The organism is Paenibacillus tundrae (assembly GCF_030812775.1).
Taxonomy (GTDB): domain Bacteria; phylum Bacillota; class Bacilli; order Paenibacillales; family Paenibacillaceae; genus Paenibacillus; species Paenibacillus tundrae_A.
On record NZ_JAUSTI010000013.1, the window covers coordinates 1 to 57,671 of the forward strand.

The 57,671-nt window shown below is 43.9% G+C and carries 51 protein-coding genes and 1 tRNA gene (1 of these 52 running past the window's edge); 39 read left to right on the forward strand and 13 right to left on the reverse strand.

Features of this window, described 5'->3' with window-relative positions; translation table 11 throughout:
- Positions 1-459: 459 nt before the first annotated feature.
- Both J2T19_RS20255 and gyrA read right to left on the reverse strand, forming a co-directional pair.
- Complete coding sequence (locus J2T19_RS20255) at positions 460-1,581, reverse strand: HD-GYP domain-containing protein (protein WP_307218945.1); 1,122 nt, start codon at positions 1,579-1,581, stop codon at positions 460-462.
- Positions 1,582-1,783: 202 nt separating this feature from the next.
- Positions 1,784-4,324, reverse strand: coding sequence for a DNA gyrase subunit A (gyrA, locus tag J2T19_RS20260; RefSeq protein ID WP_307218947.1), 2,541 nt, complete (start codon positions 4,322-4,324; stop codon positions 1,784-1,786).
- Positions 4,325-4,853: 529 nt separating this feature from the next.
- On the opposite strand from gyrA, the gene J2T19_RS20265 reads away from it, so the two are divergent.
- Positions 4,854-5,801: a YheC/YheD family protein gene (locus J2T19_RS20265; RefSeq protein WP_307218948.1), complete on the forward strand. Its 948-nt coding sequence runs from the start codon at positions 4,854-4,856 to the stop codon at positions 5,799-5,801.
- A gap of 75 nt (positions 5,802-5,876) precedes the next feature.
- On the opposite strand, the gene gyrB is transcribed toward J2T19_RS20265, so the two are convergent.
- From gyrB to J2T19_RS20310, 9 genes are all read right to left on the reverse strand, one after another.
- A complete protein-coding gene (gene gyrB, locus J2T19_RS20270) occupies positions 5,877-7,787 on the reverse strand; it encodes a DNA topoisomerase (ATP-hydrolyzing) subunit B (protein WP_307218950.1) in 1,911 nt (636 codons plus the stop codon).
- A 143-nt stretch (positions 7,788-7,930) separates the two neighbouring features.
- The gene (gene remB / locus J2T19_RS20275; protein WP_056697587.1) at positions 7,931-8,179 is read right to left on the reverse strand and encodes an extracellular matrix regulator RemB; all 249 of its coding nucleotides are present in this window, start codon (positions 8,177-8,179) and stop codon (positions 7,931-7,933) included.
- A 13-nt stretch (positions 8,180-8,192) separates the two neighbouring features.
- Entirely contained in the window at positions 8,193-9,305 is a 1,113-nt protein-coding gene (recF, locus tag J2T19_RS20280) for a DNA replication/repair protein RecF (protein WP_056697582.1), read from the reverse strand.
- Between the two features lie 53 nt (positions 9,306-9,358).
- Positions 9,359-9,574 carry a S4 domain-containing protein YaaA gene (gene yaaA / locus J2T19_RS20285; protein ID WP_056697580.1) on the reverse strand — a complete coding sequence of 72 codons (216 nt, stop codon included), beginning with the start codon at positions 9,572-9,574 and terminating at the stop codon, positions 9,359-9,361.
- 22 nt (positions 9,575-9,596) lie between these two features.
- The gene (dnaN, locus tag J2T19_RS20290; protein ID WP_145045141.1) at positions 9,597-10,739 is read right to left on the reverse strand and encodes a DNA polymerase III subunit beta; all 1,143 of its coding nucleotides are present in this window, start codon (positions 10,737-10,739) and stop codon (positions 9,597-9,599) included.
- 221 nt (positions 10,740-10,960) lie between these two features.
- Positions 10,961-12,307 (reverse strand): chromosomal replication initiator protein DnaA, encoded by a 1,347-nt coding sequence (gene dnaA / locus J2T19_RS20295; protein ID WP_145045139.1) that lies wholly within the window; start codon positions 12,305-12,307, stop codon positions 10,961-10,963.
- An 819-nt stretch (positions 12,308-13,126) separates the two neighbouring features.
- Positions 13,127-14,662 (reverse strand): gluconokinase, encoded by a 1,536-nt coding sequence (gene gntK / locus J2T19_RS20300; protein WP_370874919.1) that lies wholly within the window; start codon positions 14,660-14,662, stop codon positions 13,127-13,129.
- 74 nt (positions 14,663-14,736) lie between these two features.
- Complete coding sequence (locus J2T19_RS20305) at positions 14,737-16,098, reverse strand: GntT/GntP/DsdX family permease (protein ID WP_307218956.1); 1,362 nt, start codon at positions 16,096-16,098, stop codon at positions 14,737-14,739.
- A 297-nt stretch (positions 16,099-16,395) separates the two neighbouring features.
- On the reverse strand, positions 16,396-17,070 hold the full coding sequence (locus tag J2T19_RS20310; protein ID WP_307218958.1) for a GntR family transcriptional regulator: 675 nt from the start codon (positions 17,068-17,070) through the stop codon (positions 16,396-16,398).
- A 612-nt stretch (positions 17,071-17,682) separates the two neighbouring features.
- On the opposite strand from J2T19_RS20310, the gene rpmH reads away from it, so the two are divergent.
- The 12 genes from rpmH to J2T19_RS20370 all read left to right on the forward strand — a co-directional run bounded on the left by rpmH (position 17,683) and on the right by J2T19_RS20370 (position 29,955).
- Complete coding sequence (gene rpmH / locus J2T19_RS20315) at positions 17,683-17,817, forward strand: 50S ribosomal protein L34 (RefSeq protein ID WP_024629517.1); 135 nt, start codon at positions 17,683-17,685, stop codon at positions 17,815-17,817.
- 417 nt (positions 17,818-18,234) lie between these two features.
- Positions 18,235-18,585 (forward strand): ribonuclease P protein component, encoded by a 351-nt coding sequence (rnpA, locus tag J2T19_RS20320; protein WP_239290861.1) that lies wholly within the window; start codon positions 18,235-18,237, stop codon positions 18,583-18,585.
- Positions 18,586-18,659: 74 nt separating this feature from the next.
- Positions 18,660-19,538: a YidC/Oxa1 family membrane protein insertase gene (locus J2T19_RS20325; protein WP_307218961.1), complete on the forward strand. Its 879-nt coding sequence runs from the start codon at positions 18,660-18,662 to the stop codon at positions 19,536-19,538.
- Positions 19,535-20,236: an RNA-binding cell elongation regulator Jag/EloR gene (gene jag / locus J2T19_RS20330; RefSeq protein WP_307218964.1), complete on the forward strand. Its 702-nt coding sequence runs from the start codon at positions 19,535-19,537 to the stop codon at positions 20,234-20,236. The genes J2T19_RS20325 and jag overlap by 4 nt, the downstream gene beginning before the upstream one ends.
- A 169-nt stretch (positions 20,237-20,405) precedes the next feature.
- The gene (mnmE, locus tag J2T19_RS20335; RefSeq protein WP_307218966.1) at positions 20,406-21,782 is read left to right on the forward strand and encodes a tRNA uridine-5-carboxymethylaminomethyl(34) synthesis GTPase MnmE; all 1,377 of its coding nucleotides are present in this window, start codon (positions 20,406-20,408) and stop codon (positions 21,780-21,782) included.
- A gap of 222 nt (positions 21,783-22,004) precedes the next feature.
- Complete coding sequence (gene mnmG / locus J2T19_RS20340; RefSeq protein ID WP_307218969.1) at positions 22,005-23,894, forward strand: tRNA uridine-5-carboxymethylaminomethyl(34) synthesis enzyme MnmG; 1,890 nt, start codon at positions 22,005-22,007, stop codon at positions 23,892-23,894.
- Positions 23,894-24,616, forward strand: a complete 723-nt coding sequence (gene rsmG / locus J2T19_RS20345; protein ID WP_307218971.1) for a 16S rRNA (guanine(527)-N(7))-methyltransferase RsmG — start codon at positions 23,894-23,896, stop codon at positions 24,614-24,616. Before mnmG ends, rsmG begins: the two co-directional genes overlap by 1 nt.
- Before the next feature lie 716 nt (positions 24,617-25,332).
- Complete coding sequence (gene noc / locus J2T19_RS20350) at positions 25,333-26,151, forward strand: nucleoid occlusion protein (RefSeq protein WP_145045119.1); 819 nt, start codon at positions 25,333-25,335, stop codon at positions 26,149-26,151.
- 167 nt (positions 26,152-26,318) lie between these two features.
- Positions 26,319-27,080 (forward strand): ParA family protein, encoded by a 762-nt coding sequence (locus J2T19_RS20355; RefSeq protein WP_056697605.1) that lies wholly within the window; start codon positions 26,319-26,321, stop codon positions 27,078-27,080.
- Positions 27,073-27,921, forward strand: a complete 849-nt coding sequence (locus J2T19_RS20360) for a ParB/RepB/Spo0J family partition protein (protein WP_307218975.1) — start codon at positions 27,073-27,075, stop codon at positions 27,919-27,921. Before J2T19_RS20355 ends, J2T19_RS20360 begins: the two co-directional genes overlap by 8 nt.
- Positions 27,922-28,071: 150 nt before the next feature.
- Entirely contained in the window at positions 28,072-29,226 is a 1,155-nt protein-coding gene (locus tag J2T19_RS20365) for an aminotransferase class V-fold PLP-dependent enzyme (RefSeq protein ID WP_307218977.1), read from the forward strand.
- 228 nt (positions 29,227-29,454) lie between these two features.
- The gene (locus J2T19_RS20370) at positions 29,455-29,955 is read left to right on the forward strand and encodes a DUF4446 family protein (protein ID WP_128104232.1); all 501 of its coding nucleotides are present in this window, start codon (positions 29,455-29,457) and stop codon (positions 29,953-29,955) included.
- Here the strand turns inward: J2T19_RS20370 and yyaC are convergent.
- Entirely contained in the window at positions 29,930-30,535 is a 606-nt protein-coding gene (gene yyaC, locus J2T19_RS20375) for a spore protease YyaC (RefSeq protein WP_307218980.1), read from the reverse strand. The genes J2T19_RS20370 and yyaC overlap by 26 nt on opposite strands.
- Positions 30,536-30,685: 150 nt before the next feature.
- Between yyaC and J2T19_RS20380 the strand changes: the two genes are divergently transcribed.
- The 4 genes from J2T19_RS20380 (at position 30,686) to J2T19_RS20395 (ending at position 32,338) form a co-directional block, all read left to right on the forward strand.
- A complete protein-coding gene (locus tag J2T19_RS20380; protein ID WP_056697542.1) occupies positions 30,686-30,949 on the forward strand; it encodes a putative Se/S carrier protein in 264 nt (87 codons plus the stop codon).
- A 14-nt stretch (positions 30,950-30,963) separates the two neighbouring features.
- A complete protein-coding gene (locus J2T19_RS20385) occupies positions 30,964-31,905 on the forward strand; it encodes a mechanosensitive ion channel family protein (RefSeq protein ID WP_370874912.1) in 942 nt (313 codons plus the stop codon).
- Positions 31,895-32,104, forward strand: a complete 210-nt coding sequence (locus J2T19_RS20390) for a DUF951 domain-containing protein (RefSeq protein WP_056697538.1) — start codon at positions 31,895-31,897, stop codon at positions 32,102-32,104. Before J2T19_RS20385 ends, J2T19_RS20390 begins: the two co-directional genes overlap by 11 nt.
- A 143-nt stretch (positions 32,105-32,247) precedes the next feature.
- Positions 32,248-32,338 (forward strand) — tRNA-Ser (locus J2T19_RS20395).
- Positions 32,339-32,786: 448 nt separating this feature from the next.
- On the opposite strand, the gene J2T19_RS20400 is transcribed toward J2T19_RS20395, so the two are convergent.
- On the reverse strand, positions 32,787-32,981 hold the full coding sequence (locus J2T19_RS20400; protein WP_307218984.1) for a YjzC family protein: 195 nt from the start codon (positions 32,979-32,981) through the stop codon (positions 32,787-32,789).
- Between the two features lie 204 nt (positions 32,982-33,185).
- Between J2T19_RS20400 and rpsF the strand changes: the two genes are divergently transcribed.
- From rpsF to J2T19_RS20510, 22 genes are all read left to right on the forward strand, one after another.
- Positions 33,186-33,479 (forward strand): 30S ribosomal protein S6, encoded by a 294-nt coding sequence (rpsF, locus tag J2T19_RS20405; RefSeq protein WP_024629534.1) that lies wholly within the window; start codon positions 33,186-33,188, stop codon positions 33,477-33,479.
- 50 nt (positions 33,480-33,529) lie between these two features.
- The gene (gene ssb, locus J2T19_RS20410) at positions 33,530-34,015 is read left to right on the forward strand and encodes a single-stranded DNA-binding protein (RefSeq protein WP_307218987.1); all 486 of its coding nucleotides are present in this window, start codon (positions 33,530-33,532) and stop codon (positions 34,013-34,015) included.
- Between the two features lie 56 nt (positions 34,016-34,071).
- Positions 34,072-34,344 (forward strand): 30S ribosomal protein S18, encoded by a 273-nt coding sequence (gene rpsR, locus J2T19_RS20415; RefSeq protein WP_056697535.1) that lies wholly within the window; start codon positions 34,072-34,074, stop codon positions 34,342-34,344.
- Positions 34,345-34,591: 247 nt separating this feature from the next.
- Positions 34,592-35,182 (forward strand): M15 family metallopeptidase, encoded by a 591-nt coding sequence (locus tag J2T19_RS20420; protein WP_307218990.1) that lies wholly within the window; start codon positions 34,592-34,594, stop codon positions 35,180-35,182.
- Between the two features lie 737 nt (positions 35,183-35,919).
- The gene (locus J2T19_RS20425; RefSeq protein WP_307218991.1) at positions 35,920-36,915 is read left to right on the forward strand and encodes an ABC transporter ATP-binding protein; all 996 of its coding nucleotides are present in this window, start codon (positions 35,920-35,922) and stop codon (positions 36,913-36,915) included.
- A 14-nt stretch (positions 36,916-36,929) separates the two neighbouring features.
- On the forward strand, positions 36,930-37,862 hold the full coding sequence (locus tag J2T19_RS20430) for an ABC transporter ATP-binding protein (protein ID WP_145045103.1): 933 nt from the start codon (positions 36,930-36,932) through the stop codon (positions 37,860-37,862).
- A 5-nt stretch (positions 37,863-37,867) separates the two neighbouring features.
- Positions 37,868-38,830 (forward strand): oligopeptide ABC transporter permease, encoded by a 963-nt coding sequence (opp4B, locus tag J2T19_RS20435; protein WP_307218994.1) that lies wholly within the window; start codon positions 37,868-37,870, stop codon positions 38,828-38,830.
- A 27-nt stretch (positions 38,831-38,857) separates the two neighbouring features.
- The gene (locus J2T19_RS20440) at positions 38,858-39,763 is read left to right on the forward strand and encodes an ABC transporter permease (protein ID WP_307218996.1); all 906 of its coding nucleotides are present in this window, start codon (positions 38,858-38,860) and stop codon (positions 39,761-39,763) included.
- A gap of 20 nt (positions 39,764-39,783) precedes the next feature.
- Entirely contained in the window at positions 39,784-41,610 is a 1,827-nt protein-coding gene (locus J2T19_RS20445; RefSeq protein WP_307218998.1) for an oligopeptide ABC transporter substrate-binding protein, read from the forward strand.
- Positions 41,611-41,910: 300 nt separating this feature from the next.
- Entirely contained in the window at positions 41,911-42,801 is an 891-nt protein-coding gene (locus tag J2T19_RS20450; protein ID WP_307219000.1) for a D-alanyl-D-alanine carboxypeptidase family protein, read from the forward strand.
- 153 nt (positions 42,802-42,954) lie between these two features.
- The gene (locus tag J2T19_RS20455) at positions 42,955-45,369 is read left to right on the forward strand and encodes a S9 family peptidase (RefSeq protein WP_307219002.1); all 2,415 of its coding nucleotides are present in this window, start codon (positions 42,955-42,957) and stop codon (positions 45,367-45,369) included.
- 326 nt (positions 45,370-45,695) lie between these two features.
- Positions 45,696-47,273: an MFS transporter gene (locus J2T19_RS20460; RefSeq protein WP_307219004.1), complete on the forward strand. Its 1,578-nt coding sequence runs from the start codon at positions 45,696-45,698 to the stop codon at positions 47,271-47,273.
- A 265-nt stretch (positions 47,274-47,538) separates the two neighbouring features.
- On the forward strand, positions 47,539-48,573 hold the full coding sequence (locus J2T19_RS20465; protein WP_307219006.1) for an LCP family protein: 1,035 nt from the start codon (positions 47,539-47,541) through the stop codon (positions 48,571-48,573).
- Positions 48,574-48,749: 176 nt separating this feature from the next.
- Positions 48,750-49,175, forward strand: coding sequence for a CBS domain-containing protein (locus J2T19_RS20470; protein WP_056697515.1), 426 nt, complete (start codon positions 48,750-48,752; stop codon positions 49,173-49,175).
- 174 nt (positions 49,176-49,349) lie between these two features.
- Positions 49,350-49,652 carry a MazG-like family protein gene (locus J2T19_RS20475; protein WP_056697513.1) on the forward strand — a complete coding sequence of 101 codons (303 nt, stop codon included), beginning with the start codon at positions 49,350-49,352 and terminating at the stop codon, positions 49,650-49,652.
- Positions 49,653-49,693: 41 nt separating this feature from the next.
- A complete protein-coding gene (locus J2T19_RS20480; protein WP_307219201.1) occupies positions 49,694-50,566 on the forward strand; it encodes a DUF2232 domain-containing protein in 873 nt (290 codons plus the stop codon).
- Positions 50,567-50,577: 11 nt separating this feature from the next.
- Positions 50,578-52,566, forward strand: a complete 1,989-nt coding sequence (locus J2T19_RS20485) for a DHH family phosphoesterase (RefSeq protein ID WP_307219009.1) — start codon at positions 50,578-50,580, stop codon at positions 52,564-52,566.
- A complete protein-coding gene (gene rplI, locus J2T19_RS20490) occupies positions 52,563-53,012 on the forward strand; it encodes a 50S ribosomal protein L9 (protein WP_307219012.1) in 450 nt (149 codons plus the stop codon). The genes J2T19_RS20485 and rplI overlap by 4 nt, the downstream gene beginning before the upstream one ends.
- Before the next feature lies 1 nt (position 53,013).
- Positions 53,014-54,375 (forward strand): replicative DNA helicase, encoded by a 1,362-nt coding sequence (dnaB, locus tag J2T19_RS20495; protein ID WP_128104214.1) that lies wholly within the window; start codon positions 53,014-53,016, stop codon positions 54,373-54,375.
- A 337-nt stretch (positions 54,376-54,712) separates the two neighbouring features.
- The gene (locus J2T19_RS20500) at positions 54,713-55,999 is read left to right on the forward strand and encodes an adenylosuccinate synthase (protein ID WP_307219014.1); all 1,287 of its coding nucleotides are present in this window, start codon (positions 54,713-54,715) and stop codon (positions 55,997-55,999) included.
- A 184-nt stretch (positions 56,000-56,183) separates the two neighbouring features.
- The gene (locus J2T19_RS20505; protein ID WP_307219016.1) at positions 56,184-56,897 is read left to right on the forward strand and encodes a hypothetical protein; all 714 of its coding nucleotides are present in this window, start codon (positions 56,184-56,186) and stop codon (positions 56,895-56,897) included.
- Between the two features lie 634 nt (positions 56,898-57,531).
- On the forward strand, positions 57,532-57,671 hold the start of the coding sequence (locus J2T19_RS20510) for a M23 family metallopeptidase (RefSeq protein ID WP_307219017.1). Its footprint extends 1,393 nt past the window's final position; only the first 140 of its 1,533 coding nucleotides appear in the window; it begins with the start codon at positions 57,532-57,534; its stop codon lies off the right edge, out of view.

The following is a 57,671-nucleotide window of genomic DNA, read 5'->3' on the forward strand; positions in this document are numbered from 1 at the left end:
GCCAGGATCAAACTCTCCAATAAAGTATTGAAAAGAGCGATTAGCTCATTTTGAATCTGACGAGATTAAAAATCTCATTTGTGCTTCGAAACCATTCAGTCCGAAGACGTGTACGATTTCTCAGCATCGATCTTGCAAGCAAGATCGTTACTCACTCGTTGTTCAGTTTTCAAAGATCAAACTTATTTCAGCGCCGACATTCGTTCTCGTCAGCAACTTTTATATCTTATCACATCCGAACCAACTTTGCAAGCTCTTTTTTTAAGTTTCTTTCGAAGCTTATTGTTTGCTTGCCGCACCGTGTTTCTCGTGTTTTCTTGGCCGGAATTAGAATATACCATGTACAGATTTAGAACGCAAGCTTTTTTTGAAGAAAAGTTTAAAATAAGATAAATATCAATAAAAGCCCCTGAAAGAGACTTTTATTGAATCGATGTAGTACCGCACGTTCTATATATGCTACGAACTGATAATTTCCTGAATATGAAGCTGTCTTTGTTGCATTAAATTGATGATACTTCCTTCCACAGATACCATTGGGCGGGTAGGGTGGTCACGATCTGAGAAAATAATCTCTCCTATTTGGTTATTGCTGAGTCTAACCCGTATGCCATTGTGAATCTGCGTGGAACGCTGAATAAATACATTCACAATTGTTGGATCTAGTTTTCCAAACGCCTCGCTCTGAATTTGCTCTAATACTAAATAAGGAGATTGTGCTTTGCGATAGATCTTTTCTAACGTCATCGCGTGAAAAATATCTGCAATGGCTACAATCTTGGCATAGATATGGATCTGTGTACCGCTTAACTGCAAGGGATAGCCTGATCCATCTACCTTTTCATGATGCTGTAGTGCCGCTAGTCTAGCTCCCTCGTTAATAGCTTTTGCTTGCTTCAACACCTGATATCCATATTTCGTATGCTGACGGATCTCTTCCTGCTCCTCTACTGTTAATGCAGAGGGTTTATGGAGTATCAATGGATCTACCTTGTTGTTACCAATATCGTGGAATAGACCTGCAAACGCCACTTGCATCCAATCTTTGGACGGCAGCTCCATCCACTGTGCTAATTGATAGGATGTAATTGCACTTAGAACCGCATGGTGGTATACATAGTCGTGCTCGTGCATCACTCGCGGACTAAAAGTGAGAACATTATATTGCTTCAGGTGAACAAACATAGCTTCAAGCTGTGTACGAAGTTCGTATACAGGCAATTCTGCAGCGAGAGAAGAGAGGAAGGCATTCTTGGTCATCGCCACCATCTTCTCATATTCTTCATGGAGAGATGAGACTATAGCTGCTGTGACTACACCAGCCCCTTTGCCAGACCGTTCTCCATTCTTCTCCACTCCAGTATTACTTGATGCGGTAGAAGTGCCTCTAGAGCCTATATTGCTTGCACCCACACGTTCCTGATCAATGTCGACCTGGTGAACCATAAAAGCTTTAAGCACTTCTATATCTTTAGGTAAAATGACTTTGCCTTTTTGCAACAAAACGTTACCGCGAGAAGTATGTACATCATTCCCTAGTTTAAGCCCTGGCTTTACTTCAGATAAGGTGATTAATCCCATAGTCATTCCCCTCACTCATTATTCTTCTATAAAATAAGACCATAGTCCCAATTTTCCATGTTATTTATCATTATATTACTCGCTTATCAGGCTGTACATCCTAGATTTGCATATAGATTATAAATAAAAAGAGGGCTCCCTTAGGAACCCCCCTACTATATCTTCAACCTATAATATAATAATCTTCGTAAACCCTAACGAACTATGCTTCTGAATCACCGTTGTCTGAATCCGTATCCTCGTTATCTGTTGACGGTTCAGCTACACCTTCAGCAGCTTCTCCTGCTTCTAATTCTTCTAGCAATTCATCCGGTTCATCTTCATTCTTGTCAATCCGGCTAACCGTCGCTACAGCATCTTCATCGCGGATATGGATAAGCTTAACACCTTGCGTGTATCGACCCATGGTGGATATGCCTTCCATACTCATTCGGATCAATGTACCACTGGATGTGATAATCATCAGGTCTTCTTCGGTTTTCACCATTTTCAGGCTAACGACAGCACCGTTCTTCTCTGTAACGTTAATGGTCTTGATTCCTTTACCACCACGAGTCTGCATACGATAATCGCTGACAGGAGTACGTTTACCGTATCCCTTGGCCGTAACGATCAGAACATCCAACTCCTGATCAACAACGTCCATACCAATGACAACATCATCTGTATCCAACGTGATCCCTTTTACCCCTGTTGCACTACGTCCCATCGAACGAACATTGGCTTCGGAGAAACGAATAGACATTCCGTGGGCTGTACCCATGATGATCTCTTGTTGTCCATCGGTCAGCTTAACTTCAATCAGGGCATCATCTTCACGTAAGGAGATCCCGATGAGACCGCCTTTGCGAATGTTAGTGTAATCCTCAAGTGGTGTTTTCTTCACAACACCCTGACGGGTAGCGAAGAATAGATACCTATCACTTTCGAATTCCTGCACTGGAATAACCGCATTAACCGATTCTCCCTGTTCGATCTGGATCAGGTTAATAATTGGTGTTCCACGTGCAGTGCGCCCAAGCTCTGGAATCTCATAAGCTTTGAGACGATACACTTTACCTTTGTCGGTGAAGAACATGAGATAGTTGTGTGAGTTGGTCACAAATAGATGCTCGACAAAGTCGGTATCTTTCGTGTCCATACCTACAACTCCACGTCCCCCACGCTTCTGACTACGATACGTGGATACTGGCAAACGTTTCACGTAGCCCGTATGCGTAATTGTGATGATAACCTCTTCACGAGGAATCAGATCCTCATCCAAGATGCTTTCTTCACCAATCGTAATCTCAGTGCGACGATCATCACCGAAGCGTTCACGAATTTCTTGCAGCTCTGTACTGATAATTTCGAGTACCAGATGCTCATTAGCTAGAATTTCCCGATATTCTGCGATTTTGATCATCAATTCGTTATATTCATTTTCGATACGTTCGCGTTCCAAACCTGTAAGGCGTTGCAAACGCATATCGAGGATAGCTTGAGCTTGGTCATGACTAAGCGAGAATCGCTCAATCAATCCTTCTCTAGCGGCATCTGTATTACTGGAGGAACGAATCAACGTAATAATTTCGTCAATATGATCCAAAGCGATACGTAAGCCTTCCAGGATGTGAGCACGAGCTTCCGCTTTTCTCAGTTCGAACTGCGTACGTCTGCGAATGACCTCAATCTGATGCTGCAAGTAGTGATACAACACTTCACGTAAATTCAGAATCTTAGGTTCTTTGTTCACAATCGCTAGCATGTTAATGCCGAATGTGGACTGCATCGACGTATGCTTGTACAAGTTATTGAGCACTACACCCGGATTCACATCTCGGCGAAGCTCAATCACAATTCGCATACCATTACGGTCTGATTCATCACGAAGATCTGTGATGCCATCAATTTTTTTGTCACGCACCAGTTCGGCAATTTTCTCAACGAGTCTCGCCTTATTGACCTGGTATGGAAGCTCCGTAACTACGATTCTTGCTTTATTATTGTTCTCTTCGATGTTCGTCTTGGCTCTCATGGTTACCGAGCCACGTCCAGTCTGATACGCTTGACGAATTCCTGAACGACCCAGGATATAACCAGCTGTAGGGAAATCCGGTCCGTGGATATAATCCATTAATTCCATAGACGTAATGTCTGGATTTTGGATCATTGCCTGTACACCATCGATAACCTCACCCAAGTTATGAGGAGGAATATTCGTAGCCATACCTACCGCGATACCGCCTACACCGTTAACAAGCAAGTTAGGAAAACGGGCTGGTAATACAACAGGTTCTTGCTCTTCACCGTCATAGTTCGGCTGGAAATCAATCGTATCTTTATTAATATCTCTGAGCATTTCCATAGCAATCTTGGACAACCGTGCCTCGGTATAACGCATCGCTGCTGCCATATCGCCATCTACCGATCCGAAGTTACCGTGACCATCGACATGCATATAACGCAAAGAGAAATCCTGAGCCATCCGTACCATCGTTTCGTATACCGCAGAGTCACCGTGGGGGTGATACTTACCGATAACTTCGCCGACGATTCTGGCTGATTTTTTGTGAGGTTTATCGGGTGTCATGCCTAGCTCCGACATTGCGTAAAGAATACGACGGTGAACCGGCTTCAAGCCATCACGTACATCAGGCAAAGCACGGCTAACAATGATGCTCATCGCGTAATCCATAAACGACTCACGCATCTCGACGCCAATATCCCGATCTTTAATCTGCGAATTCATTTCTTCCGCCATGCTGGACCTCCTTCTTGTCCTTCAACAAACGTTCCATTCAATCAATCAGTTTTCTTTGTATGTGAAAAGCCTAACAAGGCTAAAACCGCGCAAAAACGCTACTCTTTATTATATTACTTTCACAAAAGTTACACAATTAAACGTCTGCAGGACAATAGCCTTATTCTAGTCTGTGTTCAAAAAGAGCGTAATCGGCTGAATCCATCTTCGATGCTGAGATGATGCTAGGCATCCTCGTAATCAAAATCGAACTTTTTGAACATCTTCTTCTAGGAACTTTTGGTGGTCTGGGGGTTAGCCCTGCCCTCCTGCCATTTTACACATACAATGCTAGAAAATGCGGCATATGTACTGCGTATACAAGGCTGATGCCGTTCCCAATCTACGGTAAAACTACAAATTTTGCAGCAAACCACACAAAACGCCATATTTCTCTATTATACCACTGAAATCATCTCTTGTCCTTTGAATTCTCTGTGCTGCTACTCTCTGAAGAACTATAAGTAAAACACGAAAGGACTGGTGTCTCTTGAGTATCCAGCGTGTCTCCAGTAAATGGACCAAAACGGTTGTGCTGCAGCGCAGCCGTGGTGTGAGCAGGTATCTTCCTGTCACGCGTCGATACAATCGTCAAACACTAGAACGGATGACCGAGCTGTATGATTTGAATTATATCAAGCCGGATCGAGGAACCTATGGTAATGGCGTTATGCGGGTCAAAACGATACACACCATGCGGCCTGCGCCTCCTTCCATCCTGGATACCAGCATAGAAGAAACCGATGAAGACCCCTCTAATCCCGGATCAGATAGCGAATCTTTAACAACAGATCAGGATGTGCAACCTGTTACTATTCAAACGACTTCGTACGAACTGCAATACGGTACACAGCAGAACGTATTCCATTCCCTTGATGAACTAGAGCTTGCTCTTAACGAAAAAATTAAGCAACACGAATATATCATTCAACAGGGCATTTCCTTGTTAAAACATGAAGGTCTACCGTTCGATTTACGGGTGCTCACCCAAAAGAATCTCAGGGGATCATGGGAAACTACAGGTATTCTTGGTAGAGTTGCTGCTCCTGGCAAAATCATTACTAACATTCATGGTGGTGGGCGCTTGGCCACCTTTGAAGAGCTGGTTAAGCCCCATCTTTCAAATACTCGCTTTCAAGAACTCCGGAATGAGCTGTACCGGCTTGGAATCCATACCGCTGTGCAATTGCAACAGACGTTTCCGAGACTCAAGGAAATTGGCATTGATATTGCTCTGGATGGATCAGGACGTCCATGGATACTAGAAGTGAACACTTTACCCGGCATCTACGCCTTTGGACTGTTGCCTGATAAAGGGGCTTACCGCAAAATCAAACGTTATGCTATTGCGTATGGAAGGCTGCCTTCCAAGAAAGGCAAGAAAACACGCAAAACAACTAAAGCACAAGCATCCTCCTCCAAAAAACGCGCACGATAGCTAATGCGGCTTCTAACCCAATGCCGATTACCAAAATAAAATAGGCGCCTCACAGGCGCCTATTCTTAACAATCATCAAATATCGAGATTTTTTACATACTTCGCATTTTCCTGGATAAAATCACGACGTGGTTCGACGTTATCACCCATCAACGTATCAAACATAGCATCAGCTAACATCGCATCGCTAATCGATACTTGTAGCATCGTCCGACTCTCAGGATCCATCGTTGTTTCCCACAACTGTCCGGCATTCATCTCACCAAGACCTTTGTAACGCTGGACATTAAACTTCGCATTTTCACCAAGACTTGCGATGATTTCATCACGTTCTTTCTCAGAACCTGCGTAGCGAATGACTTTGTTACGCTCAATCTTGAACAATGGTGGCTGTGCAATATACACATATCCAGCCTCGATAATTTTGCGCATGTATCGATACAGGAATGTCAGAAGCAATGTACGAATATGTGCACCATCGACATCGGCATCGGTCATCAGGATGATTTTGTGGTAACGTGCCTTGGAAATATCGAAATCATCGCCGATTCCTGTTCCCATTGCAGTAATAATGGCTCTGATCTCCGCATTACCCAAGATGCGATCCAGACGTGCTTTTTCCACGTTCAGGATTTTACCACGCAGTGGCAGAATCGCTTGGAAATGACGATCACGACCTTGTTTAGCAGAACCACCAGCGGAATCCCCTTCGACGATGTAAAGTTCGCTAATGGAAGCATCCTTGGAGGAACAGTCTGCTAGTTTACCTGGCAGAGAGCTAACCTCGAGTGCACCTTTACGTCTTGTCAATTCACGCGCTTTACGAGCGGCTTCACGAGCACGGGCAGCTTGCAGACCTTTTTCCAGGATTCGACGGGAAACTGAAGGGTTCTCCTCCAAAAATTCCTGCAGCTTCTCAGCAAATAGGGATTCCACAATACCACGTACTTCACTATTTCCGAGCTTGGTCTTCGTCTGTCCTTCAAATTGTGGCTCCGGAATTTTGACAGAAATAATCGCTGTCAGACCTTCACGCACGTCATCGCCTGACAGGTTGCCTGTACTATCCTTAATCACGCCAGCTTTACGTGCATAGTCATTGATAATCCGTGTCAATGCACTCTTGAAGCCAGATTCATGTGTTCCACCTTCATGAGTGTTGATGTTGTTGGCAAAAGAATAAATATTCTCCGTGAAGTTGTCGTTATATTGCAGAGCAACCTCCACTTGGATATTGTCTCTTGATCCTTCTACGTAAATCGGATTCTCGTGAAGAACCTCACGCTTTTGATTTAGGAATGAAACGTACTCAATAATACCGCCTTCGTACAGGAACGAGTTCGTTGCTCCAGTGCGTTCATCCGTAAGTGTAAGACCAATCCCCTTGTTCAGGAATGCCAACTCTCGAATACGAGTAAGCAAAGTATCGTAATCGTACACTAACGTCTCAGTGAAAATTTCTGGATCGGGATGGAATGTAACAGTCGTTCCTGTCTCCTCCGTAGTACCGATTGTTTTTAGGTCATATTGAGGTGCACCACGGCGATACTCCTGTTGATACATATGCCCATCACGTTTAACGGTTACGACCACTTTCTCGGATAGAGCATTCACAACGGACACACCGACACCATGCAAACCACCGGATACTTTATATCCGCCGCCGCCAAATTTACCACCTGCATGCAGCACGGTCATTACAACCTCAAGTGCAGGACGCTTCATTTTGGCATGTTCGCCGACAGGAATACCACGTCCATTATCGACTACAGTGATACTGTTATCTTCGTGAATACTAACCTCAATATGATCACAGTAACCCGCAAGTGCTTCGTCGATACTGTTGTCCACTACTTCCCAGACCAGATGATGCAGACCTTTGGCACTGGTAGAACCGATATACATCCCCGGACGCTTCCGTACGGCTTCCAGTCCTTCAAGGACCTGAATTTCATTCGCATCATAGGACGGTTGATTCATAGACATGCCTTTCACCTACTTCTATAGATTCAATATCGTAAATATGCGTTAACTAAGAATACTTGCTGAAATAGGATTCCTCTCTTAATTTCAACAAGCTGTCCAAATAAAACAAGCAGCAAAGACACAATCATTGCATCCAGTAACCCCTAGAGATCAGGAAAAATGTGAGCCCGTTTCTTAAGCGTGGCAGAGGAAATAGGTGAGTAGTACACAATATTTTTGGTCACAACAATAGACTTGGCTTCCTCTTCGCCAATATGCTCAACCGTCTTTTCCTGCTCAGCATACGTGACATACTGCTTGGAGATTTTTGAGGATTTTTCAATCGATATATCAAAAATAGCGACCAATTCGGAAGAACGGATGATCTTCTCTCCGCCCAGATGAATGTACATAGACCCTCACTCCTTAGCGTTCAACCTGTCCGGCATGAACGTGATAAATACTGGCATCTTTGAGCTTATCAAGATTCAAGCTCTCGATTCCGGTAGCTGTAATAAAGGTTTGGACCTTACTCTGGAACGTCTCGATCAGCTGCGTCTGACGAAAAGGATCCAGCTCAGATAATACATCGTCAAGCAACAGAACCGGATATTCTCCGATTTCTTCGTGTATCAGCTCGATTTCCGCGAGTTTAAGAGACAACGCAGTTGTACGTTGCTGTCCCTGCGAGCCATACGTTTGTACTTCCCGGTCGTTAATGAAAAAGGACAGGTCATCCCGATGTGGCCCACTTAGCGTTGTGCCTCGGCGAATCTCCTGCTCTTTCATTTGTGATAATTTTATCATAAATTGGTCCATTAAAACAGCTTCATCTTCCTCAGACGCTTCGCTGAAGGAAGGAAGATAGGCTAAACGAAGTACTTCTCCGCCTCCAGTGATGCCTTGATGAATGGTTTCTGCCCACTTTTGGAGTTTCTTTATGAATTGTTTCCTTTTTTTGACGATTTTAACACCGTGCTCGACCAGTTGCTCGTTCCAGACTTCAAGCATCGTCTGGGCTGAGGCGTTCTGTCCCCATAGTTGTTTGAGCAGATTGTTGCGCTGTACAAGTACTTTTTGGTACTGCTGCAGATGGTATAGGTAACCAGGGGCAACCTGACCAATTTCCATATCAAGAAACCGGCGGCGAACCCCCGGCGTGCCTTTGACGATCTCCAGATCTTCGGGGGCAAACATAACCACATTTAGCGTCCCGACAAAATCACTTAACTTGCGCTGCTCTAACCCGTTAATCTTTGCTTTTTTGCCTTGTTGCGACAATGCCAGCTCCAGTTTAACTGATCCATACTTTTTGTCGACTTCTGCAGTGAGTCTAGCACGTTCCTCACCGAAACGAATTAGCTCCTTATCGCGAGATGTACGATGGCTCTTTGTAAGTGCCAGTGCAAAAATGGCTTCTGCAAGATTGGTCTTACCTTGAGCATTTTGACCGATCAGTAAGTTCACAGGGCCAAAAGAGTCCAGCTTTAGATGCTCATAATTTCGGAATTGCTGCAGCTCAATGCTGTTGACAAACACAAGGTACCCTCCCTTTTCTTCCGTCCGTCAGGAGGCAGCAGAATCGAACTGGATTATTCTGCGGCAACTTCGAATGCGCCTTCTCCGTCCACTTCAACGATATCCCCAGGGTATAACTTGCGTCCCCGGCGTTCTTCAGGCTCTTTATTCACACGTACAAGTCCTTCTTGGAGCAAAGCTTTGGCCATACCTCCAGTTGGAATGCAGTCTGCCAGCTTCAAAAACTGGTCAAGCTTAATATATTCCGTACGAATGGTTACTCGGTTCAATTGGAATTCTCCTCTCGTTTCGTTAGTTGGTAGTCCGGTAAGGCAATATAACGTATAGGCTGTGACTGTCATCCAGTGGTTTCAAGATGATTGGGCTCATGACACCAGTAAAAGCGATCATCAGTTGTTCACTTTCCACGACTTTCAGTACGTCCAGCATGTATTTGGAGTTAAACGAGATTTTGAGTGGATCACCACTGAAATCTGCTGGTTCGATCTCTTCTCTTACTTTTCCCAGCTCAGAGGAGCTTGAAGAAATTTCGATTGTTCCAGAATCCATCGTTTGCATGCGCACAATGTTTGTTTTTTCTTCACGTGACAGCAAATAAGCGCGATCAATGGATTCGCTTAATTTTTTGGTATCCAAAACAAGTTCTGTTTTGTACGACGTTGGAATAATTCTAGAAGTATCCGGATATGTGCCATCCAGAATACGGGAGTAGAACAATACGCGGTCAATTTTGAACAAAACTTGATTATCAGCAACAACGATATCAACAAGCGTATTTTGGTCAGGTACGATTTTGCTAAGTTCGTTTAGCGTCTTACCTGAAATGACGACATTGTTAAAACGAATACCCTCTGCATTATCCAGCATAGCTGAACGAGTAGCAAGACGATGACGGTCTGTTGCCACAAATTTCAACTCATTATCAACCAAACTCCACAGTACACCTGTCAAGATTGGAGTTGTCTCATGTGTGGAAATGGAGAATACCGTTTGTTTGATCATATTTTTAAGTAAATCTCCAGGGATGGAGACCGTTTGATTTTCTTCGATGCTTGGTAAAACAGGGAATTCTTCTGGATCAAGACCTACGAGCTGAATCTCGGTAGCCCCTGCTGAGATAAAGGTATTGAAGTTATCTTTGACTTCCATCTGTACTTCCTGGGAAGGCAATTTCTTGATAATTTCGACAAAGAATTTGGCTGGCAATACGACGCTGCCGGGTTGATCAACTTGAACGACACTTTTATCACCATCTTCCAGAGGGATAAAGGATTGGATGGAGATGTCAGTGTCGCTTGCTGTCAAAGTTACACCTTGATGATTCACATCAAATTTGATACCGCTCAAGATGGGGATTGTTGTTCGACTGGAGATTGCTTTAGATACATGCTGAATGGACTCGTTTAAATAGCTTTTCATTATGCTGATTTTCATGGTTTCACTCCTAGCGAATTTTTTGGGATGTTGAGGTGTTGATTTGTGTTTTTCAAAAGCCGAAGGCGATGGTTCGAAAAAGCGTATTTGTAGATGATATCTTTAAGATCTTTTTAGTAATAATAGTAATAGGGGCACTGAATATGTGGATAAGTGGGGTTAAACCCATAAAATTAAGCCTATCCACATGTGTACACGTTGTGCATAGGCTTTGGACTTGTTCAGGTTGGATTCTTTATTTTTTCGGTTAAGTTGTTGATAACTTTATAGAGATCCTGATCGTTTTTAATTGATTGGGATATTTTTTCGTGCGCATGAATGACTGTAGTGTGATCTCGTCCTCCGAATGCTTCCCCGATCTTGGGCAGAGAAAAATCAGTCAATTCACGTGAGAGATACATGGCAATCTGTCTTGGAAAAGCAACAGCTTTTGTACGCTTCCGTGCTTTAAAATCTTCTAGCTTAAGGCTGTAATACTCGCCGACCTTTTGTTGGATGTCTTGAATAGTAATCATTTTGGGACGACTGGAAGGAATAATATCCTTCAGTGCTTCAGCAGCCAGATGAGATGATACATCTTGATTCGTTAACGAAGAATAGGCTACAACCCGAATCAGGGCACCTTCGAGCTCACGGATGTTGGTGTCAATCTGATTGGCGATGTACATCATCGCTTCATTTGGAATATCGAGATTCTCTGCACGAGCCTTTTTACGCAAAATGGCAATCCGCGTCTCCAGATCTGGAGGCTGAATATCTGTAATTAACCCCCACTCAAAGCGGGAGCGAAGCCGTTCTTCCAGCGTTGGAATTTCCTTAGGTGGTCTATCGCTTGAGATAATAATCTGTTTCCGTTCCTCATGCAGCGCATTAAACGTATGGAAAAATTCCTCTTGTGTTGATTCTTTTCCCGCTAGGAACTGAATATCATCAATAAGCAGAATATCGACGTTACGATATTTGTTACGGAAGCTCTCCCCGCGGTTATCACGGATGGAGTTAATGAACTCGTTCGTGAATTTCTCAGACGACAAATAAACAACCTTGCTACTTGGGTCATGCTCCAGAACATAGTGTCCAATTGCATGCATCAAGTGGGTTTTGCCAAGTCCTACTCCCCCATATAGGAAAAGAGGGTTATATGCTTTTGCGGGCGCTTCAGCGACCGCAAGCGATGCGGCATGGGCAAAACGGTTGCCAGGGCCAATGACAAAAGTATCGAATGTATATTTTGGATTCAGCATGCTCAGTACCGCTTCTTCCTGCACAACCTTAGGGGTTGGTGCCGGCAGTTGCGGATCCGGTTCAGCAGGCTTGTTCTCCTCAATGACAAATTTCACATCGACTTGCTTGCCGAGTAGCTCATATACCGTCGAACCTACCAGTTTGGTATAGCGACTCTCCAGCCATTCGACGGCAAACGTTGTCGGTGCGGAAATGACGATGGAACGGTCATTAAGCTTCGTCGCTTTGGTTGCTTTGAACCAGGTATCGAAGCTTGGTTTGCTGAGTTTGTTTTGTATGATTGATAAAATTTGCTGCCATAAATCAGAAGTATGGCTGTCCACAGACTGTCACTCCTTTTACATGTTCCAAGTGTGGCTTAAGCCATGTTGCAGTGTCGAAATACGAGATATATTGCCTGAATTTATCCCCAAACCCCCGCAGGTCGAAAACAAAAAAAGAATGAACAACGGAAAATTGTTCACAACTTTATCCACAGGCTGTTGATAATATTATGGGTCAGATCACATATTCACATCCAAAAGTAATACAATCATAGCAAAAGAAGCCCCGCATTTCAACGTATCGCGTGATTTTATCCACAAATTCAATAACTTGTGTATAATTTTTAACCACAACACAATATATTGTTTATAAATTGTTTAAGTTTCGACATAGCAACCCTAAAGTCGAAATTATTTTATACACAGGTTATCCGTCAAATGATGCCAAAATGTGTGCAAAAGTATTCTTCGTTTGTGAATAACATGATTGTGGATAACTGCAAAGTGAATATGGGTTATTCCAGACGCTGAAACTAACTAGGGTTGTTCCTTGCAGATGTGCTCCATCTTTAAGAGGCTTATTGATTATTGAAAAGAAAGTATATGTAAGATGCAATTCCTTATCATGATTGCTGAGTTGATCAGAGAGAGATCCGACATGAGGATGTACATATAATTGAGCCAAAAAGAGGCAGAAACGATTGCCTATATAGGATATTGATTAGATAGAAGTTGTTCGAAATTGCGATAAAAAGCGCTGGGATCGTAATAGAGGAAGACGAGGTATCTAGTTACATATGTAAAAGAAGAAGAGCCAACAAGCGAACGGTTGTTGGCTCTTGCATTTAGAATGCGAAATAAGTCAGATCAGCGAACCATCTATAAATGACTAGCAGACATCTTACGCTGGAATTCGGCAATATCGGCGTATTCCTCTTCTAGTTTGCGAGAGATGCGAATATAGATGGGCAGCAGCTCTTGATAGAGGGTGGCATGCTCTTTAATAGGTGTATGACGATGGGTTGTACCCACCATGGAAGAAACGGCATGAAGTGACTTAATTCGCCCTGTTGCGTAAAGTCCAAGGACAACAGCCCCAAGACAGGAGCTTTCGAAGCTTTCAGGCACGACCACTTCTTGATTGAATATGTCAGACATCATCTGGCGCCATAGCGGAGAGCGTGCAAAGCCACCTGTAGCCTGAATAGAGGTCGGCTGTCCAATCTGTTCTTCCATCGCGAGCAGAACGGTGTAGAGGTTGAAAATAACCCCTTCAAGCACTGCACGTATCATATGCTCCTTCTGATGGTGGAGGGTTAGGCCAAAAAATGATCCACGTGCGTCTGGATTCCATAATGGGGCGCGTTCGCCCGAAAGGTACGGATGGAAGAGGAGCCCTTCAGATCCGGGAGTAACACGTTCGGCAATTTTGGTTAGCACGTCATAAGAGTTAATACCGAGCCGCTTCGCAGTTTCTACTTCAGACGCTGCGAATTCATCGCGCACCCAACGGAATAGCATCCCACCGTTATTGACAGGACCACCGATAACCCACAGATTCTCTGTGAGTGCGTAACAGAACGTCCGACCTTTGGGGTCGGTAACTGGGCGGTCAACGACCGTTCGAATTGCACCACTGGTGCCGATAGTTGCAGCGACTACACCAGGCTCAATGGCATTTACGCCGAGGTTGGACAACACTCCATCACTTGCCCCAATTACAAAGGGGGTAGAGGGGGAGAGAGCCATTTTTTCAGCCCATTCTTGATGCATTCCCTCTATTGTATGTGTGGTAGGTACGAGCGTGGATAAATGACCTGGCGTAATGCCTGCGATTGCAAGAGCCTCCGCATCCCAGTCCAACTGTTCTAAATTGAGCAGTCCGGTGCAGGAAGCGATGGAGTGATCGACGATATATTGTCCAAATAAACGGAAGAACAAATATTCTTTAATAGATATAAATTTGGCTGTGCGCTGAAAAAGATCGGGTTCGTCATGGCGAAGCCACATTAATTTGGTGAGAGGAGACATCGGATGAATGGGTGTACCTGTCCGAAGGTAGATGCGATGTCCCACTCCGTTCTCCTGCAGCTTGGCTGACCAAGCTGCACTTCGATTATCAGCCCACGTGATGCAGCGGGTTAGCGGTTTGTCGTCTTGCCCCATTGCAATGACACTATGCATAGCTGAGCTGCAGGACACAAATAAGACTTGCTCGGCCATAACACCACTTAGATCCATGACCCCGCGCACAGAGCGGATGGCAGCCTGTACGATCTCCTCAGGGTCTTGCTCAGCCACATCAGGGGCAGGTGTATAGAGTGGATATTCTTGTGTCGAGGTACTAACGACTTCACCCTGTTCTGTGAATAAAACGGACTTGGTACTGGTTGTACCGATATCTATTCCAATCATATAGTTGGTCACGTTGATCTAACCTTCTTTCTCCGGTTACGGAATCGATCTAAACTCTGTAATGAATTTTCATTTTATATCACTGTACTTAGCAGCAAAATAAAGATCAGTCCCACGACGGATAATAGTGTTTCCATAACAGTCCACGTTTTGAGCGTCTGTGCGACACTCATGTTGAAGAATTCCTTAATCATCCAGAAGCCTGCATCATTCACATGGGACAACACAAGGGAACCTGCGCCAGTAGCGAGTACGACCAGTTCGATGTTGGCACCTGGCGTAAGTGCAAGAACCGGAGCTACAATGCCAGCTGCGGTTGTCATCGCAACGGTCGCTGAACCCGTAGCTACACGAATCAGGGCTGCAACAAGCCAAGCGAACAGGATCACGTTAATATTGGCATGGGTAGCAACCTCGGCAATGGCATTACCTACACCACTGTTGATTAGTACCTGTTTGAAGGCACCACCGCCACCAATAATGAGAATAATGGTCGCCGTAGGCGCCAGACATTCGCTAGTGAAGCGGGACAGATCGTGCTTGGTGAAACCACGTGCAAAGCCGAGTGAAAAGAGGGCGAAGACAACCGAAATAAGCAGGGCAATGATCTCATTGCCGATAAACTCACTAAACACTGTGAAGCCACTTGTAACATTTGGGTCAATGATACTTGCAATTGAACCAATCAGCATTAGAATAACCGGCAGCAAAATGGTAAAGAGCGTAATGCCAAATCCGGGCAGGTTGCTGCTTGTTTTGGTAGCAAACTGCTCAGCCAGCTCTGCGGGTGGTTCAGTGTGAACCCTTTTGCCTATAAACTTACCAAACAAGGGTCCTGCAATAATTGCTGTCGGAATACCTACTATGAGGGAGTACAAAATCGTCTTTCCCAGATCTGCGCTGAACGCTTCAATTGCAATCATAGGCGCCGGATGAGGGGGAACGAGACCATGTACTGTGGATAAACCAGCCAAAATAGGAATACCAATCTGCAGCAAAGACATATTTGTTTTACGGGCAACGGTGAAGATGATTGGGATCATCAGAATGACACCGACTTCGAAGAAAACGGGGATACCTACGATAAAACCAACGATCATCATCGCCCAGTGCACACGTTTCATACCAAACCGATCCACCAGGGTAGTAGCGATGCGCTCAGCTCCACCAGATTCAGCCATCATTTTGCCCAGCATAGTACCGAGACCAATAACAATTGCAATGGTACCAAGTGTGCCGCCAAGACCACCGGTAATTGACGAGATTACGTCGGCGGGTTTCATACCTGTAAGTAAACCGAGCATTAATGCAGATAATAAGAGGGTGATAAATGGATTCCATTTATATTTGGAGATCAATACGATTAGAAAAACAATGGCGATCAATGTCCATACCAGTAAAGTTGCATTGTGGGATAGTCCAAATAGAGTACTCATGCTGTATGCTCCTTCTTCTCATGTTGTATATAACGCTTACAAATAAATGACGGGCACGTATGCTGTAAAGCATTAACTTACGTAATCCCTTAAACAAAAAAGCAGTGGTTAGTTTCCTTTAATATGCCTCAAAAATGAAAATAAATCGCATTTTGTATACTTGTCGACAACTTGGATTGCAATCATTCATTTCGAAAATGATTGCAATCCAAGTAGCACACCCCATGATCAATCAGGTTGTAGAGTGATTGTTCGTTTGGAAGAGCTTGACGATCACAATGGTTAGCCGTCCGATCATCATATATCAAAGCTATCGTGTAAAGTTTTGCCGGAATCCTTGAAGTATTGGCGCACGCCCGCCTGAATTAAGCTTTTGTCTCCAGACTCAAGGGCTTGAATTAACAGACGGTGTTTCTCAATTACAGCGCTTACTTTCTGCTCGCCTTGATTAAATACTTCTTTCGTTGTAAGTAACATGACTGTCATCACAACATATCGGATGCTTCGCCATAGATGCGAAATACGAGAATGCTCAGCGGCTTCAATAATCGTCTCGTGAAAAGTTAGATCCTGGTAAGCAAACTCAACCGCATCTTGATGGCGTCCAGCCAGCTCCATTTTGTCGATGATATTATAGAGTTGTGTAACTAATTGTTCTGGAACGGCGCTTGCTAGTCGTTGTTGGACAAAGCTTTCAATTAGAAAACGGACATCATATAACTCTTCGACGTCTTTAATTTTCAATCCAAGGACAACCACGCCCATTCGTTCCAGACGAATCAGTCCTTCATTAGACAATGTTCTCAAGGCCTCACGCACTGGTGAACGGCTACTGTCAAAATCAGCGGCAATGCGATTCTCTGATAAAACCTCTCCAGGACGAAGGGTTCCGCTAATAATACGCAGCCTTAGTTCGCAGGCAATTGCTTCCCCTCGGGAAGCACCTTGCAACCAAGAAGATGGAAACAGCATAGTAGGTAACGCTCCTATTCAAATAATCAGTTCCTATTGATCATAGCATAACCGTTTATTGAATGAGCATATGTGATCTAATCGACAAGAATGATAAGGCGACAATTGGTCATCATTAAGGTCAGGGAAAATACCAATAAGTATACTTGTATACAAGATGTAATTTGTATCCTACACCTTTCTTGAAAACTTGTAAACCTCACCGATAAAGCGGATACATTCAATTTTAAATATACCCCTATTGAAAAGGACACAAACAATTCAGATCATTTAATAACATTATCCACATGTGAATAACTTAAAAGAGTATAATAATGAGGTAATGATCAATATTTTGAGGTGTGGATAACCTGATATCACAATAAACAGTGATTTTAGGAAGGTAGGTGGGGATAACTTTTTGGCGAGTTAACCGTATGTGCCAATTGGAAATTCCAGCTGTTCAGGAAGAGTGCCAGATCGTAGATGACAACGGCGTTTAGAAAGAGGGAGGAGTCGTGTGGATTTCAGTTGACTTTTCCAGTTGTTCGTGGTTAAATATATAAAGGTGTTTTCTGTGAAGATGAAAATGATTCATCACATAAGTATTTCCTTGTAAGGAGGTGCAATACATTGAGACCTACATTCAAACCGAACGTTAGCAAACGTAAAAAAGTTCATGGTTTCCGGAAAAGAATGAGCACAAGCAACGGCCGTAAAGTTTTGGCTGCACGTCGCCTGAAAGGCCGTAAAGTCCTGAGTGCTTAATGCATGTGAAGACCACCGAGGTGGTCTTTTTTTTCTTAATATCAGATCGATTCGGACTTGATGTTTCACAGATCTGGTCTGAATTGACTTCGAAAAGACAGAATGCACAACCTAAATTGTATGTTGAAGGTTTTCGAATGCGTATTTTTTTCGAAAACGTACCTTAATATATATAGAACAATTATGTTTTGGCTGAAATGACCGATTCATAGTAGTCCAGGGCCAAGGCTTGCCCTTAGTGCAAGTGATTCATACTCATCTCAATAGAATGGGTGTCCAATTCGAGTACTCAGTCGTCATTGATTCGTGATGAAGTTGTGATTAAGACAGTTTACTGTCATTCAAGAAAGCCTATACTAAATCAGTAATGAGGCCTCCGTCAATACATGATGGTGGAGAACAGCAAGGAGAAGCGCCGTGTACAAAAGACTGCGTTTACGAAACCGGGCGGACTTTAGCCGCGTATACCGGTATGGGAAATCGTTTGCCAATCATCAGTTTGTGGTGTATGGCTGCCGCCGTAAAGATACTGAGCAATTCCGAGTAGGTGTATCATGCAGCAAGAAAATCGGAAACGCTGTCGTACGCAACCGGATGAGACGCATGATTAAGGAAATTATACGGCATCATGAAAAAGAGATTGTTACGCAAATGGATCTGATCTTTATTGTCAGAAAAGGTGCGCTCGACATGACCTATCAGGAGATGGAGAAAAGCTTGATGCATGTGATGCGGAAGGCGGCTCTTTTGAAGCCTAATAAAAGGTAAGCCTTGGTTTATTTGTCCTCCTAATTATGGTATGATTTACGGTGGAATGGAATGGTTAAGAGAGGGGTTATGAAGTGTCGCGATTGAAGACATCAAAGGGGAAGTGGATTCTCCTCATTGCAGTCATTGCAATGGTCGCTGTATTAGCTGGATGTACTCCGCAAGGAGCCGGGGTTACTACAGAAGATCTGAAGAACAGTGATTCATTCTGGCAAAGTAATGTAGTTTACTGGTTCTCTTATGCACTCGATACGTTCGCAACATGGTTCAAAGGCGAATATGGACTAGCTGTCCTGGTTATGGTGCTTATTGTGCGGACATTGATTTTACCATTGACGATGAAGCAAGTTCGCAGCTCCAAAGCAATGCAGGCTATTCAGCCGCAACTTAAGGAGATTCAAGCCAAGTATAAAGATACACCTGAGAAAGTTCAGCAAGAAACGATGAAGTTGTTCCAGGAGAACAAAGTTAATCCGATGGCCGGGTGTCTGCCTCTTATCATTCAGATGCCGATTTACATCGCACTTTATAACTCCATTTACGGAAACTCCAGTCTAAGAACTCACGATTTCTTGTGGCTTCAACTCGGAGAACCGGATCACCTGTTTATTTTGCCAGTGCTCGCTGCCATCACTACATTCATTCAAACTTGGATGATGATGCGTATGAACCCAGCACAGCAGATCGGTCCAATGCAGTTCATGCTATGGGTGTACCCGATTCTGATCTTCGTTATGTCGTATCAGTTCCCGTCCGCCTTGCCGCTCTACTGGTTCTACAGTAATATCTACACGATCGTACAAAACTATTTCCTTTACCGGAATAATGATAAAGTCGTGGCTGAGGTCAACGTGAAGCAGAACAGCTCTTCCAAAAAAGGAGCTAAACGCAAAAACGGTGGCAAAGCGACCGTCTCTGGAAAAGGGTCGAAAGGGGCCAAAAAATCGAAATGACCAAAGTCATTGCGTCAGGAAAAACCATTGAAGATGCTGTAAACCAAGGATTGGCTGAGCTTGGCGTGAGCCAGGACAAGGTCGAGATACAAGTGTTAGAGCAGCCGTCAAAAGGATTCCTGGGTTTGATTGGAGTAAAGGCGGCGAAAGTAGAAGTTAAGCTTCTCCCTGTACCCGAAGTTATACCAGATCCGATCAAGCCAGCCGCGTCTCTCTCTCAGATGCATGAAGCACCTGAGGGTGTCGCAGCTAAAAATCCCTATGAGGAAGCGGCTGCTTTCTTAAAAGAAGTGGCAGCAGGTATGGGACTGGATGTTGAGGTGCATATCAAGAAACAGCGTGATGGACATGTCTTCAATATTGCTGGAGAAGATCTCGGCATGATTATTGGCAGACGTGGGCAAACGCTAGATGCTCTTCAATATTTAACAAACATTGTAGCCAATCGTTATTCAGAGAGTTTCGTTCGCATTGTGCTTGATGCAGAGAACTTCCGTCAACGTAGACGGAAGACGCTGGAGGATCTGGCTGAGCGATTAGCTGGACAAGCCATTCGTTCTGGTAAGGAAGTTGTTCTAGAGCCAATGCCACCACTCGAGCGCAAAGTAATTCATGCGAAACTGCAAAATAACCCGCAGATTAAGACATATAGTAAGGGCGAGGAGCCCAATCGGCGTGTGGTCATTATGACGAAATAACACGAAATTGAAGACGCAATGGCTGCCTGCCCCGTGCAGAAGTCATTGCTTTTTTCGTACAAAAGCCTTTTATATTTAACCACCTATGAGGTAAGCGTAAGTTTTATTAGAAATGATATGGCGTCCAATCCTGGGCGGCAATTTGAAAATAGAGCAAGGAGAGATAACCATGATCAGTGATACGATCACAGCAATATCAACGGCTGTCGGAGAAGCGGGAATTGCCGTGATCCGGATCAGCGGCCCGGATGCAGTATCAGAGACAGAGAAAATTTTTCGTAGTAAAACACCATTAACACAAGCAGAATCGCACACAGTTCACTATGGCCATATTATTGAACCAGGTACGGGAGAAAAGGTTGAAGAGGTACTGGTTACTGTAATGCGAGCACCAAGATCATTTACAACAGAAGATGTAGTAGAGATCAGTGCTCATGGTGGGGTTGTATCTGTTAAACGTGTAATGGATCTGCTGCTTCAGCTTGATATTCGTCTGGCCGAGCCGGGTGAATTCACGAAGCGTGCGTTTCTTAATGGGCGAATCGATCTGTCACAGGCAGAAGGGGTTATGGATCTCATCCGTTCCAAATCAGACCGTGCCTTCTCTGTTGCTCTGAAGCAGGTGGAGGGTAAGCTATCCAGTAAGCTTCGCGATCTACGACATACACTGGTTGAAACACTGGCGCATATCGAAGTGAATATTGATTATCCGGAGCATGATGTGGAATCACTCACGGCTGATTTTATTAAGGAAAAATCCAGTCTAGTCATGACTGAAATTGATAAATTGCTAGTCACTGCTGAACAGGGCAAAATACTACGTGAAGGGATTACAACGGCCATTGTTGGACGACCTAATGTAGGGAAATCCTCATTGCTCAATGCACTTGCTCAAGATAATCGAGCAATCGTCACAGATATTCCGGGTACAACGCGAGATGTGATTGAAGAGTTTGTTACGATTAATAATATCCCACTCAAGCTACTCGACACAGCCGGCATCCGTGAGACGATGGACGTCGTTGAGAAAATTGGTGTCGAACGTTCCCGCTCTGCAGTTAATGATGCTGATCTTCTATTGATGGTCATTAATGCGGCTGAGCCTCTGCATGTGGATGAGATTGAATTGTTGGAACAAATCCGCGGTAGACAATCCATTATCATTATGAATAAAATGGACTTAACTCCGCAGGCAGATCGTGATGTGTTGCTTCGGTATATTCCAGAAGATCGCATTGTTCCAATGTCGGTAAAAGATGATCTCGGTGTAGATCGCTTGGAAGAAGCAATCTCAACATTGTTCTTCAGCGGCAAACTGGAGTCGGCGGATCTCACATATGTTAGTAATGTGCGTCATATTGCGTTGCTCAAAAAGGCCAAACAGTCTCTTGTAGACGCTTATGAGGCAGCAGAACAGTTCATTCCTATTGATATGATTCAGATTGATGTGCGACTCGCTTGGGAGCATCTAGGTGAAATTGTAGGAGATACAGCACATGATGCATTGATTGATCAGATTTTCTCCCAGTTCTGTCTAGGAAAGTAAAATTTGCAGGCTTACACGTGTATCAAAAAGGTGTATGATAGGTGAGTTCAATCCCTATTATAGGTGATGTATTTTAGATTTACATGAACAATGACTCATTGTTTTGATATAGATGTTACGGATTTTTCAAAATTCAATTTACGATTAGGCGTCAGACGCTTAGTTGTTAGAACCGATCGTACATCAGTATAAGTGTGCGACGGTATAAGGGGGTAAACAAGAATGGCTTTTGATGGCGGTAGTTATGATGTTATCGTCGTTGGCGCAGGACATGCAGGTGTAGAATCTGCACTAGCGGCAGCACGTATGGGTTCCAAAACACTGATGATCACGATCAATCTGGATATGGTGGCCTTCATGCCTTGTAACCCATCGATTGGTGGACCAGCAAAAGGGCATGTTGTGCGTGAGATTGATGCGCTCGGTGGCGAGATGGGGCGGAACATCGACAAAACATTTATTCAGATGCGGATGCTAAACACAGGTAAAGGGCCGGCAGTGCACGCACTGCGTGCTCAAGCGGATAAGTTCTCTTACCAGCACAAAATGAAAGAAACGATGGAGAATGAACGTAATCTGACCATGCGCCAAGGTATGGTAGATCGTCTTATCGTTGAGGATGATAAGTGTGTAGGCGTAGTAACACAGACTGGCACTGAGTATCGTGCTAAGGCGGTCGTCCTGACTACAGGAACCTATCTGCGCGGTAAAGTGATTATGGGTGAGTTAATGTATGAAAGTGGACCAAACAATCAACAGCCTTCACTCAAATTGTCTGAGCACTTGCGTGAGCTGGGCTTCGATCTGGTTCGTTTCAAAACGGGTACACCACCTCGTGTGCACAAAGATACAATTGATTTTAGCAAAACTGAAATCCAACCAGGCGATGACGAGCCGAAATTCTTTTCGTACGAAACAGAATCTTCTGACAATGAGCAATTGCCTTGTTGGCTGACCTATACATCTGTTGAAACGCATCAGATTATTAACGATAATCTCCACCGTGCGCCAATGTTCTCGGGTATCATTGAAGGTACGGGTCCGCGTTATTGCCCATCGATTGAGGATAAGATTGTTCGTTTTAGCGATAAACCGAAACATCAGATTTTCCTTGAACCAGAAGGTAAAAACACATCGGAATACTATGTACAAGGTCTATCCACAAGTCTGCCAGAGGACGTTCAGCTGGCTGTTCTACGTTCCATCCCAGGTATGGAAAAAGTAGAAATGATGCGTAACGGCTATGCGATTGAATACGATGCAATGGTACCTACACAGCTCTGGCCTTCGCTCGAAACAAAACGTTTACCAGGTCTGTTCACTGCAGGACAGATTAACGGTACATCTGGCTACGAAGAAGCAGCAGGACAAGGTGTAATGGCAGGTATTAATGCGGCGCGTAAAGTGCAGGGTAAAGAGCCGGTTGTACTTGATCGTTCCCAAGGGTACATTGGAGTTCTGATTGACGATCTCGTAACAAAAGGAACCAATGAGCCATATCGTTTGCTGACATCACGTGCGGAATACCGCTTGTTACTTCGTCATGATAACGCAGATCTTCGTTTGACTGAAATCGGTCATGATATTGGATTGATTACAGAAGAACGTTACGCAAAATTCCTCGACAAAAAAGCTAAAGTAGATGCTGAAGTCGAGCGTTTGAAAGTAGCAAAAGTACGCCCTGTGGAAGTCAATGCGAAACTTGAAGAAGCGGGTTCAACACCAATTCAGGATGGAAGCACATTGCTGACCTTGATGCGTCGTCCTGAACTGGGGTATGACTGGATTGAGCAGATCTCACCACCTGAAGTTGAGCTAACTGCTGATATGAAGGAACAAGTCGAAATTCAAATCAAATATGCGGGTTATATTGAGAAACAATTGATCCACGTGGAACGTTTGCAAAAGATGGAGAAGAAGAAAATTCCGGATACAATTGAATATAATGAAGTTCACGGACTTGCGATGGAAGCGAAGCAGAAGCTCTCTACCATTCGTCCAATCTCGATTGGGCAAGCTTCCCGTATTGCTGGCGTTACACCAGCGGACATCTCCATATTGCTGGTCTACTTGGAACATTATAACCGTGTAACCGCAGCAAGGGGACAATAATGGACGCTATCCAACAGCAGCTACAGTTGCGCTTGAAGGAACATGGATTAGAGCTAAATGAACTTCAGCTGGAACAGTTTGAATTATACTTTCAGGATCTTGTAGCCTGGAATGAAAAGATGAATTTGACAGGTATCACAGAACGGGAACAGGTATATACGAAACATTTCTATGATTCGGTATCGCTTGCTTTTTACACGGATATTTCGAAGGTTGGGAAGCTGGCCGATATCGGATCAGGAGCAGGTTTCCCGGGATTGCCTCTTAAGATTTGTTTTCCACACTTGAAATTAACTATCGTTGATTCTTTAAATAAACGTATCGGTTTCTTGCAGCATGTGGTGGATCGCCTTGGTCTGACAGACGTTGAACTAATCCATGGACGAGCTGAAGAGCTTGGACGCAAAGAAGGGTATCGGGATAGTTATGATCTCGTTACGGCACGAGCCGTTGCCAAGCTAGTTGTATTGAATGAATTCTGCCTGCCATTTGTACGCAAAGGTGGATTGTTCGCTGCTATGAAGGGTGGCGACCCGCGCGACGAGATGAAGGAAGCGGAATTCAGCTTCAACCAGTTGAAGGGACGAGTAAAAGCAGTTCATCCATTCCAGCTGCCGGTAGAGGAATCTGAACGTCATATTATTCTTGTTCAGAAGTTTGATAAAACGCCTCATAAGTATCCGCGTAAACCAGGTACACCACTGAAAACACCTTTGGTGTAATTACAGGTAGCCCAAGCAGATTAAGTACAGTAGTGCATCTTTGTTAATGCAGCGCATTAGCAGGGTGCACTATTTTTTTTTTGAATGTGAATACAGTTCAGAAATAGATTATAGCGAAAACGAATACTGTTTGATGATTACAGTGTGAGGAGATTACATTATTCATCTGAGAGTGAGTTGTTTTTTAGGTTTAAGCTCATTCGTGGAGTGGCGGACTGGATTGGAATATAAAATCGAAGATGTGATTCTTTTGTCAATTGAAGAGTGATATTTAATGGATATAGATCGTAGTCGTGTGAACAAGAAACTATAGTATGGTGATGTTGTTTCACGTGAAACATTCTTCTTTTCTATAATACATAAGTGAAACGACTTACCATAATATCAAAAGAAATGCCCTCAGAAAAGTAATTACCTCTTCCGTTTCGTTCAATTTCAATGAATAAAAAGCAGGAAAATTAAGAGCGTTTAAAGAATAGGTAAACATAGGATTATGATAGAAAAGATGATAGAATAGAAGTATCCGATCCTGTGGTTCAGAGATCATAGATTGATATAGATGAATAGACATTTCATACAGTAAGTCATTGAATTAGGAAGTGTTAGTACAGGCAAAACTTATTCGAAAAACGACGGTATATATGGAGTCGCATATTGAATAAGAAGCACCTGCATTACAGCAGGAGCTATTACGAAACTAGGTGGTAATATACGGAATGAAAGAACAATTTTCGAAGTTGTTTGGTTTGGCGGATCGCAATAACGGAGACGAGATAAAACAAATTCCGGTCAATGAAATTGTGAGCAGCCCGTATCAACCCCGTACGATCTTTGATGATGAAAAAATTGACGAGTTGTTGCAGACGATCAAGACACATGGGGTTATCCAACCTATTGTCGTCCGCGTACGAAATGGATCATATGAGATTATTGCCGGTGAACGTCGCTGGCGTGCAGTTCGAAAGCTTGGTCTGGACCATATTCCAGCCATTGTACGTGAATTCAACGACTCACAGGCTGCATCCATTGCATTGATTGAGAACTTGCAGCGTGAAGGACTAACATCGATCGAAGAAGCGGTGGCCTATCAGAAACTAATTGATTTGCATCAGTTGACACAAGAGAGTTTAGCACAGCGTTTGGGTAAGAGTCAGTCGACGATTGCCAATAAGATTCGTTTGTTACAGCTTCCAGAAGGTATTAAAGCAGCTCTAATGGAACGGAAAATCTCCGAACGACATGCAAGAGCGTTACTTTCACTAGATACAGAAGAATTGCAGATGAAGCTGCTTGCTGAAATTATTGAAAAAGAACTCAATGTGAAGCAAACAGAAGCACGTGTTGCCTTCTATAAGGAAGCTTCTAAAATTAAAAAATCGAAACGCATTTCATTCACCAAGGACGTTAGACTTGCACTGAATACAATTCGCCAATCGATTGATATGGTTTCCGGATCTGGTCTGGATATCAAAACGAAAGAAGAAGACCATGAGGATCATTATGAAATCGTTATCCATATTCCGAAACGCAAATAATTGAAGCTTCAGGCGGCAATGAGCCGCTTTTTCTGTCTATAGCACGGAGAATGACATTGATAGAGGAAATGGTAGTTGTTGTTGTGTGGACGATAGCCACCTGCTTAGTGTTAAATGTAGCTTATAACCTACAGGAAAAGACTCCTATTTTATTTGAGGTGAAGGTATTGTCTAAGATTATGGCCGTAGCAAATCAAAAGGGCGGTGTAGGGAAAACGACAACATCTGTTAACTTGGGTGCAGGATTGGCTTCACTCGGGAAAAGAGTACTACTTGTCGATATAGACCCTCAGGGGAACACAACCAGCGGAGTCGGAATCAATAAAGCAGATGTGGCTAATTGCATATATGATGTCATCATTAATGAAGTTCATCCTCAGCAGGCTATTGTAGAAACTCAAATCGAAGGACTTCATATTATTCCTGCAACCATTCAGCTCGCTGGAGCTGAGATTGAATTGGTATCTACGATATCACGCGAAGTTCGCCTGAAAAAATCACTCGCCATGGTGAAAAACAATTATGATTACATACTGATCGATTGCCCACCATCCCTTGGCATGTTGACGATTAACTCGTTGACCGCTTCCGATTCGGTGATCATTCCGATTCAGTGTGAGTATTATGCACTTGAAGGTTTGAGCCAACTGCTTAACACCGTTCGTTTGGTTCAGAAACATCTGAACACCTCCTTGCAGATTGAAGGTGTGTTGCTTACGATGTTTGATGCGCGTACGAATCTGGGCATTCAAGTCATTGAAGAAGTTAAGAAGTATTTTCAGCAGAAAGTGTATTCAACGATTATCCCGCGTAATGTTCGACTCAGTGAAGCACCATCTCATGGACAGTCGATTATTACGTACGATCCCCGTTCCAGGGGAGCAGAAGTGTATCTAGAGCTCGCAAAGGAAGTGATATCATATGAGTAAGCGGCTCGGAAAAGGTCTGGATGCCCTCATTCCATCGCTTTCAATTAATGATGATGACAAAGTCGTTGAGATCCCGATTAGTCAATTGCGGGCAAACCCTTATCAACCTCGTAAAGTATTTGATGAGGATGCAATTCATGAGTTGGCAGAGTCCATTCGCCAGCATGGGGTAATACAACCGATCATTGTACGTACCGTGTTGAGAGGGTATGAGATTATTGCTGGTGAACGGCGTTTCAGAGCTTCTCAATATTGCGGAAATGCCACTGTACCAGCAGTAGTTCGTAATTTCAGTGATCAGCAGGTTATGGAAATCGCACTGATCGAGAATCTTCAGCGTGAGAACCTAAATGCTATGGAAGTTGCAGTTGCCTATCAAGGGTTGATGGATCAGTTCGCTTTGACTCAGGAAGAGCTTTCTGTAAAGGTGGGCAAATCTCGATCCCATATTGCTAATTTCTTGAGATTGTTATCTTTGCCGGATGAATTGAAGGATCATGTTTCACGTGGAACACTATCCATGGGTCATGCTCGTGCCATTGTAGGTGTGAAGGATCTTGATATGATGAAACAACTTGCTAAACAAACCATTGAGCAACAATGGAGTGTACGTGAGTTGGAAGAAGCAGTTCAACAGTTGGATCGCGCTAAAGCAATCGAGGGCAAAGCGAAATCTAAACTGAAGAAGAAGGATCCATTCATTGATACAGTGGAGGAGTCCCTTCGGGAGCGGTTCAAAACAACTGTGAAAATCAAGCATAGCAACAAGGAAAAAGGTAAAATTGAGCTCAACTACTACAGTAAACAAGATCTAGAGCGGCTACTCGAATTGCTGCAATAGATGATGTTTCACGCTCGATAACAACATGCGGGGCTTTCTCATGGGATGACATATCGCCTCTGTACGATGGAGCAACGATATGTCATATTTATTTTATTAGGGTGAAATGCAAGCATTACGTTTAATGAATGAGCAGAGGGTGGTTATGAGGTGGAGAGAGTCATCTATCTAGATCATGCTGCAACATCATGGCCTAAACCGCCTGCTGTTGGTGAAGCGATGATGCAGGCTTTGGATGTAGCGGGAGCTAATCCTGGTAGAGGTAGCCATCGGATGGCTGTTCAAGCGAGTCGCATATTATTTAGCACTAGAAAGGCATTATCCACGCTGTTTGGTGTGAGCAATGCAAATGATATTTCACTCGGTTCGAATACGACAGAGGCTTTGAACCTTGCCATTCAGGGATGGTTACGCGAAGGTGACCATGTTATTGCAACTATGGCTGAACACAATTCTGTGCGACGTCCGTTGGAGTACATGCGTAGATCACGAAATGTAACCGTAGATTATGTAAAGGTTGATGCTATGGGTGCCGTTGATCTATTGCAGCTTGAGAAGATGTTCCGACCGAATACCCGGATGGTTGTCTGTACTCATAGCTCTAATCTGTTGGGTAGTATTTTACCCGTAGGTGAAATCTCTCAGATGTGTCGGAAACGCCAGATTCCTTTACTTGTAGATGCTGCTCAAAGCGCTGGTGTGATGCCTGTTGATGTGAAGCGAATTGGCATTGATATGCTTGCCTTTCCTGGTCACAAAGGTTTGTTAGGTCCACAAGGGACAGGTGGACTCTACATTGCCCCAGAGTTAGACGTGCAACCTCTACTTCATGGCGGGACAGGAAGTCAATCGGAAGCCATAGAGCAACCTAATGTCCGGCCTGATCGGTATGAAGCTGGTACACCTAATACGGTAGGTATGGCCGGTCTTGCTGCTGGTGTGAAGCATGTGATGGAATTAACACCTGAACGGATCTACCAACATGAATGGGAATTGACACAGTTTATGATGGAAGGGTTAGCCTCTGTACCGGGAATTCGAATGTTAGGCCCAGAGGTTGGACACCCTCGTACTGGATTGTTATCCTTTACGGTAGAAGGACATGATTCAGCTCAACTTGCTTTTAAACTGGATCGACAGTACAACATTGCAGTTCGTTCTGGGTTTCACTGTACACCTCTTGCACATGAGTCCGCAGGCACTACACGGAGTGGAGCGGTTAGAGCAAGTGTGGGGTACAACACCGTCCAAAGTGATGTGAACACTTTAATTGAAGCTGTGCACGAAATAACAAGATTCACATAAGTCGCATGGATACATCATCGTTAGGCATGTTATGATCTCAATCCATGACATAAAGAGAGTGGATATACCCGGGTACGCATCACTTGGTTATACGAAGGGGCTTAGGAAATCCTAAGAGGGGTTTTTGTATTCCAGGGCTGATCGATCAGGTGATTTCGTAATATAGGCATGATGCTACAGGATACAGACCTTAATCTGAACAAACAAACAGAGGGGTAGTTACACTACATGGCTGAACTAAATGAGCTGATTCTGGAACAATTGCTATGGATTATTGGCGGAATGGCATTACTATTGGTAATCTTGCTGGTGACTAGCATTGCACAGGGTGCAAAGTTACGTAAGTTTAAACGGAAATATGAAGCGATGATGTCTGGCACAGGAGTAGAAGATCTGGAGACATTGTTAATTAATCTGAAGATTCAGATGGATAGCATTGAAGATGAACACAAGCTGCAAACGAATCAGCTACAAGCAGTCATGCAGAAATTGACCCATATGCAGGGTAAAGTAGGGGTTAAGCGCTACAATGCTTATGGTGAAAGAGGTAGTGATCTGAGCTTCTCCATGGCAATGATTAACGATAATCAAGACGGTATGATCCTCACAGGTCTTTATAATCGTGATGGTTCTTATGTCTATGCTAAACCTCTTAAAGGGGGAGAGTCCACGTATACACTTTCCCCTGAAGAGAAAGAAGCGATTACTCTGGCACAGCAAGCAGAGTAGAGCGAGTATGCCATTCTCGGATGGCCGAGTAAAGACTGCTGGATATAATCTCAGACATGCGCATAACTAAGCTGAGTCTTGTATTCTGCAGAACAAAGTATTCCATAAAGCCGCCGACGTTAACGATACCTGTCAGATGGATATCGCCGACCGGCGGTAATTCTTTATTTACGCCAGCTCCAGGCTTCAATGGGCCATTTACCACCTGAATGCAGCCAACACTAGAGGATTGTCCAAGACAAGCATCAATTCCAATAACATATGGATTATGGTGTGTGGCTTGGATTTTGTGCAGTGTTTCTTGTAGATTCATAGCATGTACAGGTTCATCTAGTGTGCCATAAAGGTGAAAGAGAGGGCTGTCCCATTTAGCGAGAGCTGAACCTACTAATGGGCCTAAGCAGTCTCCAGTAGATCGATCAGTACCGATGCATATAATCACAACATTTTGCAACGAATGAGCTTTGTAGAGATGGAACATTAAACGATGAATAATAGCAGAGTGTACGCCAGGATCGGTATGAGGAATTTTCAAGCTGGTCATATCTTGGGATGAAAAAGAATGCGAGATGGGTTTCATAGGATCTATCCTTTCCCCTTGAATGGTAGTAACAGTATATGGAAGGATAGAGCGTTTTATACTTGGTCAGGACAAGCTTTTTCATGAGAAGGTTATGCTGTGACCCAATGAGGGTAATTTGGAGCTAAGTAAGATTGAAGGGAGCCGGGCATGGACGAATGGTTAGATGATTGGATGTTGATTGCGTTTGATTCTACTCAGCAGGCACTACGAGCGGAGATGTTGTTAGAGTTCGCTGAGATTGAGATTGACTTGTTCCCAACACCGAAAGAGATTACGGCAGGCTGTGCACTCTGTATTCAGTTTCCTAAGGAAGATGTGCTGAGGGTGCAACAGATCATTCGGAATGAGTTCGTGGAGATTCGGGGCCTCTATTTCAAAAACGAAGACAGCTATGATAACATACCGATGTAGAGGGGGATGGATGAATGTGGTCTTTTAAATATATGACTGCTCCTGGTAATCCTAATGAGCCTACTGCTATAGAAAATGCTCTAAGCTGGACAGATCAATTATGGAACAAAATTGCTGATGCCGATATGTGGTTTAATATTTTATTCAGTTCCCTCAGGATATTGCTTATATTCATAGCTACTCGAATTGTGATCAAAATTGTTTCGCGCATTATCGATCGTAGTATGAAGCAGAAGCAGGAGGGTCGCCTTCGCGTTAACCCTCGTCGTTTTGTTACGGTAGGTGAATTACTGAAGAATGCGACTTCAATAACATGTAACTTCATCATGGTGCTGCTTGTATTATCAGAGATTAATGTAAAAGTGGGGCCGTTACTTGCTAGTGCTGGTGTACTTGGGCTTGCAATCGGGTTTGGTGCACAGGGATTAGTGAAAGATGTTATTACAGGTTTCTTCATTATATTAGAGGATCAATTCGCTGTAGGAGATGTTATTCAGACGGGTACCTACAAGGGAACAGTTGAGGTTATTGGACTCAGAACGACCAAGTTGGTGAGTTGGCAAGGAGAGGTTCATATCATTCCTAACGGTACCATTGCCAGTGTAACGAATTTCTCGATGTCCAATTCACTTGCTGTTGTAGACATTCCAATGAAGGCCGATCTTAGTTTGGATGAATCGGTTCATTTGGTAAAAAGAGCGGTAGTTGGTATTGAAAATCGTGATCTCAACATTGTGAAGGTTCCAGATGTACTTGGAATCCAGTCCATGTCTACCTCTGAGTACGTCATTCGGGTCGTTGCTGAGTGTATGCCGAACTCCAGATCTTCTGTTGAACGTCAGATTCAAAGTGATGTGAAGAAATCACTGGAGTATCAAGAGATGAGCAATCAAGCAGCGTTAGAGCAGGCAGCAGGTCAAGAACAGAATGAGGGGGATGGCACAGGTGGAGCGTAAAATTTTTCAGCTCGGGGACATCGTGCAGATGAAGAAACAGCATCCATGCGGAAGCAATGAGATGGAGATCATTCGTATGGGAATGGACATTCGTATCAAATGTGTAGGGTGTAAACACAGCGTGCTAATTCCAAGAGCGAAGTTTGAGAAAAACATGAAAAAGGTGCTGCGGTCAGCAGAAGATCTAGCTGAATCATAAGCAGATTGTAAGTAAATTATGAGTAAATCGTAAGCAAAATGTAGGATATGAAATTGAATAAATCACACCTAAAATAGCGTTTACATGCGGGCAGGGCTAGTATTGCGTTCTGTAAATGATCATGCTATAATCAATATTGCTGCGGAAAGGTACCCAAGAGGCCCAAGGGGGCTGACTCGAAATCAGCTAGGCGTGTCACAGCGTGCGTGGGTTCGAATCCCACCCTTTCCGCCACTTCACTTGTACATGATAAAACAAACATTCGATTACTCAATGAAGCATTGAGTTATATAAGAAGGAAGCCTTCCTAAGATGGAAGGCTTTTTTGTTGCTCATTCTTTTGGATAAGACGATAAAAGTAAAAGCATGAAGAGAAGCATCATCAGTGGCTGTGAAACACAAAAATAAAGAGCCCCTAAGGGCTCTCTATCCGGCGGTGCATTCGGTTAGTAGGAAACAATCTGTCGTAAAGATCAGAAACCTTGGCGTACTGCTGAAGCAATACTCGTGCTTAGGACGCAGGGTCTTACACACAACCACTTGCTTCTTATATTACGTGATGCATTTCCAACAAAGAATGTTCGGCTTCGTTGTCCAACGGAACCACACCTCTCTCGTGCACCGCCTGATTGTATTATGTGCTTTATTTCGTTTTATATACGTGGAGCTGAAAAAAGTTTACTTAGTGGACACGAGCCTTCGTCAGCTTCTTCCACTTACGATTATGATTGCTTGTTTCTGGGAAGGACTCACCCTTTTGAAGCGTTACTCGCTTTGGATTATTGATTTCCGTGTGAAAGCTCTTCTCACCGACCTCGGTGTACTCGCCATCATTTGGAGCTTTGTCTCCTGGTTCAAATTCAGTTCTTTCGCCCATGATATGAAAACCTCCTTGGCCTAATGTATTTCGTTGTAGCTTCTGTAGTGTGCTCCATAGTAGGGGTGATCATGTGCCATATATAAAGGGAACGTTTGCTTGCATTATGGTTCTGTATTTGTTATATTAATATAGTTCGAGTTTGTGCTCGTTCCTTGCTCTCAACCTGGATTGAGGGCCAGAGTCCATAAGGAGGTGAAAATTATGCGCAAATATGAAGTGATGTACATTATTCGTCCTGACGTTGAGCAAGAAGTTGTTCAAGCTACAGTCGATAAATTCCAAGGCATCATCTCCAACGGCGGTGGTGAAGTTACAGCTCACGACGTTATGGGTAAACGCCGTCTTGCGTATGAGATCAAGAAATTCCGTGATGGTGTTTATGTTTTGGTACACTTCACTGCTGAACCAGCAGTTGTTACTGAACTTGAGCGTCTCATGAAGATTTCTGACGAAGTAATTCGTTATCTCATTACAAACGACGTTAAGTCTGCTTAAGACAAAACTCGTGATCAACGCACCAATACGCTCTGAAGGAGGGGATTACATTGTTGAACCGTGTCATTCTGATCGGCCGGTTAACCCGGGATCCTGAGTTGCGTTACACTCCAGCAGGAGTGGCAGTTACGCAATTTACTTTGGCGGTGGACAGACCGTTTACAAGCCAAGGGGGAGAGCGGGAAGCGGATTTCATTCCGGTCGTAACCTGGAGACAGCTTGCTGAGACTTGTGCAAACTATTTGCGCAAAGGACGCCTAGCTGCAGTCGAAGGACGCATTCAAGTACGGAACTACGAGAATAACGAAGGAAAACGTGTATACGTGACCGAAGTCATTGCCGATAATGTCCGTTTCTTGGAGTCAGCTAACCGTGATAATAGCGGTGGCGGCGGTGGGCAACCAATGCGTGAAGAGCCTTCTTACGGAGGCGGCGGGCGCGCGAACAATAACAATAATTCGCGTAGCAACAATCAGGATCCTTTTTCCGATGACGGAAAACCGATTGATATATCGGATGATGATTTGCCATTTTAACGTGAACCGAGTCTCTACGGAGATATTAGTTACACGATAGGAAAGGACTGAAAAGCATGGGCTTCAAGCAAAGAGAAGGCGGAGACAACGATAAAAGACCAGCACGTCGTGGCGGTCGTAACAAACGTCGTAAAGTGTGCTTCTTCACAGCAAACAAAATTACTCACATCGATTATAAAGATACGGACTTGCTTCGTAAATTTATCAGCGAACGTGGAAAAATTTTGCCACGCCGTGTAACAGGTACTAGCGCTAAATATCAACGTGCTTTGACGATTGCAATTAAACGCTCCCGTCAAATCGCATTATTGCCATACACTACTGAGTAGTCTTACTCAGCATGGATAACAAGCAGTCGGCTTATAGCCGGCTGCTTTTTTGCATATTCATTATTTACTTACTAGATGCAACGAAACAAGCAAGCTTTACGGATTAGATAAACGAACCTCCAAAAGATCTTTGTGTTTGCGTATGGATTTCCACTAAATTGTGCATTAGGAAATTCCGATGTTATGATATAAGGTATAGGCTGAGTTAAGGTGGCTATATTAAAGTTCAACACATCAGGAGATTATAATGAACAAATCAAAACGTAAAAAACAGCAAAAGCGGAAAGGAAGTCTTCGATTCTGGCTTATCGCTACTCTGCTCCTTGTCTTTGTATATATATGGCTTCAGCAGAAAGATGATGTATATGAAATATGGCCGGGGAGTCCGCAAGATGTCATTCCCATTACAGGCCTACATCCCCTTGTAGCTGAGAGTGAGGAGCTGTTGGTTCGAAAAGCAGCCAGGCGCGGCATAGATGTTGTCATAACTCATGGCTATCGAAGTATCGAGGAACAGGATGCACTGTTCGATCAAGGACGTTCAAGTAGAGGGAACATTGTCACCAATGCCAGAGGCGGAGAATCTTATCACAACTATGGATTAGCTATTGATTTTGCCCTTCGCACACCTCAGGGGGAGATTGTATGGGATATGGAGCGTGACGATAACGGTAATGGTGAGCCTGATTGGATGGAGGTTGTTACAATTGCAAAAGACCTCGGATTCACTTGGGGAGGGGATTGGGCTAACTTTCCCGACTATCCTCATTTACAAATGGATTTTGGTCTAAGCATTAATGAGTTAAAGCGGGGTAAACGACCACCGGATAAGCCATAATTAATATTATTAATATACAGTAAGTCGTATGTTTATTAGTAAAGCCTTGCATTATGCAGGGCTTTTTTCATTGTTTTGTAAAAAAAATGATAAAAGATGACAATTAGTCCTTTACAGCAGTAAATAAAAAAATTTATACTATAATAACTAGAAATAAACCGTTGATTCGATAAAAGGGTAGTCCATATCATATTTGTATATATTTGTTTGTAAGTATGCGTTTACTTTGAAGCATCAATTACTAACCACACGTATCATAAAGGTAACATATAAGCTTAATTCAAAAAAATATACCGACTATATATTACACGCATGTATATAATATATGTAACGTTAATGTCATGTTTTAAATTATCCAAACTCTATCTGGTGCAAAACTTCCAAACGTCTCCCTCCTCTAATGCTCTAAACTCCTTAATATTTACCTTTTTAGCATAGCTAATACCCAAAACTTTAGTATAAAAAACATTTATTCCAAAAATCTCAAAATAAGCATTGACGTCACCTAAATTTACACGTATGATTACATTAATTATTTTGCTATATAATCCCGGTAGGAATGCTCAACATTAATTGACCAATGGTCTAAATTGAAATACAAAAATTTAATTCATTTGCTGAATTCGCATTTTGTATAAAAATTTGTTCGTTGTCTTCAAAAACATGGAAATATACAGTGGATGCACTCATCTATTGATGAAACATTCTACGGAAATTTTGGGGTTAGGGTGATTGATTTGAATACAGACCTATTGGAAGTCAGAAATCTAACTACATCTTTCAGAATTGAAGATGACTATTACGCAGCAGTTGACCACGTTAACCTTACCGTTAAGAAAAATGAAGTGTTAGCCATTGTGGGAGAGTCCGGATCAGGAAAGAGTGCATTTGCCTTCTCACTTATGGGTTTGCACAACAAAGCAAAAATTGAAGGTCAAATTTTGTATAAAGGGCAGGATATAGCTAATATATCTCCTAACAAATTAAACAAACTTCGTGGTAATGAGATGGGTATGATATTCCAAGACCCATTATCAGCACTAAATCCTCTAATGATTATCGGCGAACAGATCGAAGAGATCCTGACGCTGCATCAACCTAAGCTTTCTTCCAAAGATAAGAAAGTGAAAGTTATCGATCTGCTTGACCAAGTCGGAATTCCACGACCTGAGCATATTTATAAGCAGTACCCTCACGAATTATCAGGTGGTATGAGACAGAGAGTTGTTATTGCCATTGCGATTGCTAATAAACCTGAACTGTTGATCGCCGATGAGCCAACTACCGCACTGGACGTTACTATTCAACTACAAATCCTAGAACTTATTCGTGATCTGAAGAATGAGATCAATGCAGGCATCATCCTAATCACTCATGACCTCGGTGTAGTAGCTGAAATGGCTGACCGGGTTGCAGTAATGTATGCAGGTGAGATTGTTGAGATTGCAGATATCTATACCTTGATGAGCAATGCCAAACATCCATATACACGTTCACTTTTAAATTCTATTCCTACGATTACAGATACAGATGAGAAGTCGAAGCTACATGTCATTCAAGGCATCGTTCCTTCACTTAAAAACCTTCCTCGCCAAGGGTGCCGATTCAAGGCTCGAATTCCATGGATTGATGATTCGGCTCATGAAGAGAACCCACAGATGCATGAAATTGCACCAGGTCACTTTGTAAGATGCACCTGTTACCAGCACTTTCATTTCCCTGATCAAAGCTGAGGAGGAACAACATAATGGCATTACTTGAAGTAGAAGGACTCAAAATACATTTTCCGATTCGTGGTGGCTTGCTCAAGCGCGAGATTGGAAGTATCAAAGCAGTTGATGATGTTAGCTTCTCCATCGAACAAGGACAAACCTATGGACTTGTCGGGGAATCTGGTTCTGGTAAAACGACGACAGGAAGAGCCATTATCGGTCTGAATCACGTAACAGCGGGTAAGGTCATGTTTAATGGCAAAAATCTAGCCACAGAGCGTCGCAAAGATCGGCAGCTTCAGCGCGATGTGCAAATGATTTTCCAAGATCCGTATTCTTCGCTTAATCCGAAGAAGCGGGTTATTGATATCATTGCCGAGCCACTTCGTAACTACGAGCGACTGACGGCCACAGAAGAGAAAAAACAAGTAAGAGAATTACTAGAGAAGGTCGGGCTTAGTCCTGAATCTATCTACAAATATCCACATGAATTCTCGGGTGGTCAACGTCAGCGGATCGGAATTGCACGAGCAATCGCTTTGAAGCCGAAACTAATTATTGCAGATGAGCCTGTATCCGCGCTGGACGTATCGGTACAAGCCCAGGTACTAAATTTCATGCAGGATATTCAAAAGGAATTGAATCTGACCTATCTGTTCATTAGCCATGATCTCGGAATTATTAGGCACATGTGTGATCAGATTGGAATCATGTATAAAGGTCGATATGTGGAGCAGGGAACAACAGATGATATTTTTGAGAATCCGCAACATATATATACCAAACGTCTTATTGCAGCTATTCCGGATATGGATCCAAGCAAACGGGAGGAAATGGTTGCCTTTCGTAAAATGGTCAAGTCAGAATACGAGAATTCATATCGAAACTTCTTTGATGAGGAAGGGCTTGCATACTCGCTCCAATCCATTTCTAATACTCACCGAGTAGCTCTACCTCAGAAAGGTTGAAGACCATGTGGAAAATAATAGTACGAAGAATCATGATTATGATCCCTCAAATCTTTTTGCTCAGTCTTTTGGTCTTCTTGATGGCCAAAGCGATGCCAGGGGATGCATTAACCGGTTTGCTCGATCCAAGCATTGATCCGAAAGCGCTGGAAGAACAGCGTGAACGACTTGGACTTAATAATCCATGGTATGTGCAGTATTGGGACTGGATCAGCAATGCCGTAAAAGGGGATTTTGGACAATCCTTCCGCTTCAAAATGCCAGTTATGGATCTCATTGGTCAGCGTATAGCGAATACGTTCTGGCTTGCATTTGCAACACTTGTATTCACGTATTTAATTGCGATTCCACTTGGTATTATCAGTGGTCGTTATAATGACACATGGTCTGACCGATTGATTACGGGTTATACCTATCTAGGTTTTGCAGCACCATTGTTTATTTTTGCACTCGTTATGTTGTGGATTTTTGGTTTCCACTTTGGCTTATTCCCGACGGGGGGCAGCGTAGCACCTGGACTTACACCAGGAACATTCGATTACATTGCTAGTAAGTTCTATCATTTGTTATTACCGGCATTATCTATGGCATTGATTACTACGGTATCAACTGTTCAGTACTTGCGTAGTGAAATTATTGATATCAAGCATAAAGAATTTGTTCTTACTGCTAGAGCCAAGGGTGCCTCGGAATCACGAGTGTACAACAGACATATTTTGAGAAACTCTCTACTGCCGATCGCCGCATTCTTCGGTTATGAGATTACGGGACTTATCGGAGGAACGATTTTCATTGAGAGTATATTCAGTTATCCGGGCATGGGGCAGTTGTTCCTTACCTCAATCTCTCTTCGAGATTTTAGTGTTGTAACAGCGCTTGTTCTACTATTTGGTATAGCTACAATTCTAGGATCATTGTTGTCTGACATTATTCTTGGATTGGTAGATCCGCGTATTCGGATTAAGTAAGAACTTGAAGATTTCGGGGTGAATAAGATGAGCAAGGCCAATGATGTCGTTATAACTTCACAGAAGATTGATAAAAGTCCCTCTGGCTTGAGTATATTGTGGAGAGAAATCGTTCGAGATAAGATTGCTCTGGTCTCGCTTATATTTTTGGGACTGGTTTTAATAATAGTCTACGGGACAGCTCTGTTTCTGGATCAAGACGAAATCGTAAAAGTAGATCTGTTCGCTTTATATGAGCCGCCTTCTGCGCAATATTGGCTCGGGACTGACTACGGAGGTCGTGATGTATTCGGACAACTAATCATCGGTACGCGTAACTCACTAACGATTGCAATCCTGGTTACGCTAATGACAGGTTTCATAGGGATTGTGATCGGAGTAGTATCCGGTTACTTCGGAGGCTTTATCGATAATATATTTATGCGTATTGTCGATTTCTTCAGCATACTTCCGTTCTTGATGATCGTTATTGCGTTTGTTACAGCAGTACCCAAATATAATATTGTTTCGTTCTCGCTAATTATGACTGCTTTCCTATGGATGGGAATTACTAGACTGATCCGATCCAAGGCGTTGCAAGAGGGAGAACTAGAATATGTAAAAGCATCAAAAACAATGGGATCATCCCATCTGAAGATTATCTTCTCACAGGTTCTTCCCAATCTAAGTTCGATTATCATCGTAACGATGACGTTGAACCTCGCTGCCAATATTGGCCTCGAATCCGGGTTGTCTTTCCTAGGGTTTGGTTTCCCTGAAAGCACACCTAGTCTTGGAACACTCGTAAGCTATGCTCGTAATCCGCAAACCTTGGAATTTAGATGGTGGATATGGCTACCTGCGTCACTACTAATCTTAGTATTGATGTTGAGTATAAATAATGTCGGACAAGCTCTGAAGCGTGCGACTGATGCAAGACAAAGAAGAGGTTAAAAAAAAGGGAGGAAAGGTTCATGAAAAAAGGATTTTTTTCACGGGGTATATTTTTCACAATGATGTTGGTCTTCGTACTGGTGCTTGCAGCATGTAGCTCAGAGAAAGAAGCAACTCCAGCGCCTACGGCTAACCAAGGGGAAGAGAAAACGGAAGAAAAGCCTGCGAATGAAGAGGGCGTTTACTCCATTGAAGATTTCAACAATGTTAAGACAAATGAAGGCACAGCAATCGAAGGCGGATCAATCACATATGGTCTCGTTTCTGATACAGCTTTTGAAGGTACATTAAACTTTAACTTCTATTCCGGTAACCCGGATGTGAAAGTTCTTGAGTGGTTTGATGAGGGTTTGCTAACTTGGGATAAAGACTATGTATACACCAATGATGGTGCAGCAACATACGAAACATCCGAAGATGGCAAAACGTTCACATTGACGATTCGTGATAACGTAAACTGGCATGATGGTAAGCCTGTAACGGCTGAAGATTTGCAGTTTGCTTATGAAACTATTGGTAACAAAGACTATGATGGTCCTCGTTACGATTCTAACTTCACCAGTGTAGTAGGTATGGACGAGTTCCATGCAGGAACTGCAGATACAATCTCTGGTATTAAAGTGCTGAGCGACAAACAAATCAGCATTACGTACAAAGAATCCACGCCTTCCCTGTTGACGGGTGGTGTATGGACTTACCCACTGGCTAAACATATCTTCGGTGATATGGAAGTAGCGAAAATGTCTTCTTCCAAAGAAGTACGTGAAACACCAATTGGTTTTGGTCCATTTAAAGTTGAAACCATTACTCCAGGTGAGTCGGTAACTTATGTGAAGAATGAAGATTACTGGCGTGGAGCTCCGAAGTTGGATAAAGTGACTTTGAAAGTTATTAACCCAACAACGGTTGTTCAAGAATTGAAATCTGGCGGCGTAGACCTCGTAGATGCGTTCCCGACAGATCAATATAAAGACAATGCAGACATGTCTAACGTAGAATTCCTTGGTACGATCGACCGTGCTTACACGTACATCGGTTTCAAACTGGGTACTTGGGATGAAGCAAACGGTAAAGTTGTGAGCAATGCAGATGCTAAAATGGGTGACAAAAACTTGCGTAAAGCAATGTGGATGGCTGTAGATAATGATCAAGTTGGTAAACGTTTCTACAACGGTTTGCGTTGGAATGCAACAACTCTGATTCCACCATCTCACCCTGAGTTCCACGATTCTAACAATCCAGGTGCTGCATATGACCCTGAAGCGGCAAAGAAATTGCTCGACGAAGCTGGATACAAATTGGATGGTGAATTCCGTACCAACCCGGACGGTTCCCCACTCGAAATCAACTTCGTATCTATGACAGGTGGCGACACAGCTGAACCACTGGCACGTTACTATGTTCAATCTTGGGCAGCAATCGGTCTGAAAGTAAACCTGGAAATGGTTGAGTTTAACAGCTTCTATGACCGTGTAGGTAACACAGGTAAAGACGATCCTAGTATTGATGTATATCAAGCAGCATGGGGCGTTGGTATTGACGTAGATCCTTCCGGATTGTATGGTCGCGATGCACTGTATAACTTCTCTAGATTCTCTAGTGAAGAAAATGACAGATTGCTGGCAGCAGGTGTATCCGCTGAAGCATTCGATGTAGACAAGCGTAAAGAGATCTACAACGAATGGCAGCAGTACATGGTTGATGAAGTTCCTGTATTCCCAACACTGTATCGTGCAGTTGTAGTACCTGTTAACAAACGTGTAATGAACTATGCAATTGGTGACGGTACTGGCGTATACTTGAATGATTTGGCTGTTAATGCAGACAAAGCGGTTGTAGCTGAGTAATTCTAAAGGTGTGCATGATCTAAAGTGCCACTATTGGAAGCAAAGGTTACTTTCACAATGATTTAACGTCGATTAAGGATTGGGGTCCTTCGTAAAAATCGATGCATAGATCAATGAATCATTCTTCTAGGATGCTATAAAATGAACCATCTAAACATGGATTTTTACACTCTGGCATGGGTGTAGGAATCCATGTTTTTATTTAATGACAAAAAAATAAAAAAAATTTAACTTTTTTTCAAAAAAATGCAGACAAAATGCCTCTTCACTTCGTCTATATAGGTAAGAGGTGAATTCGTAATGAAAAAGTGGTGGAAACGTGCAGGTATGCTGTTAGCTCTGCTTATTATTATATATTTAGGTGTGAAACCAGACATGCTGGTAGGCAAACCGGGAATTAAGGCTGAATCTGCTGTGTTGATGGATCTGAGAACAGAGCAGATTTTACTCGACTTTAATGGTTCGGAGGGAACAGCTCCAGCAGGGGTCAGCAAGTTAATGACAGAATTGCTTGTACTTGATGCAATTACAAACGGAGATATCCATTGGGAAGATCCGGTTACAGTTAGCCTGTATGCAAGCTCGGTTGGTGGAAGCCATCTAGCTTTGAAGCAAGGAGAACAGTTCACGGTGCGTGAGTTGTTTCAGATTGTAGCCGTTTATTCTGCGAATGATGCGGCAGTTGCACTCGCTGAACATATCAACGGATCAGAGCAAGCTTTTGTATCTGCAATGAATGAGAGAGCTGCTGCTATTGGGTTATCAGATACGACAGTATTTACGAATTCAACGGGATTAAGCGAGAAGCTGCTGGGTCCTAATCGCCCTGAAGCCATTCAAGGGCAGACCGTGATGACAGCTATAGATGCATGTAAGTTAGCAAGATACCTCATTACGAACTACCCACAGATTTTAGAGACCTCCAGTCAGATGCAGGTGTCTATTCATCAGCGAGGCATGTATATGAGCAATACGAATTGGATGTTATCTGCTTTAGGTGGCCCATATGCTTATGATGGCAATGATGGGTTGAAGACAGGGTATGATGAGGATACAGGATACCACTTTGTTGGAACAACGGAGCGCAATGGTAAACGATTGATCTCGGTGGTATTTGGTTCCGAAAGCCGGGAAGGGCGCTTTGTGGAAACGAAGAAGTTGTTCAACTACGGGTTTTCTGGATCGCAGTAATCTACACAATCAACCAATGGGAACTCGGATGTCCATCAAGCCATACTGGCTGTTTGAGATGGGCGTTCTTTCCAATACAAGCTTACTCATGATAAGATGGATTTACGGAATATTCCATAATACTATGAATTTCACTTATAAGGGGGAAACGAATTGAACTCAATTAGCAAGAAGGTATATGCACTAACGCTAAGCATGGCAATGTCTATTGCCTTGATTCAGCCTGCAGTACAAGCTGCGGAAGCTGTTAAACCTACAGCAACCGTTGCAGAAACGATCGCTTCAAAAGCAACACAAACGCTACAACAACTGGGATACATAGATGGCACAATAGAATCAAACACGCCGATTACTCGCGCAGAGGCAGCAGTCATTTTACAGCGTGTACTTAAATTGGACGCACCAGCTTCACTTACTGGTTTTGCGGACGTATTAGCGAGTGATGAGGCTGCACCGGCAATTTATGCTCTGAAGCAGAGTGGGCTAATCCAAGGGAAAGCGAAAGGTTATGCTCCAGATGCACCACTGACACGGGCACAGATGGCCTCATTGTTTACTCGGGCATTTGAATTAAAAGACAACGGTATTCAGGTTGTATACAGTGATATGAAGCAAATTCCAGCAGTTCATGTGGAAGATGCTGTACGGATCAAGCAACATTTTATTATTGAAGGCTCAGCGTTTAATGCCAAACAATCGGTAACTCATGGAGAGTTCGCTGATGCTCTGTATCTTGCGCTAGGCCTGGATGTGAAGTCTGAGGGTCTTACACCGCTAGAGGACTTCTTCAAACAGCCTGCTCAGGCAGGATTCCAGATGTCTCCGGATGGTAAACATCTCGCTTACTTGGAGCCGTGGAATAACCGTATGAATATCGTGGTTAAGGAGAATGGACAGGACAAGTCTGTTCGAGTGACGAGCGAGTCTGAACGGAGTATCATGGGATTTGGATGGGCAACCGATAATAAACTGCTCTACATCAAGGATGCGGCCGGAGATGAGAACTACCACATCTATGTGACGGATATTGATGGCAAAAACAATAAGGATCTCACACCATATCCTAACACCAGAGCGACTCTGATTGATCCGCTCGAAGGTGTACCAGATGAAATTTTGGTGGCCATGAATAAACGTGATCCTCAGATTTTTGATGTATATCGCATCAATATCAATACAGGTGAGGCCACTCTTGCTGCAGAGAACCCAGGTAATATTACGGGCTGGCTCACAGACCATGAGGGCAAAATCCGTGTGGCTGTATCCAGTGATGGCAATGTATCTTCATTGATGTACCGTGAATCCGAGGATAAGCCATTTGAGCCGTTGTTAACAACGAAGCTTGGAGAGACTTTTGCGCCAGTTATGTTCACGTATGATAACAAAAATATCTACGCAATCTCCAACTTGGATCGGGACAAATCAGCTATCGTTGAGTATAGCCCTAGCACCAAGCAAGTAACCAAGACGATATTCGAAAATAAAGATGTAGATGTCACAAGTTTTGTACCATCCAAAGCGAAAGGTACAATCCTTGCAGCTGTCTACGAAACGGATAAAGTAAACTATGAATTTTTTGATGCTGATTTCAAAAAGCTGATGGAAGACATCAAGGTTAAGGTACCAGGCAAAGAGATTAGCCTGTCCAGCATCAGTGAAGAAGGTCAAGTATTATTCATTTCTTATAGTGATAAATCGATGGGCACGTACTATTTCTATGATTCGGTGACAGGCAAGCTGGATAAACTAGCCGATGCTGCGCCATGGATTGATGAGGACAAAATGTCCGATATGAAACCAATCTCGTACGAGTCACGTGATGGATTGACCATCCATGGATATCTGACATTGCCGAATGGAGTCGAGGCTTCCCAGTTGCCACTTGTCGTTGTACCACATGGTGGACCTTGGGCTCGTGATTCATGGGGATATAACCCTGAAATCCAATTCCTCGCTAGTCGTGGCTATGCTGTGCTACAGGTAAACTTCCGTGGATCTACAGGTTACGGTAAGGAATTCCTGGATGCAGGCAATAAACAGTGGGGCAAAGCGATGCAGAACGACATTACAGACGGCGTAAATTGGTTGATCAAAGAAGGAACTGTTGATGCAGACCGCGTCGCAATCTACGGTGCATCTTATGGTGGCTATGCTGCTTTGGCTGGTCTGGCGTTCACTCCAGACGTATATGCTGCTGGAATCAGTTATGTGGGCCCTTCCAACATCTTTACTTTGCTGGATTCACTGCCGCCATATTGGGAATCAGAGCGCAACATGTTCTATGAGCGTGTAGGTGACCCAGAGAAGGATAAGGAGCTGCTTACGGCGATCTCGCCTTTGTTCCATATTGATCAGATGAAGGCACCATTGTTCGTCGTTCAAGGAGCGAATGACCCACGCGTTAAACAGGCTGAGTCCGACCAGATCGTTGAAGCGCTACGCGAGCGCGGGGTAGATGTACCTTATATGTTAAAAACCAATGAAGGTCATGGCTTCGCCAATGTAGAAAACCAGTTGGATCTGTACAGAGCGATTGAGAAATTCCTCAATCGTCATCTGATGAAGTAATTCAGGCGAGGTCATTAACTGGACCAGATTGATATTAATCATCACAGTCATGTATAGAGATAAAAAGAGACGAATAGTATAATACATGAGTACCGTCCTCAGATTCTACGGAATCGTTGGGCGGTATTTTTGCTGTATAGGGTGTAATAATCGCATGCAATTATATATTTATAAATTGACATAACAAATGGATTTGATTTAAAATGACCAGTGAGTCATAATTATTCTTAAGTGTTTAGTATAGATGTATCAGTTCAGTTTATGTGCGTTTAATAAAGTCCGCTTATCTATCGTTAAATTATGATGTAATCGGGAGGTAACACAAGATGCAGAAACAAATGAAATGGCCGTTAATTCTGTTTGCAGTCGGGGTATTTATGGCGGCACTGGATAATGGGATCATCACATCGTCTCTAACGACGTTGAATGCCTCATTTGGGGTATCACCAACTTGGGGTGCATGGACGATTACATTATATACTCTCGGTCTTGCTGTGAGTGTGCCTATCGCAGGTAAACTTTCAGACCGCTATGGTCGGAAGAAGTTATTTCTTATTGAAGTAGCTTTGTTCGGGATTGGTTCCTTGCTCGTCGCATTAAGCACATCGTTTACGTTCTTCCTTATTGCTCGTGTTATTCAGGCTCTGGGTGGTGGAGGAATCTTCATCATTGCAAGCTCCTATGTACTTAGTAAGTTTCCAGCAGAGCGACAAGGTACAGCATTGGGCTTGCTGGGAGGAATGAATGGGGTGGCTGCCATCCTAGGGCCAAACATCGGTGCTTTTATTTTGGATATGACAGGGAACTGGCACTGGTTATTTCTCATCAATGTACCGATTGCAATCCTACTATTCATTGCGGGTATCCGTTATATCCAGGATGAACAGGAATTGAATCGTGCAGCAGTGGACTGGAGTGGGATTGCTGTTCTAACCCTTGGTGTGCTCAGTCTCATGTACAGCTTCAGTAATTTGGATGGCGTAAATATGCTGCAAAGCGTGGGTTCACCGATGTTTTATGGGTTTTTCTTGTTGGGTGTAGTTGTGCTGATTGTATTCTATTTTCTTGAGAGAAGGCTCGAAGGATCAGGACGTGAACCGGTTGTGTCCACACAGTTGCTGGGCATTGCGTCCTTCCGCTGGACACTGCTCATTGCCTTTTTCTCAGGCGCTATTCTAGCTTCGGTCATTTTCATTCCTGGCTTCGTAGAGCAGTATCTGGGTGTGTCTAACACCGCCTCAGGTTATTGGTTTACACCACTTGCGCTGGCTTCAGGGATTGGCGCAGGAGGCGGCGGATATTTGGTGGATAAGAAAGGGCCAATCTGGACGTTGTCTGTGGCAGGGCTTCTGTCGGCCATTGGATTCTTGTTATTCCCGTTATGGGTTGAGCATATCTGGCAGTTCGTTATCGCGAGTACGCTTGTAGGTATCGGATTTGGTATGATGCTAGGTGCTCCAGTAAACGTGCTTGTGACGGAACAGGCAGGTGAGAACAATAAAGGGATTGCCGTGGCAACCAGCTCGTTATTCCGCCAGATGGCTATGGCCATTGCTCCTACGATCTTTGCAGGTTTTCTGGCGCGTTCGTTCTCTAACTTGGGAACTAATATTCAGGATGGTTTTGCTGATCAGGGAATACAAGTATCTCCTGAGATGCTTCAGCAATATACCTCAGGGGGAGCAACAGGTAGTGATGTCTCAAGTCTGACGGAGGGGTTATCACAGATTCCTGACCCTGGTATTCGGGAAACGATATTGCAGGCTCTCCACGTAACGACAGGTCAAGGATACAACGGCCTGTTCTGGTCAGCAGTTATTTTTAGTGTATTGACGCTGGTGGCTGCATTGATTACAGGGGTTCTACGGAATCGAGAAAAGGGGAGTGCAGTAGATCTCTCTTAAGTGGTTTTATGATTGAGTTTATGATCTTGAGTATAACATTTAATAATCAGAACAGTTCCTTTATGCAATTTATATACGGGGCTGTTCTTTTCAATTTAACCGGATTGTAACTTTTACTCATGTAGCAATGATTACAATAGAACGAGCGTTAGCGGTGTTCAGAATTGATATAGAGAAAACATTAGAGAACGCCGAGTCATAAGTCGTTGGGCACGTTTAATGGTATGTAGGCAATTCATTTTTATAGTGAAGAAGGAATCGATGGATGACAAGAAGAACTAAAGAAAAGAAGAAGAAAAGAAGAAAAGGTCTATATATAACTCTCGTTTCGCTCGTGGTTTTGTTAATTGGCGGGTATTTGTTTCGTCAGCAGCTTGCCGTAGCAGCATTTGATCTTTTCCTGGCCAATTCAGTTGAAGATCAGTTGTCTCGTTCTTATGTTCCGCAGGAAGGCAATAATACGCCAGACCCGACTGTGTATCGTAAAGAGCCATTTTCTGTACTTCTGCTCGGTTCGGATAAACGCGCGTATGAAAAAACGAGGGGCCGTTCCGATACGGTCATCTATGCGGTTGTTCGTCCTAAGGAATCCCGTGTACTTCTCGTTTCGATCCCACGTGACACGTATGTGCAGATTGTGGGTCGCGATGCGAATAAGGATGGGGAAGACGATTATGACAAACTTGCGCATGCCTACGCATTCGGAGGGGAGAATATGTCCATCAATACGGTGGAGAAATTCTTAGACGCAGATGTAGGGTATTATGCTACCATTAATTTTGATGGAATTAAAAGAGTCGTGGACGCGCTTGGCGGGGTGAAGCTGCCGATTGAAGAGGATATCGTGAATAAACATCCGGATCATGTGCAATTCACCATCGAAGGCGGTAAACCAATCTATGACGGTCAAGAAGCACTGTACTATGTTCGATATCGTGAGGACAGTGACTTTAATCGTACCAAGCGGCAGCAGATATTCCTGAACTCGATGGCCAATGAGATGCTGAATCTCAATTCAATCGGTAAAATTCCAGAGCTACTGGAGATTATGGGAGATAACTTCCAGACAGATATGCGTCCATCCTTTATCGTTGATCTGGCGAAACAGGTGCTCACACAAGAGAAACCACAAATTTCTAGCTTCACGATTCTAGGTGAAGGTATGCGCAAAGACGGGATCTACTATGGTAAAGCGGATGAGAAAGACGTCCAATATGCCAAAGAGCTGATTACCAACTGGATGGATGAATCGACCCCAGCCGGCGCCTTGATGATACCAGACCGGCAGAAGATCGAGTAACAAATTCCATACAGAGGCCTGATTATAATCAGCAGTACGGCGTTTATTTGCGGGCTGCTGTTTTTTCTTTTTCAGAAGAGCGACGAGACCTTTTGGAACATCTTATGTTTTGAAACGTATAATATGGGTTGAGGATTAGTTGTAAGTCGAAATTCATGAGGGGGATACGTGAGGGTATGAACATCGCATTTTTTTTGCTGCCTAAGCAAGAGGTTACGTGTGTGACATCGGATTCTACTCTGCGGCAAACATTGGAACGGATGGAGTATCATCGCTTCACAGCGGTGCCCATTTTGAATAAGGAAGGCAAATATATAGGTACGGTCACTGAGGGTGATCTATTGTGGTACATGAAGAATGCCGAGGGAAAGATCACATTTGAAAACGCTTCAAAATTCCTCCTTAAGGAAGTACCACTTCGCCTAGATATTAAGCCTGTATCTATTAATGCCAATATGGAGGATCTTATTAACCTGGCTAAGGTTCAGAACTTTGTACCTGTTGTCGATGATATGGAACGCTTTATAGGCATTGTCCGTCGTAGCCAGATCATAGAATATTGTGAAGGCATTGTAGCTAAGGAATCCATGAAGGCAAAGTAAGAAATTAAAAACGTTACTGGCACAGGGATAATCCGAGCCGCTCAGTACCATGTTAAACAGTGGGAGAGCAGAAAAAGGTGGGTCATTCCCTTCGCATAGGGAACATTTTGTAGCCCCCCTTTTTATGTTATAATGGAGAATAAAGCTTTTTCGGGGAGAGTGACTTTCGCCAATATGCCTAAAGAACTGGATGTAGCCAAACGCGCTAAAGTGATTGAGTGGCTGAAAACCGAAGTACTTGACCAAGTGTCCCGATTGTTCAAAGCCTTATGGGAAGGAAGTACTTCCCGGATCGGAGACAGTCTAGCCAGTCTGATGATGAGTAGTTACATATTGGGCCGCAGGCTCGGTATTCCTTTCAAGGATCTAGATGCACTGCTTGTGGAAAAGCTGAAGAAGCACAAATCGGAAGGTCACCAATTGGAAGATTGGTACCAAGATATATCCGCGCTTGAAGATCATATGCGTAAGAGGTGAATTTGTTGAATTTTAGCTTTAAATCCGTTATTTGGAGCGTTGTGTTTCTGCTCTTGTTACTATCGCTTATAACGCCTTTATCGGTACTCACGGTATTTTTCATGCTCGTACCAGGTGTGATTCTGTATGCGTACCTGTCTGTTAAATCGTTTTTCGTGCATCTCATCCCAGTCGCCATAATATTATTCATGATTGAACCGTTGTATCTCATATTCTTAGTTGTATTTACGGTCCCCGCAATCGTAATGGGGCATGCCTTCAAAAAAGGAAAATCAGCTCTGTATGCCTTCCTGGCGGGCAGTGGTGCTATATTGGCTGAATACTTGTTGATGCTGCTGATCGGGAGCGTTCTGTTCCACTTCAATCTGTATAACTATATTGAGGACATGGTGAAACTGGCTACGGAGCCACTGACAGCTTCTGATGGACTGGTCAATGGATTTGTATGGACGCCTGAAATGACAGAGGATGTGGCCAGACGAACGCAGCTCTTAATTCCGTTCGCTCTCGTAGTAACTGCACTTGTGATGTCACTGATTACACACCTCATTGCACGTCCAATTCTAAATGTAATGGGTGTGAGTGTAGCTAATTTCCCGCCAGCACGTGAATGGCGCATGCCGCGTGCTCTCATATGGTATTACTTCCTTGCACTGATCTTCACGCTGATGTCTAGCGAGAATGATGGATCGTATTGGTCGATGATTGCGGCCAACTTGTCGCCACTCATTAATCTCGGCTTCATGATTCAAGCAATCGGCTTCTTCTTCTTCCTTTCTCATGCGAAGAAGTGGAATCCAGTTATACCGTATTTACTTGCGGCTGCGGTCTTCTTCATTGGTCCGCTACGAATTATCGGAGTTATTGATCTGGTGTTCCCGCTTCGCGAGGCAATAACGAAACCAAAACGTTAGGGTGATGAGTCTTGCCTAAATTTCTGAAGAAACGCTGGCACGGCTACTATACCGTATGGGCGTTCATAATGCTGCTACTGCTAGTTATGTTGGTGACCATTTATAACTGGACGCTTGGTTTGGTTAGTCTACTTCTGGCTTCGGCGCTGGGGATCGTCATGATTAAGGCGGAGCTAGCGTTCCGTCGAGAGTTGAATGACTACATTAATGGACTGTCTATTCGGATCAAACGAATGGAAGGCGAAGCCGTAGGTATGCTTCCATTCGGCATTGTGTTGTACAGTGAGGATCGTACGGTAGAGTGGCATAATCGTTTCATTGCAGATATGTTCCATGAGAAAACGATGGTAGGTAACCCGCTCCAAAACTTGTTTCCCAATCTTCCTCAACCAAAAGAGAAAAAAGATGGAACCAAGGAGCTGACCAGGGAACTTCATGATGAATTCCAATTGGATGACCGGTATTACGGTGTAATCCATAATCCGCAGGAGCGGTATGTGTATGTCTACGAGATTACAGAGCTCGCTATTCTTCGTGATAAATATGAAAATGAACGTATGGCACTGGGTATCCTGGTGCTCGATAATCTTGATGAAGCAGCGCAAGGCATGGATGATCAGCAGCGCACAGCGTTAATCGCTCGTGTAACAAGCGAGATCACATCCTGGGCTAAGCGTTATGAAGTCTATCTGCGGCGCTTGTCCTCAGATCGGTATCTTATGATGCTGAACTATAAGTCGTTGCAAGAATTAGAGCAGAGCCGGTTTGTTATTTTGGATGAAGTTCGCGAAATGACTGCTGACCTCAAAGTTCCAATGACGCTCAGTATCGGTCTTGCCTTTGGTTCCGATAGCATTGGAGAAATGGGAGAGCTTGCTCAATCAAGTCTTGATATGGCACTTGGTCGCGGTGGTGACCAGGCTGCTGTGAAGTCCGGACAGCGCTTGTCCTTCTATGGTGGTAAATCGAATGCTGTTGAGAAACGTACACGGGTGAGAGCAAGGGTCATTGCTCATGCGTTACGTGATCTGATGCAAGAGAGTGACCGTGTGCTCGTTATGGGGCATAAAATGCCGGATATGGATGCAATCGGTGCATCCATTGGTGTATGGAAGGCAGCTAGTTTATATAATGTGGAAGCGCGGATTGTCCTGGACGGGTCGAATCCATCGATTGAACGCATGATGGAGCAGGTGAACAAGGATGAAAAGCTGTCCAAAGCATTTGTATCGCCTGAACAAGCAACGCAGATGATGACCGAGCATACGTTGCTCGTCGTGGTGGATACGCACAAGGCTTCCATGACGATGGAGCCGAAATTAGTGCAAGCAGCTACGCGTGTAGTGGTTGTAGATCATCATCGCCGCGGAGAAGAATTTATTAATGATGCAGTACTTATCTACTTGGAGCCATACGCTTCATCGGCTGCGGAGCTCGTGACCGAGCTGTTGCAATATATTCATGATAAAGTGCAATTTACACCACTTGAAGCAACAGCACTGTTAGCGGGAATTACCGTGGATACGAAGCATTTTGCACTGCATACAGGTTCACGTACATTTGAAGCAGCGGGCTTTTTACGCCGTAGTGGTGCAGACACCATCATGATCCAACGCTTGATGAAAGAGGATCTGTCAGAATATATTGCTAAGGCAGAAATCATAAAGCATGCTAAAATGGTATATGGGAACATTGCGCTGGCGGTCACAGACCCTGGCAGCAAGATTTCACAGATGATGATCGCCCAAGTGGCGGACACATTGCTGAACATGACCGATGTCGTTGCATCATTTGTGATCAGCGAGCGCCTAGATGGGCTAATTGGCATCAGTGCTCGATCACTGGGACGGATGAACGTACAGGTCGTTATGGAGAAACTTGGCGGTGGCGGACATTTAACCAATGCTGCTGTACAGCTTGAAGGTACGTTGGGAGAGGCAGAAAAACGGCTGATGAACGTACTTGCTGAAATCGAAAAGGAAGAGGGGCTGTTCGAATGAAGGTCATTTTTATAAAGGATATGAAGGGTCAAGGCAAGAAAGGGCAAGTGAAGGAAGTATCTGAAGGTTATGCACAGAACTTCTTGTTACCACGGGGAATTGCTCGTCTTGCAACAGACGGAAACATGAAGACGCTGGACAACCAGAATGCGGCTGAAGAGAGACGCAAACAGGAAGAGAAGGCAGAAGCAGAAGCAGAAGCACTAGGCAAAAAACTCGAATCAGAAGTGACAGAGCTTAAAGCGAAGTCCGGCGAAGGCGGCCGTCTGTTCGGTGCAATTACATCTAAACAGATCGCAGAAGCTCTTGCAGCTAAAGGTCTGAAAATCGATAAGCGTAAAATTGAGTTGGACGAGCCTATTCGTACTCTCGGTGTAACGCAAGTATCTGTCAAGATTCACCCTGAAGTGAAGGCAACCTTGAAGGTACAAGTAACGGAGGAATAAGATGGGCGGCGAAATGTTATTCGACCGGATTCCCCCACAGAACCTGGAGGCCGAACAGGCTGTGCTGGGTGCAATCCTGTTGCAGGGCGAAGCTCTGATTACAGCGATGGAACGGGTGCAAACCGAGGATTTCTATGACAAGCCACATCAATTAATTTTTGAAGCGATGATTCAGCTGGGTGAGGGAAATCAACCGATTGACCTCGTGACACTGACTTCGCTTCTGAAGGATAAAGGTGAGCTTGAGGACATCGGCGGCGTTAGTTATCTGGCTAAGCTGGCCCATGGTGTACCTACAGCCGCGAACGTAGACTATTACGCTCAGATTATTGAAGAGAAATCGATGCTGCGTCGTCTGATTCGTACAGCTACGCAGATTGTTAGCGAAGGATATACTGGCGGTGAAGACGTTGCTGCCATGCTCGGTGAGGCAGAACGGCGCATTTTGGAGATCTCTAACCGGCGTTCCAGTAGCGGTTTTATCGCCATTCAGGATGTACTCATGGAGGTATTCGATAAAGTCGAGACGCTGCATCAAAACCGTGGAACCACGACGGGTATCCCGTCCGGATTTATCGATCTCGACAAAATGACTGCCGGATTCCAGCGTAGTGACTTGATTATTGTAGCTGCGCGTCCTTCAGTAGGTAAGACAGCCTTTGCCTTAAATATCGCTCAGAATGTAGGTATTCGTGCACAAGAGACGGTAGCTATCTTCAGTCTGGAGATGTCAGCCGCACAGCTTGTACAACGGATGATCTGTGCGGAAGCCAATCTAGATGCGGGAGTTCTGCGTACGGGTGAATTTAAAGGTGATGAGGACTGGCAGAAGCTAACGATGGGTATCGCTGCGCTAAACGAAGCAGATATCTATATCGATGATACGCCAGGGATTACGGTGGCCGATATCCGTGCCAAATGCCGTCGTCTCAAAAAGGAAAAAGGCCTTGGCATGATTCTAATCGACTATTTGCAACTCATTAGTGGACGTGGTAAAGCTGGAGAGAACCGTCAACAAGAGGTATCCGAGATTTCACGTACACTGAAACAGATTGGCCGGGAACTGGAAGTTCCGGTTATTGCCTTGTCTCAGCTGAGCCGGGGCGTAGAGCAACGTCAGGATAAACGTCCGATGATGAGTGACTTGCGGGAATCGGGATCGATCGAGCAAGATGCTGACATCGTAGCGTTCCTGTACCGGGACGATTATTACAATCAGGAAACTGAAAAGAAAAATATTATCGAGATTATTATTGCTAAACAGCGTAATGGTCCGGTAGGTACAGTCGAATTGGTCTTCTTGAAGAACTTTAATAAATTCGTAAACTACGAGAGGGCACACAATGACGCCTTCGCCATGTAGGATATGAACACGTACGATAAGGAACCGGGGTTAGCCGTCAGACATGATTTGACTGGCTTCGCCGGTTTTTTGCGTCGAAATATAGCGTAAATTCCGAACATTATAGTTTTACTATATCTAATTGTTCGCTATTTGATTTGACTTTGAAAATGGGTACTGGTACACTAATACTGCTGCGTTAAAGCAGCGAAAACCTTCCTTCGGATGTAAATTGAAGGAAATTTTCACTGTCCGTTAGCACGCTTCTCCGCTGGTGTTTTTCACTTAAATTCCTGCCGAGATAGAGGACGGACAGACCAATACAAAGGTGCGCAAGGCACCCACGGAGGTATGTACTATGTCAACGGTAGTTGTAGTGGGAACGCAATGGGGAGACGAAGGTAAAGGTAAGATTACGGACTATTTAGCAGAAACGGCAGACGTGGTTGCACGTTACCAAGGTGGTAACAATGCAGGGCACACGATTCTGATCGACAACAAAAAATATAAACTAACGATGATTCCATCGGGTATCTTCTACACGGACAAAGCGTGTGTAATCGGTAACGGTATGGTGATCAACCCGAAGGCACTTATTGAAGAAATTAATTATATTCATGATAATGACTTTACAACGAAGAACCTGTCCATCAGTGAACGCGCACATGTCATCCTGCCATACCACATGGTATTGGATGCACTGGAAGAAGAGAGCAAAGGTCCAAACAAAATCGGTACAACCGGTAAAGGTATTGGACCAGCTTACATGGACAAATCAGCTCGGATCGGTATTCGGATGGTCGACCTGCTTGATGCGGAAGATTTCGAACTCAAGCTGCGTCATCTGGTTAAAGAGAAAAACCGCATCATCGAGCAGGTTTACAACGGTCAACCTGTCGATGTGGAAGAGATTCTGAAAGATTACTTGGGATACGCAGAAATCTTGCGTCCTTATGTACGTGATACATCTGTTGTGCTCAATGAATATATCGATGAGAACAAAAAAGTATTGTTTGAAGGCGCACAAGGTGTGATGCTCGATCTGGATCAAGGAACGTATCCATTCGTAACTTCATCCAATCCATCCGCAGGCGGCGTATGTATCGGTTCTGGTGTAGGCCCAGCCCGCATTCAGCAAGTGATTGGGGTAGCTAAGGCATATACGACTCGCGTAGGAGATGGCCCATTCCCAACGGAGTTGCATGATGCGATTGGTGACCAAATTCGTGAGACTGGACACGAGTACGGTACGGTAACTGGACGTCCGCGCCGTGTAGGTTGGTTCGATAGCGTTGTCGTTCGCCACGCTCGTCGTGTTAGCGGTATTACAGGTCTGTCCTTGAACTCACTGGACGTTATGACAGGTCTAGACACCGTTAAAATCTGCACAGGGTACAAATACCGCGGTGAGGTTATCACTCACTACCCAGCAAGCCTCAAAATGCTGGCAGAATGTGAAGCGGTATATGAAGAAATGCCAGGCTGGAGTGAGGATATCACTGGAGCGAAGAAGCTTGAGGATCTGCCTGTAAATACACAGAACTATGTAAAACGTGTATCTGAGTTGACGGGTATTCCGATTGCGATCTTCTCTGTTGGTCGTAACCGTGAACAAACGAATCAAGTACTTCCAATTTACGAGTAAGCATTGTTGAAGCCTCAGTGGTCGCTATTTTAGCGGTCACCGAGGTTTTTTTGTATACACAACACTTCATAATGATAAGAACCGATTATATTCCTCTGATTTCCGTCAATACTGATTAACAGTAGAGTGATAGACCCGAAGTAAGCAAGATGAACGGATGGGAAATTGGAGGGAGAGATCGGAAATGAAGCTGCTTCAATGGTTTGTAAAAATGGTGCTTACCGTTGTATTGGTCAGTGCACTGACCTTGCTGACGACCGGACTAATTGTACAGTCTTATGCTAAATCGCTGCTTGCAAGTTTTAATATTCAGTGGGAAGGTCAACCTTTAGGGTTAGCAGCTATATTTCAAGGCATGCTCGGTGGAAAATCTGGAGAGGACAAGAAGACAGAGATTGAACCACCAGATCAGCCTACAGGAGCAGAAGAAGAACAGGTGCCGGAGAATGCCACTTCTGTAATGGGAAATGGAACAGATGGAGATTCTGAAAGCACAGAGCGTGATACCGAGGTGTCTCTGGGTGACGACCAATCGAATGCATCGACCAGTTCTGATTCGGATGGGAGTGGAGGAAATGGGTCAGACCCAGATGTTAGTGCAGACGTAGGTGGAACGACAGGTGGAAGTTCTAATGGAACTGCACCGACAGGTAATGATGCCATTGTTGTATCCCCAGATGACATCACAGGTGTGAAGGATAAATTGCCGCTGGAGGATAAGGAGAAAATCTTCAGCTTATTGATGGCTAAGTTACCCCAGAAGGAAATGCAACAAATCTCCGGTGCTATGGAGGGCGGGCTGACCGAGCAGGAATTACGTGACATAGAGCAGGTAATCTCGAAGTATCTGACCAGTGAAGAATACGATAACTTGATGGAAGTGCTTCAAGCAGAGTGAGCTGTAGGGTAGAACGAGGGATGTTGCTCTTCCGATCTGAGATTATCGAGGCAATACACCAAACCTGCTGGAATATATAAGAAATCCAAGAAGGTATGTGCTCTAGTGTCGTAACCAAAAGTAGTGTTTCATATATAGATGATACCTTATCGAATGGTGGAAGAAATTACTTGGCATAACTGGCCTTAATATTAAGGCATCCTATAGCAGGTTGCGATATAAAATCCCTTATCAGAGTTCATCTGGCGAGGGATTTTCAGGTTGTGTTTTTATGAAAGAGAAGTCATATTTCGGTGGGTCTTAGAACCTAGTCATAAAAAGTGATTAGAATTACATAGTATTCTTAATGTGAAGGGGAAGAATGAAGCCCAAATGACCTGCCACCATATGGATAATACAGGAAAACCAAGCGGGGCGCGGCTTTGCGCTGTGATGGCTACAGTTGAAATGTGTGTAAAACCTGTGTTAAAGTATACGGGTGCGACAAAAGGTTAAAATTTTGACACTTTTACGAGCGCAGCTAAAGTCCTGATTTGCGGACACCCAGATAGATAGATCAACAAACATGAGACACACACGATGGGTGATGTCTTGACAGAAATGCGAGCCTAGAAGTGCTGAAAAGGAGAGAATCATGAAAGGTTTCAGAGGCATACGCCAACCGGGCAAAAACCGGGAACACGAACAATCCGGGGAACACCGGACGGCCGAAGACAAAAACAACATGAGCATGTCCAACTTCAGTGTTAAACAGAAGCGCGTTCAAGCCTCGCG

What these genes read in the sequence shown, in the direction of transcription:
- J2T19_RS20505 (WP_307219016.1), top strand. Translation starts at nt 56,184, where the DNA reads ATGAAGCTGCTTCAATGGTTTGTAAAAATGGTGCTTACCGTTGTATTG.
- J2T19_RS20430 (WP_145045103.1), top strand. Translation starts at nt 36,930, where the DNA reads ATGGCATTACTTGAAGTAGAAGGACTCAAAATACATTTTCCGATTCGT.
- rpsF (WP_024629534.1), top strand. Translation starts at nt 33,186, where the DNA reads ATGCGCAAATATGAAGTGATGTACATTATTCGTCCTGACGTTGAGCAA.
- J2T19_RS20380 (WP_056697542.1), top strand. Translation starts at nt 30,686, where the DNA reads ATGGACGAATGGTTAGATGATTGGATGTTGATTGCGTTTGATTCTACT.
- remB (WP_056697587.1), bottom strand. Translation starts at nt 8,179, where the DNA reads ATGTACATTCATCTGGGCGGAGAGAAGATCATCCGTTCTTCCGAATTG.
- jag (WP_307218964.1), top strand. Translation starts at nt 19,535, where the DNA reads ATGACCAAAGTCATTGCGTCAGGAAAAACCATTGAAGATGCTGTAAAC.
- rsmG (WP_307218971.1), top strand. Translation starts at nt 23,894, where the DNA reads ATGGACGCTATCCAACAGCAGCTACAGTTGCGCTTGAAGGAACATGGA.
- noc (WP_145045119.1), top strand. Translation starts at nt 25,333, where the DNA reads ATGAAAGAACAATTTTCGAAGTTGTTTGGTTTGGCGGATCGCAATAAC.
- J2T19_RS20255 (WP_307218945.1), bottom strand. Translation starts at nt 1,581, where the DNA reads ATGGGATTAATCACCTTATCTGAAGTAAAGCCAGGGCTTAAACTAGGG.
- yyaC (WP_307218980.1), bottom strand. Translation starts at nt 30,535, where the DNA reads ATGAAACCCATCTCGCATTCTTTTTCATCCCAAGATATGACCAGCTTG.
- J2T19_RS20400 (WP_307218984.1), bottom strand. Translation starts at nt 32,981, where the DNA reads ATGGGCGAAAGAACTGAATTTGAACCAGGAGACAAAGCTCCAAATGAT.
- opp4B (WP_307218994.1), top strand. Translation starts at nt 37,868, where the DNA reads ATGTGGAAAATAATAGTACGAAGAATCATGATTATGATCCCTCAAATC.
- rpsR (WP_056697535.1), top strand. Translation starts at nt 34,072, where the DNA reads ATGGGCTTCAAGCAAAGAGAAGGCGGAGACAACGATAAAAGACCAGCA.
- J2T19_RS20370 (WP_128104232.1), top strand. Translation starts at nt 29,455, where the DNA reads ATGGCTGAACTAAATGAGCTGATTCTGGAACAATTGCTATGGATTATT.
- J2T19_RS20465 (WP_307219006.1), top strand. Translation starts at nt 47,539, where the DNA reads ATGACAAGAAGAACTAAAGAAAAGAAGAAGAAAAGAAGAAAAGGTCTA.
- J2T19_RS20500 (WP_307219014.1), top strand. Translation starts at nt 54,713, where the DNA reads ATGTCAACGGTAGTTGTAGTGGGAACGCAATGGGGAGACGAAGGTAAA.
- J2T19_RS20450 (WP_307219000.1), top strand. Translation starts at nt 41,911, where the DNA reads ATGAAAAAGTGGTGGAAACGTGCAGGTATGCTGTTAGCTCTGCTTATT.
- J2T19_RS20385 (WP_370874912.1), top strand. Translation starts at nt 30,964, where the DNA reads ATGTGGTCTTTTAAATATATGACTGCTCCTGGTAATCCTAATGAGCCT.
- gyrB (WP_307218950.1), bottom strand. Translation starts at nt 7,787, where the DNA reads ATGTCTATGAATCAACCGTCCTATGATGCGAATGAAATTCAGGTCCTT.
- J2T19_RS20440 (WP_307218996.1), top strand. Translation starts at nt 38,858, where the DNA reads ATGAGCAAGGCCAATGATGTCGTTATAACTTCACAGAAGATTGATAAA.
- J2T19_RS20460 (WP_307219004.1), top strand. Translation starts at nt 45,696, where the DNA reads ATGCAGAAACAAATGAAATGGCCGTTAATTCTGTTTGCAGTCGGGGTA.
- J2T19_RS20305 (WP_307218956.1), bottom strand. Translation starts at nt 16,098, where the DNA reads ATGAGTACTCTATTTGGACTATCCCACAATGCAACTTTACTGGTATGG.
- J2T19_RS20420 (WP_307218990.1), top strand. Translation starts at nt 34,592, where the DNA reads ATGAACAAATCAAAACGTAAAAAACAGCAAAAGCGGAAAGGAAGTCTT.
- dnaB (WP_128104214.1), top strand. Translation starts at nt 53,014, where the DNA reads ATGGGCGGCGAAATGTTATTCGACCGGATTCCCCCACAGAACCTGGAG.
- J2T19_RS20470 (WP_056697515.1), top strand. Translation starts at nt 48,750, where the DNA reads ATGAACATCGCATTTTTTTTGCTGCCTAAGCAAGAGGTTACGTGTGTG.
- rplI (WP_307219012.1), top strand. Translation starts at nt 52,563, where the DNA reads ATGAAGGTCATTTTTATAAAGGATATGAAGGGTCAAGGCAAGAAAGGG.
- gntK (WP_370874919.1), bottom strand. Translation starts at nt 14,662, where the DNA reads ATGATTGGAATAGATATCGGTACAACCAGTACCAAGTCCGTTTTATTC.
- J2T19_RS20310 (WP_307218958.1), bottom strand. Translation starts at nt 17,070, where the DNA reads ATGCTGTTTCCATCTTCTTGGTTGCAAGGTGCTTCCCGAGGGGAAGCA.
- mnmE (WP_307218966.1), top strand. Translation starts at nt 20,406, where the DNA reads ATGATCAGTGATACGATCACAGCAATATCAACGGCTGTCGGAGAAGCG.
- gyrA (WP_307218947.1), bottom strand. Translation starts at nt 4,324, where the DNA reads ATGGCGGAAGAAATGAATTCGCAGATTAAAGATCGGGATATTGGCGTC.
- J2T19_RS20360 (WP_307218975.1), top strand. Translation starts at nt 27,073, where the DNA reads ATGAGTAAGCGGCTCGGAAAAGGTCTGGATGCCCTCATTCCATCGCTT.
- J2T19_RS20475 (WP_056697513.1), top strand. Translation starts at nt 49,350, where the DNA reads ATGCCTAAAGAACTGGATGTAGCCAAACGCGCTAAAGTGATTGAGTGG.
- J2T19_RS20445 (WP_307218998.1), top strand. Translation starts at nt 39,784, where the DNA reads ATGAAAAAAGGATTTTTTTCACGGGGTATATTTTTCACAATGATGTTG.
- mnmG (WP_307218969.1), top strand. Translation starts at nt 22,005, where the DNA reads ATGGCTTTTGATGGCGGTAGTTATGATGTTATCGTCGTTGGCGCAGGA.
- dnaN (WP_145045141.1), bottom strand. Translation starts at nt 10,739, where the DNA reads ATGAAAATCAGCATAATGAAAAGCTATTTAAACGAGTCCATTCAGCAT.